Here is a 57671-nt window from a genome sequence, read left to right on the forward strand (position 1 = left end):
TGGTGAAGCAAGCAAAATGTATTTTTTAAAACATGGTTTAAAAGTTAATGAATTGGTATATGCAGCGCATGCTATTGATAATAATAGATTTGGAGATGATAAGAATAAAAGCTCTTCTAAAGATGCTTTACAATGGCGTACAGAACTTGGATATACATCTGATGATATAGTTGTTGTATTTGCTGGTAAGCTAGAACCTAAAAAACAACCAGATTTTTTAATAAATGCATTTAAAAATGCTAAAAATAAAACCTCTAATTCTTTGCAATTGTTGGTTGTTGGAAATGGACCTATGGAGAACGAGTTGAAAGATGAAAAGCATCAAGATATTAAATTTATTCCATTTCAAAATCAAACAAAAATGCCATTAGTTTATAGGTTGGGAGCTATATTGTGCTTACCTTCTAAAGGTCCAGGAGAGACATGGGGACTTGCTGTAAATGAAGCAATGGCTAGTGGTAAACCTGTAATAGTTTCAGATAAGGTAGGTTGTTCATTAGATTTAGTTAATCAAAGTACAGGTTTTGTTTTTAAACATAATAAGGTAGAAGAATTAACAAATATACTAGTAAATTTGAATCAATCATCATTGAGTGAAATGGGTGAAAATGCCAAAGAAAGTATAAAGGATTATAGTTTTATAAATATTGTTAAGGCAATAGAAGTAAATTTATTAGATGGATAATAAAACAAAACCACATATTAGTGTTGTATTGCCAGTTTATACAGGCATGGCCTTTTTACAGCAATCCGTAGAGTCTGTCCTTAATCAAGATGATACTGGGATTAATTTTGAGTTTTTAATATGTGATGATTGCTCTAAAGATGATAGCTACCAATATTTAACTACTATAAAAGATTCTAGAGTTAAAATCTTCAGAAATGAAGAAAATAAAGGGTTGTTTCCCACCTTAAATTTTTTGATAAAAAACGCGACTTCAGATTTAGTTCATCTATGGGCTCAAGATGATGTGATGTTGAAGAATTGTTTAAAAGAAATGGTGGGACTTCATAAGGAATTTCCAGACGTAAAATTTAGTTTTTCTCGTTTGCAAGGTATAGATGCCGATGGAAATTATTTAAAATCACCCGAACTATTTAAAAATAAAACCTTATCTGTTGAAGATCATGCAATAAGTTCTTTGTTATATGGAAGTATTGCAGGTAATATAGCTAACGTATGCCTCGTAAAAGATGCTTGCGCAGAAGTGGGTTATTTTGATGAGTCTATGATATATGTAGGTGATTTTAAAATGTGGTGTTTACTATCAAAAGATGCGCCAATAGGAATGTATGGTAATGTACTAGTCAATGTAAGGCAACATACAGGTCAACTAAGTAGAAATTTAGACGCCTCTTATTATAGGATGACAGAAAACTATGAAGTTTATCAATGTTTTTTATCTACTTTAAGACCACAATTAAGAGAACAACTTAATAAAACCATAAAATGGAAAATTTATCCTACTTATCTTAATCAGTACTTTTTTATATTAAAAAGTAAAAGGTTTGATTTAGCAAAAAAATATAGAAAAGAGCTTAATAAGTATGATAATGTTTTTGCAATGTTTTTTAAATGGAGTATTATCAGAGTTCTTAGGCTTTTTAAACTCGAAGAAAAGTTTTACGAGGTTATGTTTTACAATAAAATAAAAAAACTAAAACAAAAAAACTAACCTAACAATAATAATAGATTGGATCAAAATATTATTATCATAGCAGGAATGCATAGGTCAGGCACATCATTGTCTGGTAATCTCCTTGAGCAATCGGGCTTATTTATTGGTGACCGCTTGCTATCTGATGGTTTTGATAATAAGAATGGACATTTTGAAGATTTAGAGATTCTAGGTATTCATGAAACAGATTTAAGATTAAAACAACTCGATACAACAGGACTAAAAGGTGAAATAAAAGGTAATTTAAAATTTGAATCTGAGACAGAGACTAAAATCGAAAAGTTTTTAGTAAAACGAGTTGATCAATCAATTTGGGGATGGAAAGAACCAAGAACTACATTGTATCTACAAGCATGGAAAGATAAATTACCTAAAGCAAAATGTATTGCTATTTATAGAGATTATGATGATGTAGAAAATTCCTTAATTAGACGTTATCGTTACAAGCTTAAGTTTGGTGTTGGTATGAGTTATAGAGTTAGGCTAAAGCATATGTTATTTTATCCAATTAATGTTTTTATTAAAAAGCGCGAAGCACACAAAGCTTGGAGCATTTACAATAAAAATATTCTTGAATTTAAAAAACAATACCCTGAAGATGTTATCATAGTAGAGCTTAATCATTTTTTGAGTAATTATAATGATGTTATTACTTATGCTAATGAGAAATTTTCTTCTAACCTGCAACATATAGATGTAAACGAGATTTTTGAGAAACCACTTCTTAATACTAATAAAGAAAAAGCATATAAAATTAGAGTTTTCCCAAAAAAGCAATTAGATACCATATTGATGAAGTTAAAAAACAACGCGCTGTGGATTTAAGTCAAAAAAAACTGATACTTATCTTTTTAGTAGTGACTTTAATTTTCTCAATTATTGGTCCTCATTTTTTGTCTTCATTTTTAGCTTTTATCCCCTTAGTAGTGGTAATTGCACTATTTTTTAAGTTAAGAAACCCAATCTTTCTTACTGTTTTTTTGGCACTAGTATTTCAATGGTTACAAATAAATATTAAAATTATATATGGAAATATAGTGAACGTCCCATTGGAGTTACAATTTAGTTTTCATCAAGATGGTGATTTTTTATATACTGCCAATGCTTTAAGTAATATAGGGCTAATATCTTTTGCATTGGGGCTTTACTTACCTTTAAAAAAGAGATTTAAAGATTTTGATATGGTGAAAAGTATAGATATAAAATATAGCCCTAAAAAAATATTAATAAGCTATATTATATTTTCTATAGGGATTTCTTTTTTATTTCTAATCCGCAATAGTATATCAGGAATCAATACAATAGTTGTAGCGTTCTCAAAACTAAAATGGGGATTATTATTGTTAACCATTGTTTATTGTAATTTTTTTGATGAAAAGAAAAAATTACTCTATATGGTTATTGCTGTTGAAATATTTTTAGGATTTACGGGCTATTTTTCAGCGTTTAAGGATATTATACTAATAATTGTATTGGCACTATTGTCTTTGCAAGCTGAGTTAAACTCTAAGGCTCTAATTAGGTTTTCTTTTATTTTTGTTATAGGGTTGACGCTGGGGCTTTTGTGGTCAGCAATTAAAATGGATTACAGATCTTACCTAGCCGGTGGAGAGTATTCTCAAAAAGTAGTTGTAAGTAAGTCGGAGGCTATTAATGAAATGATAAATCAAATGTCTAATGTAACTACAGAAGATATTGGTTTTGCATCAGAAGCATTATTAGATAGAGTTAGCTATATTGAGTTTTTCTCAATAGTATTAAGAAATGTACCTAATTACATAGCTTACGAAAACGGAGAAATTATAAAAGAGTCTACATTATTTTATTTTAAACCTAGAATATTTTTCCCAAATAAACCTGCCATTGATGATTCTGATCATACCAATAGGTATACCAGACTAGACTTAATGGATGATGGTAAGGCATCTCACAGCATCGGTTTTATGACAGACGCATATATAGATTTTGGACCTTTTGGTATGATGGTTTTATTATTAGTTCTTGGTTACGTATTTGGGTGGTCTATGAATATTCTAATTATAAAATCGCCAAATATGTTTTGGGCTATTATCTTTATAATACCATTCTACTTCTTAATTAGCATTTACAGTTTTAATATGATAAAAGTTATTGGCAATTTTGTGACTTATTTGATACCAATATTCTTGATTAGAAAGTTGATATTTAGATATTTCAATAAATATTTTTTAAAATAGTGAAAGTGAAATTAAATCTATTTTTTAGAAAATCTGAGATTGGTTTTTATAGTATTGAAACTGTTTTTAAGACTATTGAGCCGTTCTTTGATAAAAGGTATGACTTAAATAATTTGAGTTTACCAAATTCTGATCTTAGTTATAAAGCGATAAAATCAAACTTAAAATATTCTTCTAGAAACAGAGCAGATATTAATCATATTACTGGCCATATCAACTATATAGCATTGGCAACGGGTAAAAATACTGTTTTGACCATTCATGATATGATTTCTGCACTTCAAGGCCATCCACTGAAAAGATTTTTTATGTTATGTTTTTGGTTTTGGATACCTGCGTTATTTGTAAAACGTATTACAGTAATTTCTGAGCATACTAAAAGAGAAGTTTTTAGATATATACCATTTGCTAAATCTAAGGTGGTAGTAATTAATAATCCTATTGGTAATAATTTTGAGTATTTTCCAAAGGAATTTAACAGATTGAAGCCTAATATTTTATGCGTAGGAACAAAATCTAATAAAAACCTTGACAGAATCTTTAAAGCTTTAGCATCGATAGATTGTAAGCTTACTATTATAGGGAAGCTAGAAAATGGAACAAAACGTTTATTGGAGGAGTACCAAATTAATTATTTAAGTTTAGTAGATCTATCAGAAGAGGAAGTTATAAAAGCATATAAAGATTGTGACTTATTATGTTTTGCATCTCTATACGAAGGTTTTGGAATGCCAATTATAGAGGCTCAAGCTATCGGAAGACCAGTAATAACATCAAACTTTGGTGCTATGAAAGAAATCTCAAAGGGCACAACCTGTTTAGTAGATCCTTTAGAGGTAAACTCTATTCAGAATGGAATTGAAAAAATTATAAGTGATGAATCTTACCGCCAAGAACTAGTAAGTAAGGGTATAAAGAACGCAAAAAGATTTAAAGCAGAGTTTATTGCAGAAAAGTATATTAAAGTCTATGAAGACATTTTAAACGGATGAACAAAATAAAAATATTGATTACTATAGATTGGTTTTTACCAGGTACTTTATCTGGTGGGCCAGTTCGTTCGTATGCCAATTTAATAGAACATTTAAAAGATGATTTTGAGTTTTATATTATAACCAGAAATACAGATTATGGATTAGATGAGGCTTACGAAAATATTATACCTAATACTTGGATATCATTTAACGATTATACAAAAATATATTATATAGCATCATCAGATTTAAATAAAAGGCATCTCAAAAAAATTATAAGCTCCACTGATTTTGATGTAGCGTATATAAATGGTATCTATAGTTGGTATTTTTCTATACTTCCAGTTTTTTTATTGAAAAAAATAAAGAAACCAATTATTATATCTGCTCGCGGAATGCTCAATTCTCAAGCTTTTTCAGTTAAAGGAACTAAGAAAAAAGTTTATTTGATATTAGCCAAACTATTATATATTTATAAAGATGTAAAGTTTCATGCAACTAATGAAGATGAAGCTAAATGTATAAAAAATGAAATTGGTCAAAATACATTTGTAAGCATTGCCCCGAATTTGCCAAGAAGGGTACACGAAAAATTAAATAGTAAAATTGCAAAACAAAATCCCACTAGATTCGTAAACATTGCAAGAATAGCAATAGAGAAAGGAACTCTTAAAATGCTTGAGAGTATAAAAGATATTAAACAACCTATAATATTAGATATTTATGGCCCAATATATGATAAAGGGTATTGGAATAAATGTAAAGATGTTATTTCTACATTACCCAATCATATCAGTGTTAATTATAAGGGTATAATTAAAAGTGATGAAGTGCCTTTAACTCTTGTGAAATATGACTTTTTTGTATTATTATCTGAAGGCGAAAACTTTGGACACGCAATATTGGAGGGATTATCAGCGGGTTTGCCAGTTATTATTTCTGACCAAACCCCATGGAAAAATTTAGAAGCTAAATCTATAGGTTGGGATATTAAAATAGCAAATAATGCTAAGATTATTAAAGCTTTTAATGATGCAATACATATGCCTAATGAAGATTATATGATATGGTCTCAAGCTGCATTCGATTTTGCTAAAACATTTATTGAAAATCCAGAACTTATACAACAAAATAAAGCCTTATTTTTGAACACTATTAATAATTAATGAAATGAAAAGAATATTAATAACTGGAGGGGCTGGTTTTGTTGGCTCGCATTTATGTGAGCGATTGCTTAATGAAGGTAATGAAATCATCTGTTTAGATAATTACTTTACAGGCTCTAAAAGAAATATAGAGCATTTAATGGATCACCATTATTTCGAATTAGTAAGACACGATATCACCAATCCTTACATGGTTGAGGTTGATGAAATCTATAATTTGGCGTGTCCAGCGTCACCAGTACATTATCAATACAATCCTATAAAAACCATAAAGACATCAGTTATGGGCGCTATTAATATGTTAGGTTTAGCCAAGCGGGTTGGTGCAAAAATTTTGCAAGCATCTACTAGTGAAGTCTATGGAGATCCATCTGTACACCCACAACCAGAGAGTTATTGGGGTAATGTAAATCCTATTGGTTTGCGATCGTGCTATGACGAAGGCAAACGTTGTGCAGAAACGTTGTTTATGGATTATCACAATAGTAATAAAGTAGCTATTAAAATCATACGAATTTTTAATACCTATGGTCCAAGAATGCACCCACAAGATGGACGTGTGGTGTCTAATTTTATTGTACAAGCTTTGCAAGGTGAAGATATCACTATTTTTGGAGAAGGTACTCAGACACGTAGTTTTCAGTATGTTGATGATTTAGTCGAAGGAACTATCCGTATGATGAATAGTAGAGACGGTTTTACAGGGCCCGTAAATATTGGTAATCCTGTAGAATTCACAATGCTTCAACTCGCACAAGAAGTGATCGATTTAACAAATTCAAAATCTAAACTTATTCATTTGCCTTTGCCTCAAGATGATCCAATGCAACGCAAACCAGATATTAGCTTAGCACATAAGGAATTGAATGGTTGGGAACCTAAAATCCCCTTAAGAGAAGGATTAAAACATACAATAGGATATTTTGATGATTTATTAAAATCGGATGTTTCCATACACTAAGGATAAGTGTTGAAAACGGATTTATCAACATATAATAACGATTGGTATCAACCAGGATCTAAGGTAAAACGTTTGCTTTGGTATATGGTTAGTATTATTTTTTTTGAAAGTGCTTGGAATGTATCATCGGCTTTAAAAGTCTTTTGGCTTAGACGATTTGGGGCAACATTAGGCAAGGGAGTCGTAATAAAACCAAAAGTGACGATAAAATATCCTTGGAAACTTAAAATTGGTAATCACTGTTGGATTGGAGAAAAGGCTTGGATAGATAATTTAGATCAAGTAACTCTAGAAGATCATGTTTGTATATCTCAAGGTGCATTACTACTTTGTGGTAACCATAATTATAAAACGACTAGCTTTGATTTAATTGTTGCGCCGATTATTCTCAGAGAAGGGAGTTGGGTTGGTGCTAAAGCCTCCGTGGCGCCAGGTGTAAGGTTACACTCTCATGCTGTTTTAACCATGGGTTCAGTTGCAACAAAAGATTTAGAGGCTTATGGTATTTATAGCGGCAATCCGGCCAAAAAAATAAAAATGCGAACCTTTACCTCATATTAATCCTAATGAAAGTTTCAATTATTACAGCAACTTATAATAGTGAAGAGACCATAAAGGATTGTATGAATTCGGTTCTTAATCAAACCCATGATGATATTGAGTACATTATCATGGACGGTGGATCCGAAGATAATACTGTCGCTATTATAGAAAAAGCAGCAAAAACAAATCCATCTATTTTTTTTAAATCTGAACCAGATAAAGGAATCTACGACGCACTTAATAAAGGAATCGCGTGGGCACAAGGCGAAGTGATTGGATTTGTGCATTCCGATGATTTTCTCGCCAATAATGATATTATAAAAGATATTGTTGAAACGTTTAACAAAGAAAATTCAAACGGTGTTTATGGAAATTTACACTATGTGGCTTTTTATAATACTGATAAAATCATAAGAAATTGGGTAAGTAAGCCCTACAATAAAAAATTGTTAAAGAAGGGCTGGATGCCAGCACATCCCACTTTATTCCTCAAAAAAGAAATATACGATACTTATGGTTTATTTAATATGAGCTATAAAATTGCAGCTGATTACGATTTTATACTCCGTGTTTTTCAGCAAAAGGATTTAAAATTTTCGTATATAGATAAAACTATTATTAAAATGCGTGTTGGTGGCGCTAGTAATGGTAGTTTTAAAAATATTGTCCAAAAAACTAAAGAAGATTTAAAAGCTATAAAGGAAAATAACGTTGGAGGTTTTGGTACAATTATATTAAAAAACATTACTAAGATTAAACAATTTATACCGAAGAACTGATGTCTTAATTATCTTAGCGATTATATAGCAATGTTTTGTTTTTATTTTAGATATTTGCGTTGAACTTGTTATGGTGGTAATATGATAAGAGAATTACTCGAAAACTTTAACCCTCAAGATTATGTAGGGATACTCGTATTAATTACTGTCTTTATAGCAATGATTGTCTCTATAGCCAGCTATCCAGCAATAATCAATGTAGCTACGGCTAAAAATTTAATGGATGACTCTGATTCTAGGAGTAGCCACTCAGGAAAAGTCCCTAATTTAGGCGGTATAGGTATGTACATCGGTATTGTTATTGCAATAACAATAATTGGAGCATTATTAGATACTAAGAGTCTATTACTAATACTTGGATGTATTACATTGCTATTCTTTTTAGGTTTAAAAGACGACATTCTTATACTTTCTCCTCGTAAAAAATTCACAGGTCAGCTTTTTACAGCATTGTTATTAATCATTTTTACTGATACGCGTATCTTAGGCTTATCAGGGATCTTAGATATAACTATAATGCCATATTGGATTTCTGTAATTTTCACTTTATTTGTGTATTTACTAATAATCAACGCATATAATCTTATAGATGGCATTGATGGTTTGGCAGCAATGTTAGCTTTAATGGCTAGTACTGCTTTTGGTTATCTTTTTTATAAAGATGGAGATATTAGCATGGTGGTTTTGGCAGCAGCAGTTATTGGTGTAATTATTCCCTTCTTATTTCTCAATTTCTCTAAGCAAAATAAGATGTTTATGGGTGATACTGGGTCAATGATTTTAGGGTTTATAATAGCCGTCTTTGCTGTACGATTTATTGATAATTCTGAAGGTGTAATTTCTAGTACATATCGTAAATCTTCCCCAATAATAGCATTATCAATATTATTTTTTCCATTGTTAGATACGCTTCGTATTTTTTTTATCAGGTTAGTCGTTCATAAGACTAGTCCATTCGCAGCCGATAAAAATCATTTACATCATCGTTTTTTAAGTTTAGGCTTTTCCCATATTAAGACGACCATAACTGTAGTTGGGTTAAATATTGTTCTTATATTATTGGCTTTGTATTGTAAAAATATGGAAATACATATGCAATTAATGATTTTACTCATTAGTGGAACATTAATTTATTCACTCTATTTTATCTACAATTGGATCAAAGAATTGCAGAAAGAATAATCTTGTCAGATAAATAAATTATAGCCAAGTAGACTATTGCTTTGTCAGTAGTTTATTTGCTCTTATATTTGCGGCGATACTAAATCTTTTAACATGATTAAAAAATTTATATATTTTTTTTATATAGTTATGGTTTTTTCTTGCGCGAGCAAAAAAGAAATTTTGTATTTACAAGATATAGAACAATTTTCAAATAAAGATATTATATATTCTAATGCAGTCATTCAGCCTAATGATGTATTGAGTATAACGGTAGGAGCTTTGATACCAGAATCAGCAATTCCTTACAATAAAGTGAATAATAATAGTGGAGGAGCAAGTGTGGAGTTAATGCAATTACAAGGTTATTTAGTCTCGGAAAATTTAACGATTAACTTCCCTGTATTAGGTAGGCTATCAGTTGCTAATAAAACTACACAAGAGTTTGCTGACTATTTAAAAAAGAGTTTAGAGGAAGGTGGACATATAAAAAATCCAGATATAGACGTTCGTTTAATTAATGCTAAAGTTACAGTTTTGGGGCAGGTTAACCAACCAGGAACATTTAACTTTACCGAACAAAATATTACATTATTACAGGCAATAGGTTATGCAGGTGATTTAACAATTAATGGTAAGCGAGATGATATTATTTTAATGCGAGAAGAAAAAGGTGTTCGTCAAATAACACATATAGATTTAACTTCGGCAGATTGGTTAAACGGCCCATATAATTTCATAAAGCCTAATGATGTCATTGTGGTAAATCCTAACAATCCAAAAGTGAAAAGCGCAGGGTTTGTAGGTAATGTCGGAACTTTAATTTCTGTAGTTTCCATTCTGTTCTCGACCATCGTATTAATAACAAGGTAAATATGAGCGGTATTAAAGAATCAACAGCGATAAAAACCACAGATCAAGGGGAGTTCATTAAAAAGGAAATAAGAAAGTACTTAAGGTATTGGATTTGGTTTGTTTTTGGCCTAATATTATCTTACAGTGTCGCTTTTTTATATTTAAGGTATACACCAAAGGTATATAAATCTAGTGCTAAGATTAAAATTTTAAATAAAACAAAAGGTCTAGAGATGCCTTCTTCAGCATTTGTTTTTAATCGTTCTAATATTAACTTAGAAAATGAAATTGAAATTTTAAAATCTTACCGTATTATCGAACAAGTAGTTAAACGAATCGATTTAACACAGAGGTTTTATGAAGAAGGTAATGTGTTAACTACAGAGATTGATCGTTTACCTTTTCAGTTCCTAAGAAAAATTGATAATGATAGTGTAAGAGGAAGCTCTTCTTATAACATTAGCATTACACCTGATGCTTTTGAGATTACTGTGGGTAATAAAACAGATCTTTTAGTATTTACTGATTTTGATACAACAAAAACTACGCACAATCTCCCATTTGAATTAAGCTTAAATAATAAATCAAAAATTTCAGATTTACAAGGAAAAACTTATATAGTAAAGTTTGCATCTGCAAGTGCAGTGACTAAGAGTTTAAAGGGGGGTGTTACTATTAATATGGTGGGTAAAGGTAGTGATTTACTACAATTAAATTATAGTAGCCAAAGTATTGGTAAGAATGAAAGAATCTTAAACACGTTGATTGATGTTTTTAATGAAGACGGTATAAATGACAGACAAGAAATTTCTCGTAGAACCATTGACTTTATAGAAGAACGTTTTCTATTGTTAGCTGAAGAATTAGATTCAATTGAGATTGGAATTAAAGATTTTAAACAAAAGAATAATTTAATTACTGTTGAGTCTGATGCAGAATTAGGTTTGTCACAACGAACTCAATCTGAGGAAGAATTGTTCGATGTTGAAGGTCAATTAATGCTATCTGATTTATTAAAAGAAACTTTAAGTGCCCCAAATAATACCAAGTCAGATTTATTACCAGCAAATATTGGGCTTTCAAATACAAGTATTAATGGCTTAGTTAGTAACTATAATTCCCTTGTTTTTGAACGTGATAATTTAGCAACAAGTGCTGGTAATAATAATCCAAGCGTTATTATATTAAATGAAAGGCTATCAGATTTAAAATCTAATATTAATACATCTATAGCATCTTATAAAACCCAGCTTGAGGCATCTAAACAGCAATTGATTCGTAAAAATCGTAAGTTCTCATCTCAAGTTTATAGCTTGCCAGCTAAAGAAAAAACAATTCTCGAAATTAAAAGACAACAAGAAATTAAGCAAAGTTTATATCTTTTTTTACTTCAAAAAAGAGAAGAAGCGGCGATTAATTTAGCAATTACGGAGCCTTCTATTAAAGTTGTTGAATACGCTATCTCTGGTGGTAATCCAATTTCACCTAATTCTAGAAGTACATATTTATTGGCTCTTGTGGCTGGTTTACTTATTCCTTTTGGAATAATTTATGCACTGTTGCTTTTAGATACTAAGGTAAAAGGGCGTGAAGATGTTGCTCAAATTAGTTCTAAAGTCCCTATAGTAGGTGAAATTCCTAAAGTAAAATCCGACAATCTTATATTTAAAGATCCTGAGGATAAATCTGTATTATCAGAAGCATTTCGAATTTTAAGCTCTAATGTTAATTATATTTTACCAGTTAAAGAAGGTGATAAGGGAAAAGTGATTTACTGCACTTCTACAATAAAAGGGGAGGGAAAGACCTATATAAGTATTAACCTGTCTTTAGCATTATCTAGTATTAATAGGAAGGTGTTGCTAATTGGAGCGGATTTAAGAAATCCTCAAATTCATTCACACATTAAACAAGACAAACATAAGCCTGGATTATCTAATTACTTGCACGATGTTAATTATGACTGGAAAGATGCGTTGATTCAGGGTTTTGATAAACATAGTAATCACGATATTATTTTATCTGGAAGTATTCCTCCAAATCCTGCACAACTTTTAACAAATGGTCGTTTTAAGAAGTTAATAGAAGAGGCTAAAGACGTATACGATTATATTATTGTTGATACAGCTCCTACCATACTCGTAACAGATACGATGCTGATATCACAATTTGTAGATGCAACTATTTATTTAGTAAGAGCCAATTATACTGAGAAGAATTTATTGAATTTTTCTAAGGATTTACTCGAATCTGGTAAGTTGAAAAATATAGCTTATGTACTTAATGGTGTAGAGACTAATAAATCATATGGTTACGGTTATAACTATGGTTATAACTATGGTTATGGATCTAAATCTAAATAATTAGTTACTTATCATTAGCAATAGACTTTAAATTCTTAATTGTTGTTGTAGGATTAACACTTTTAAACACATGACTACCTGCGACAAAAGTATCTGCACCAGCTTCTACAAGCGCTTTAATATTTCTATCAGTAACACCGCCATCAATTTCAATCCGTGTGTTTAAATCCTGTTCTCTAATCATTTGGCGAAGTCGTTTTACACGCTTGTATGTAATGTTTTCAAACTTTTGACCTCCGAAACCTGGATTGATTGACATTAATAATATCATAAAACATTCTGGTAGAATGTCTTCTAAAACAGTTAGAGGAGTAGTTATATTAAGTACAACACCTGCTTTACAACCTGCATCTTTAATTTGTCTTAAAGTTCTATGCAGATGAACTGTAGATTCGTAATGTACGGTGATGATATCAGCACCAACCTTAGCAAATTCTTCAATATAACGTTCTGGTTTTTCTATCATTAAGTGAACGTCTAATGGCTTAGTAGCATGTTTTTTGATTGCCGCTATAACTGGCATTCCATAAGAGATGTTAGGTACAAAATGTCCATCCATAACATCAATATGAAACCAGTCCGCCTCACTATTATTTACCATTTCTGTATCACGTTGAAGGTTGCCAAAATCGGCAGCAAGCATTGAAGGAGCAATTAATTTTGAAGCCATTATATAGAAGTTCTGTTTGGTTTGGGTAAAGATAAATAAAAAATGAAGTTTCTTCTGTTTTGAGTTGATAGGATGTTATAAAAAGTGAACCCACGGTAATCAGCCGTGGGTTCTTTCATCAATCAAAAAACGAACAGTTATGTTTTGTAACTGTTGTTACCTTTATTAGATTAGTCATATAATATATAAATTCCTAACCCAATTATATTTTATAGTATTTAAATTAAAATCACTTCTCAAAAATAGTGAATTTTTATTTACTCGCAATAATTGATGTTTTTGAGTTAACCTAAGTATGTTTTCAATATTTTACTTCTAGAGGTATGTTTTAACCTTCTAATCGCTTTTTCTTTAATTTGTCTTACACGTTCTCTAGTTAAATCAAATGTTTCACCAATTTCTTCTAAGGTCATCGGATGCTGGTTTCCTAACCCAAAATATAAACGTATAACATCTGCTTCACGTGGTGTAAGTGTTTCTAGAGCACGCTCTATTTCAGTTCGTAATGATTCGTGTAATAAATCTTTATCTGGGTTTGGAGACTCACCACTACGTAATACATCGTATAGGTTAGAATCCTCACCTTCAACTAAAGGAGCATCCATACTTACATGCCGACCAGAATTTTTCATGGACTCCTTAACATCGTTAATAGTCATATCTAATTCTTTAGCAATCTCTTCTGCAGATGGAGGACGCTCGTGACTTTGCTCCAAAAAAGCAAACGTCTTATTTATTTTATTTATTGAACCTATCTTGTTTAAAGGTAGACGCACTATACGAGACTGTTCTGCCAATGCTTGTAAAATAGATTGTCTAATCCACCAAACAGCATAAGATATAAATTTAAAGCCACGTGTTTCATCAAAACGTTGAGCCGCTTTAATTAAACCTAAATTACCCTCATTGATTAAATCGGGTAATGTAAGCCCTTGATTTTGATACTGTTTAGCAACAGATACAACAAAACGTAGGTTAGCTTTTGTTAATTCTTCTAATGCACGTTGATCACCAGCTTTAATACGTTGGGCCAATTCAACCTCTTCGTCTGCTGTAATCAAATCTACCTTGCCAATTTCTTGTAGGTATTTGTCCAAAGATGCAGTTTCCCTGTTGGTTACCTGCTTGGTAATTTTAAGCTGTCTCATTTAATTTTAAGATTTGTGGTATTTCATACAACACTACGTTGTTTTTATTATACGTACGAAATTGATGAAATGTTACACAATAATACAATATTTTTTAAAGTTAAAGCACTTTGTCGTAAAAAAAACACATTTCGTCGATGTTTATTTGAACTATATTTGTTCTGATTACTCAAAATCAAAAATGTCATTATCGAGTCGTATTCGAGTTTTAAGTTTATTTATTTTTTGATGCATACGGTTAAAAAATAGTGCTCTATCTTTTTCACCTGCATTAACCAAAAGTTTAGAAATGCTCATTTGTTTTTCAAAAAACTCAAACATAAGTTCACATGTAGATTGATGTTCTATTTTGAAATAGCTAATTACAGTAAAAGGTGTGAAGAATACTTTCTGCATTGGTGTTTTCACCATAATGGTATTGCTCATGGTATGAATATCATTAACATATAGTTTATAAGTGGATTTGTTTTTAGATCCAATTAGGGATTGTTTAATAGCTTGCTCTTCTACATGTTTAATAACATCTTCAATATCGTCGCAAATAAGAAGTGCTAAATCTTTAGATAACATACCTGCTTCAAAATAATATAAAACTTGCTGAAGTGATCCATTAATAGTAGTGTTGTTCCAGATTTCAGTAATGTTAATATTCTTATATACTTCACCTAATTTAAACGCACTTTCTAATAAACTATTTGGAATAGTATTTACAAAATCATCAAAAGATACTTTTTTCTTGGTCATATTAGTGTCTACATCTTTTAACCATACATAAATTTTATAACGCGACAAGTACGAATCTTTAAGTGTATGAAAAAGAGGAATATCTTTTGCCGAATAAATAATGGATGAATTTTTAAGTTTAGTTAAAGGGAACACACTATTGTATGATTGATTTAACCAGATTTCTAATCCTTTTTCATTATGAATTGGTGGAGATAAATCAGTTAATATGGTATTGGTATTTCCTACCTCAAATAGCTTGTTGAGCGATATCTTATAGTGTTTGGCAAGTTTCACACCTTCTTCTAGCGTTAAATTTGTCTTTAAATTAACTCTTCTATAAGCAGCATCATAGCCAATATCCAAAACTGTAGCAATTTCATCTACAAATGAGGAATTAGAATTACTCTTTTCTTTTAAATGGGTTATAAAGATGTTTTGCATTTTATGAGTTTTTTTAAGCTTAAAATAATAATTATTTGTAAAAATTACAAAAATTATAGTCTACAATCGATATTATCATTATAACACTATTAAATATCACAAGTAATTTAGAGTTTGTAAATCTATCTAAACTTTAAAAAAATGAAGTGTTTTAAGAAATATAAAGTAAAGTTGTATGGTCTTATATAGGCCTAATTATTATGACCTCTTGTGGGAAAAGAGTTTATACTAGTGGGACTTATGGTTCAATAAAATCATATACGGCAAAACCAGAATACAGAGATGAAAATAAAAAGGCCACTTATGTATCTTTAGATGCAAGTTTTGGCAGCCATGATATTGATGAAAATATAAAGGATAAAAAAACTTAATTTCAATGAATGCGCATAGAAGTATTACACGTAAGTACTTCAACTTTTATTATGGTTTAGGTGGTACAATCGGTAAGTATAAATTTGATAAACCAATAAATGAAACCGTAAGTAATAATCCTAAGACATTTTATAACCTTAATTCTAAAACAGGGATTAATTTAAATTTGCCAACCAAAAAAATGGATTGGCGAGTTATAGGTATAGAACTTACATACAATTACGAATTTGGACCATATCAAAATGCATTAGAAAATGTTAGAAATAGTAATGAGGATCCTTCACTATTAATATTTAATAAAAAATCTATACTAGCTTATAATTTTGGTTCTGAAGCTGTTTTTAAATTGACTAGTGGAAACACATTTAGTTTTGGATATTATATAGGCGAATTATTGAATAGAACAGATAATTTGAAAGGAATGAATACAACATTTATGGCCACATATATGAGTTATAAGATAAAAAAAATTACGCTGTCTTTTTTAAGTGAAGGTGGTCAAGCTAATATTAGTTCATCCAAGTTTGGGTTAAGTTATCAGTTGTTTTAGTTATAAAAGGAATTTAAAGATTAAAATTATGAAAATCATCAAAGAAAGAATTCAGTTAGTAAGTAATGCATTAATAGTTTTAATTCTCTTTCAAAGTTGTAGAGTGTATCAAAGAGAAAACGTGTCATTAGATAAAGCTGTCACTGAGCATAAGAGAGTGAAGATAAAAACCAAAGATGGTCAAATATTAAAATTTAAAAGAATTCTTTTAGATAATAGTCAATTCTATGGAGTAAAAAAGGTAAAAGGTAAATATACGCGTGTCTTAATCCAACCAAATGACATTCAATCATTACGACGACACAATAAGACTATGTCTATAATTTATGGAACAGGTATTGGAATTTTAGTTTCTGGATTTGTCACCTTTTTTATTATAATTACTTCTTGGAATGGTCCAAGTATTGATGGCTCAATAAGAAGCCCAAATTAATGTAATGAAAAGCCCATCGAATTTTGATGGGCTTTATTATTCTATTCATTAAGATTCAAAAAGAATTAATCTTCCTTTTTATCTTCCCTTGGTTTTTTATCGTCTCTACGATTATCTCTTCCACGATTATCTCTTCCACGATTATCACGACCACGATTGTCTCTACCTCTATTATCTCTTCCACGATTGTTATCTCTTGCTGGACGCTCTACATAACCTTCTGGTTTAGGTAAAATAGCCTTCCGAGATACCTTTTCTTTACGTGTACGTTTGTCTATACCAAAGTACTTAACATCAAATACATCTCCCATGTTTACTACATCAGATACATTTTCTGTACGTTCCCAAGCTAATTCAGATACGTGTAATAATACTTCGTTTCCTGGCGCTTCCATATATTCAACAACAGCTCCAAAATCTAACATTTTAATCACTTTCACTTCGTAAACGCTGCCAACTTCGGGTTTAAATAAAATAGCATCAATTTTTGCCATAACAGCATCAATACCACTTTTACCTACACCTAAAATTTCAACAATACCTTCTTCAGTCACTGGATCTTCGTTGATAACGATAGTTGTCTCAGTTTCTTTTTGCATTTCTTGTATTACTTTTCCACCAGGCCCAATTAAGGCTCCAATAAATTCATTAGGTATACGTCTCGTAATCATTGTTGGTGCATGATCTTTAACTTCTGCGTTAGGAGTAGCAATTGTGTCCGTTAATTTTTCTAAGATATGTAAACGACCATCACGTGCTTGTTGTAGTGCATTCACTAAAATCTCGTACGATAAACCTTTTACTTTAATATCCATTTGACAAGCCGTAATACCATCTGCAGTACCAGTAACTTTAAAATCCATATCTCCTAAGTGATCTTCATCACCTAAAATATCAGATAATACAGCATATTTTCCAGAATCAGCGTCTGAGATTAATCCCATTGCAATACCAGAAACAGGCTTCGTCATTTGTACACCAGCATCCATCATAGCCATTGTGCCAGCACAAACAGTTGCCATAGAAGACGAACCGTTAGATTCTAATACTTCAGACACGACTCTTACTGTGTAAGGACAATCATCTGGCACCATACCTTTTAATGCACGTTGAGCTAGGTTACCATGACCTACCTCTCTACGAGATGTTCCTCGGATTGGTCTAGCTTCTCCTGTACAAAAAGGTGGGAAGTTATAATGTAAATAGAAACGCTCTTCACCTTCTTGAGATGGCATATCTATTTGGTTTGCATCTCTAGATGTTCCTAAAGTAACAGTAGCTAATGCTTGAGTTTCACCTCGTGTAAAAACTGAAGAACCATGTGTTGATGGTAAATAATCTACCTCACACCAAATAGGTCTAATATCTGTAGTTTTACGGCCATCTAAACGTAAGCCTTCGTCTAAGGTTAAATCTCTAATCGCGGCTTTTTCGGCTTTAGAATAATATTTAGAAACTAAACCACCATAATCTTCAAGTTCTTCTTCAGAAAATGTTGCTTTGATTTCTTCTTTGATTTCAGAAAACGCCATTCCGCGTTCTTTTTTTGAAGAACCACCTTTAGCTATAGCATAGACTTTATCATATGCCATATCATGAATCTTTTTAGCTAAATCTTCATCTTCACGTTCTGGTTCATATTCACGAGTTTCTTTCTTACCGAATGCTTCAGCTAATCTTACCTGAGCAGCACATTGTACTTTAATAGCCTCGTGAGCAAACTTAATTGCATCTGCCATTTCTTCTTCAGAAATCTCATCCATTTCGCCTTCAACCATCATCACAGAATCAGCAGAAGCTCCAATCATCATATCGATGTCAGATTCTTCTAATTGAGCAAATGTTGGATTGATAATGAATTCTCCGTTAATACGACCTACTCTAGCTTCAGAAATTGGACATTCAAACGGAAAATCTGATAACTGAATAGCAGCAGAAGCTGCTAATCCTGCCATGGCATCTGGCATAACTTCTGGATCATGAGACATTAACTGAATCATTACCTGAGTTTCAGAGTGGTAATCTTTTGGGAATAATGGACGTAAAACTCTGTCCACTAAACGCATTGTTAATACTTCGCCATCACTTGGTCTAGCTTCTCTTTTAAAGAAACCACCTGGATAACGTCCTGCAGCTGCAAATTTTTCTCTGTAATCTACTGTTAATGGTAGGAAGTTAACATCTTTTTGTTCGTAATTGGAAACAACAGTACATAATAACATACATTTCCCTGATTGCACAACAACAGAACCATGAGCCTGCTTTGCTAATTTTCCGGTTTCGATAGAAATTTCTCTACCATCACCTAGGTCAATGACCTCTTTGTAAGTCTTTGGAATCATATAATTTTTTAATTCACACTTTGATATTAAACATCAAAGTTATTGTTAAACAATGGTCGTTGTGTTGTTGTGTGTAGTGTTGTTGACTTTAAAAGTCTGACCAATGAAAAACTGTATAAGCTTCTTCAATTCGAGTTTTAGACGCTTTCGATTGCGTTGTATTAAAATAAAAAACCACGCGTTTTGCGTGGTCTTTATATTGAGATTATTTTCTTAATCCTAATTCTTTAACTATTGCACGATATCTTAAGATATCTTTCTTAGTTAAGTAGTCTAGTAAAGCACGACGCTTACCAACTAACTTTACTAACGAACGCTCAGTATTAAAATCTTTACGATTTTGTTTTAAGTGTTCAGTTAAGTGATTAATTCTTGCTGTAAATAACGCGATTTGTCCTTCTGCAGAACCAGTGTCTTTTGCGCTTTTACCGTGTTTTTTGAAAAGTTTTTCTTTTCCTTTTTGATCTAAATACATGCTAATATTATTGTAAATGATTTTTATGTACTATGAAAGATTTTCTTTCAAGCGGCAAATATAGTACTTTTTTGTGATTTGCTTATTTTTTTGATGCATTTCTTAGAGTATAACTTTGTTTTAATTTCTCACTTTTCGATTGAAGTGAGTTTTTTTTATTTAATCTTTAAAATTTGTTGGTTAAAATAAATACCATTTTGTCTATCTTATTACTTCAGTTTAATACACTAAAGTTTTGTTTTTAACATTAATTACTTTAAAGATAATAATGGAATTTATATGAAATTATATTCTTATAAAGAGCAGTATTCAGTGCAGGTCAATACCAGTTTTGTTGAATAATAAACGTCAATCTTTTATCTTTTAAAAGTAAAACTTATTTTTTGAAATTAAACCTTTTTAATATTGAATTGTCTTAACACTATATTAACAATAAAAAAGTAATCATGAAAAGTTTCAAAGCATTCAAAAGCGGAATTTTAAATCTTGTGGTTTTAGGTTTAATCTTTACGTCTTGTAGCAGTAATAATGAAGCTACAGAAACAGAAAGTCAATTAGAAGATACATTAGAGGTACAACGCTCAGCCGAAATTGACCAGATTGATAGTGTATTGGGCGATTTAGTAATTGAAGTTTATGAAAATGAAGAATCTAGTTTAACGGATAGAGATTCGCAAGCTAGAGACATTCCAGAGTGTGTTACTATCACTGTTGTAGCACAACAAGGGTATCGACAAGTGAGTGTGGATTTTGGCCCAGAAGGTTGTATTGTTCGTGGCCATTTAATAAAAGGACAAATTGTATTTGATTATACAAGAGATCCCGAAGCTCAACAAATTATGATTAACTATAGTTTGGTTGATTTTTACATAGATGCAAAACATTTAATTGGAAGTCGTTCAATTCTTAAAGAACTTTCTAATGAAAATGGAAACCCTCAGTTTACGCATGATTTAAGTATTACTGTAGTTTGGCCAAATGGTGTACAAGCGTCTAGAGAAGGTACTAAAATTAGAGAATGGATTGAAGGTTTTGGTAGCGGATTTTTTAGTGATAATATTTTTGAAATCACAGGAGATTGGACTGCGATTTTTGTTAATGGAAATACACATTCTTATGAAGTGTTAACACCATTGCGGAGAGTAGTGATTTGTACATACTTTGTTAGTGGAACTTTTAATGTTCTGCGCACTAATTTTGGTGGTATATTTGATTATGGAAATGGTGAATGCGATAACCAAGCCTCATTTACATCTAATAATGGACAAGAAATAGAGATTACCTTGAATTAGTTTGTTTGATTAAAGTTGGTTGGAGAAAAAGCAAGCCAAGTGGCTTGCTTTTTTCTATTTAAAATAGGAATGTTTATAACACGTCTATTGTAGCCGTGAGGTTTACGTTGATAATAACGTTAAAGCTTACGGGACTTCCACTAATTGTCCCAGAAACCATAGCTTCAATGGTTGGTGTGTTTTCGAGAATATTACCTATTGAGTTTAGCAATTCACTGTCAGAAATTGAAAATAAAGTATTATCATTATCCGCTTGTTGTAAGTTGATATCGTTAACACTAATGTTAGAATTTGCAAATGATAATGATGCTTCTGTAAGCATTATCATTGAGTCTTGTTCTGCATTATAATTTGATATTTCATAAGTTAAAGAGTTGATTCTTATATCCTGAATAAGATCTAAATTATCTTGAATATCTTGATTTGAAGATAAAGCAATAGTAGAGGATTCTGAAAATAATTGAGGTTCATTAGATACTTCTGACAAATTAATGTTAACTGTTGTTGAGAATCCATCCGTAACATCGAATTCGGTTAATTCATCTAACTTGTCACATGAAAGAATAGTTGTAAAAACAAATAATAATAAGATTGAGTACTTTGTGCGTTTCATTGGTTTAATTTTGTTGATTTATTAATTAGTGTCAATTAAGATTCAAAAGGTTAACACAATGATTCAGTTTTTTATTAAAAAAAAAGATGTTTAAACATCTCTTTAATTTTTTAAGTTCTTATCGGCTGATTTGTAATTAAATCTATGTACAAATTTATTTTTCGTTTTAATTCTTTTCGATGCGTAATAAAATCCAAAAAACCATGCTCCAATAAAAATTCTGAGGTTTGGAATCCTTCTGGTAATTCTTTACCAGTTGTATCTCTTACAATTCTTGGGCCTGCAAAACCTATTAAAGCTCCAGGTTCTGAAATATTAATATCTCCTAACATTGCAAATGAAGCAGTTGTACCACCTGTTGTAGGATCAGTACACAAAGATATGTATGGAATTCCTGCATCAGAAAGCTGAGCTAATTTAACAGAAGTTTTGGCTAATTGCATTAAGGATAACGCTGCTTCCATCATACGTGCTCCACCGGACTTACTAATAATCATTAATGGTGTTTTATTTTTTAGAGCATAATCTGCTGCTCTTGCAATTTTTTCACCTACAACACTACCCATAGAACCGCCAATAAAGCTGAAATCCATACAAGCAATTACTAAATCTTTACCATTAGATTTCCCTACTGCTGTGCGCACGGCATCTTTAAGATTTGTCTTTGTTTGAGCTGCTTTTAAACGGTCTGGATATTTTTTTGTATCAACGAATTTAAGTGGATCTTTTGAAGTTAATCCTTCATCTAGTTCTTTAAATTTATTATCGTCAAATAGAATTTCAAAGTATTCCTTACTTCCTATTCTTACATGATAACCATCTTCAGGACTCACATAAAAGTTTTGTTCTAGTTCTTTAGTATCAATTATTTTTCCTGTTGGAGATTTATACCAAAGTCCTTTGGGAGTGTCTTTTTTTTCTTCAGTTGAGGTCTGAATTCCTTTATCTTTTCTTTTAAACCAAGCCATATTGATTTATAGTTTTAGATGTCAGTTTTAGATTTAAAAACCTTAAACCGATAGTTTTAGTTAGTTAAAGCAAAACTACTATTAATTAATTAAACTCAAAAGTAGGGCTAAGAAGTATTTTTTAATTAACAAACCCATTAAAAACTAATGTATTAGGTCTTAATGGGTAGTTATATATGATAATATTGTTTATAGAGTATCTACATTATTTAAGTCTTCAAAGGCTTTCTTTAGTCTTGTGACAAATGCATCTTCACCTTTACGTAACCAAACACGTGGATCGTAATATTTTTTGTTAGGTACATCGTTTCCATCAGGATTTCCTATTTGAGTTTGTAAGTAATCTTTTTTGTCTTGTACATAATCTCTAACACCACTTAGGAATGCATATTGCATATCTGTATCGATATTCATTTTAATAACTCCATAGCTAATACCTTCTCTTATTTCTTCTACTGTTGAACCAGAACCACCATGAAATACAAAATCGATATGGTTATGCTCAACACCATATTTTTTAGTGATATAATCTTGAGAATTTTTTAAAATCTTTGGTGTTAATTTAACGTTACCAGGTCTGTATACACCATGCACATTTCCAAAAGCTGCAGCAATAGTAAATTGGTCACTTACTTTGCTTAATTCTTCGTATGCATAAGCTACTTCTTCAGGTTGTGTGTATAATTTTGAAGCATCAACATCACTATTATCAACACCATCTTCTTCGCCACCTGTAATACCAAGCTCAATCTCTAAAGTCATTCCCATCTTACTCATTCGAGCTAAGTATTGCTTACATATTTCTATGTTTTCTTCGATTGGTTCTTCAGATAAATCAATCATGTGAGAACTATAAAGCGATTTTCCAGTTTCTGCAAAATGCTGCTCACTAGCATCTAATAAGCCATCAATCCATGGTAATAGTTTTTTTGCACAATGATCTGTATGCAAAATTACAGGCACTCCATAAGCTTCTGCCATTTGGTGTACATGTTTTGCTCCTGCAATAGAACCTGCAATAGCGGCTTTTTGACCCTCATTACTTAAGCCTTTACCTGCATTAAATTGAGCACCACCATTAGAAAATTGAATAATAACAGGAGCATTTAAAGCTTTTGCTGTTTCTAAAACTCCATTGATGGTGTTAGAACCAATAACATTTACTGCTGGTAGAGCAAAGCCTTTTTCTTTAGCATAATTGAAAATTTCTTGAACTTCTTTACCTGTAGCAACACCAGGTTTAATATTATGACTCATAATTTTTATGATTGAAAATTTAGACTCCAAAAATACATAATTTTGAATATAAAGTCGTTCGTTTTAAAAGATAAATATGGTGGAAAATACCGAAAACGTTATAGTTTAAATCAGTTAAAATAGCTTAAAAAGGATAGTTAATCCCTATATTATAAACAGCGTTTCTAAAGTTGTAAGTTTTAAACCAGCGATTGCCTTCAGTCAATGAAGGGTCATAAGTTTTAAACCCAACATCAAAGCGAAGGACAAAAAAGTCAAAGTCATAACGCAAACCAAACCCTGAACCTACGGCAATATCTTTTAAGGAACTAAAATCTATAAAGGTTGCTGCTTCCTCTTCAACATTGTCTAATACATTCCAGATATTTCCAGCATCAACAAATAATGCGCCTCTTAGATCACCAAATAAGCTAAAACGCTGTTCGGCACTTAAGTGAATTTTAAAGTTTGCTTCGTTGAACTCATTAGTAGTTGTAGAACTTCCTGGTCCTAAGTTATAAGCAGTCCAAGCTCTATTGTCATTTGGTCCACCAGCGAAAAAGCTTTCAGCAAAAGGTATACTATTAGAATTACCATAAGGAATTGCGATACCTGCATAGCTACGAAATGCAAAAACATTTTTTCTTCCAAAGTCAAAATACTTTATATAATCAATTTCAGTTTTAAAATATTGTGAAAAGGTCACTCCAAAAACATCATAACTACCATCTTCATTTTTAGGTGATCCTATGACTCTAGATAGATTTGATAACAAATTCCCTGCTAATTCTACTCGCCATTTAAATACTGAAAAATCATTATCGAAAATGTTTTTTCGCTTATCTTTCTTATAGTCAAAGCTTGTAGAGAATATAAGGTTATTTTCTGTTAATCGTTGTTTGCGTTCTTCAATATTATTTACAGTGATAAAATCATTGTCGCTAGGTGTTAAACTCGTATTTTCGGTTAATACATCATTAATAAATTGATCAGCTTCTTCAGGAATCCCTAAAGTAGCATCATTAGTAATATAATTGATGTCTCTTGCGACAGTGTTTAGCCTGCTAAAAGAGTTAGCGTAGACACCAAAATAATTACTTGTATTTAGATTTTTTACAAACTGAACATTAAAAAGTTCTAAATTATGAGTTACAGTTTTTGAAGGGAACCAATTATAACTTACAATGCTAGATAATGTTTGTTTGTCCAAACCTATATTTTGCTGACTTGTTGCAGAAAAGTTAATTGCCGTGCTGGGCGACATATATTTTGGTATAATTTTATCGGTATTAAATGGGGTAAATAATCGAGGTAATGTTAATCTTATATTACCACCAAACTCATTAATATCAAAAAATGCACTTTCATCGTCTGTTCTATTCTTTGAGGCTCCAATAGCAGCAATACCTGTGATTTCTAATGTTTCAGCACCTCTAAAAACATTCCGAATTTTTAGCCCTGTACTAAATGAAAATCCAATAGTTTGAATATTACTTTGATTAATTTCTGGGTCAAAACTTAAGGCATATTTTTTCTTTGGTTCTAAATAGATATTAGCCGTTAAAGAGGTATCCTCTTCATTTTCAACATAGTCGATACTAGGAAACCTGAACATCTGCAAATCATTTAGATAATTTGAAGTTCTACTTCTGGCTAAATCGCTGTATATATCTCCTTTATTAATAAAAATTGCATCAGTTAAAGCCTTAGGTCTAAATTTTAACTTGTCCTTACTATAGAGCGTATAATCTTTATACTTTGTAGTATCCGAAATGGTTTTAAAACGGTTGTCAAAATTATCATCAGTGAAGATATTAACTTCTTTTATTTTATAAACTTTAAAAGGCTCAATTGTTGTAGAATCATTTCTACGTATAGATCGATTTGCTATAATTAACTCAGTGTTTACTTTATGGTTAGTACCAATGGTATCAGTTACAAAACGAATATAATCTTGACCAAAATAATAGAAGCCAGCATTACGTAAATAGGTATTTATACGTTCACGTTCATTTTCAAAGTTTTGTTCATCATGTTGTTCTCCTTTTACAAGTAAAGAAGACTTACTAAAAGTGTCGTAAAGTGATTCTATTGCTGGGCTACTAATAATAGGAGTTATAGAATCTAATATATAAGGTGTTTTTTTTACGATCTTGTAAGTTACCTTAGCTTTTTTGGTACTATCCTTTTCAATCTCATAATTTACTTCATTATTAAACCATCCTTTACTATAGTAATATTTTTTTAGATTGTTTGCAGTCTTTATAGTTTTCTCTTCATCGAGTATCATTGGTGCTTCACCAGTTCGTTTTAACCAACTGTTAAAATTACGACGGGATTCTATTTGTTTATCAAACTGTTTTTTTGATAATAAAGCTATTTTTCGTTTTACTTTAGAAGAATCACTTAAAACATTAGCATTTATTATAGAATCTATATTAGGTCTTGCTAAATTATATATGTGAAGTCGTAATGGAAATGACAAAAAACCACGCATTCCGGAATTTGTCTTTTGAATGATTATATTATTAACACGTTCTTCATTATTGGTTTTGCCGTCTTCAATAATTGTATTTTCGGTTATAAGGTGTTCACCGTTTTTAACCCGTTTTACGACATTACAAGAGCTTAGGGTTAAAAAGAAAGCAAAGCAGACAATACTATAATAAATTAAATTATAGTTTTTTATGACTGTCGAAATGCGGAATAGCAAACCCAAAAGTTGTATGGTTTTTTTGATAATGATTAAGCTATACAAATATTAGTCCAAAAAAGATTTACTTTGTAATACTTATAACAAATGTAAATACATTTTAATGGTTACAAAGCATCAGATAAAGTTAATTAAAAGTTTAAGTCAAAAAAAATACAGACAGCAGCATGGCTTATTTACTGTTGAAGGTATTAAAGGTATTAAAGAATTTCTTAATTCTGATTTTGAGCTTGAGTCTTTGTATACTACTAAATCTATTTTTGAAGCACCAGTCAATAGCATTCAAGATATTTCTGAGATTGAGCTAAAAAAAATATCATCATTGAAAAACCCAAATACAGCCTTAGGTGTTTTTAAAATTCCAGTTGGGCAACAACCATCTAATAAAGGTCTAATTATTGCTTTAGATGATGTTAGAGATCCAGGTAATTTAGGTACTATCATTAGACTTTGTGATTGGTATGGAGTAAAAGATTTGGTTTGTAGTATTAATACGGTTGATTGTTATAATTCTAAAGTTGTACAGGCTACAATGGGTTCATTGACACGTGTTAATGTGTCTTATTTAAATTTAGAAGCATACATAGAATCTTGCGAATCCAAAAAATTTGGCACTTTCATGTATGGTGAAAATATCTACACGGCTAACCTACCAATCGAGGGTATCGTAGTTTTAGGAAATGAAGCTAATGGTATTTCTGAAGTTATTAAAGCTAAAATTAATAGCAAACTTAATATTCCACAATTTGGAGATGTTAATACTACTGAAAGTTTAAATGTTGCTAATGCTACGGCAATAGTTTTAAGCGAATTTATGCGACGTTCTATTGAAATGTAAAGTTGATAAAAATACCACGCGTTTGCATTTTGGCAATATTGCCTGTCCAAGGACTATTTGGGTCTGAATCTCTAATAATTTCGTCATTAAAAGCAAAAATACCGCGAATAGAAGGTGTAAATTTAAAATAGAGTAGATATAGATCAATACCAAAACCAAGCTCATAAAAAGTCGTAGTCTTACTCATCCTAAACTGACCCGCACTATTATCGTCAGGATTATCTTGATTACTCGATAGATTTAAAGCTACAGAAAGTCCTCCTATAATAAATGGCTTAATATTATTAATTCTTTTAGTAGATGCTTTTAAAAGAAGTGGCACATGTACATATGTAGACTTAACTTCTCTTAACAAATCTGAGTCATTAAAATCTGAACCAGCAAAATAACTTTCATCGTATCTAAGATTTCTTGTCGTAAAGAAAACTCCTGGCTCTAATCTAAGATTTAAATAATCGTTAAGTCGCATATCACCAACAAGACCTAAGTGAAATCCAAAGGTCTTATCAACTAAAATATCTTTTAAATCCTGATTGTAGTTAAATTTAAAATCATATTGATTAAATCCTAAGAAGTAACCCCAAGACAAGAATTTTTGATCAATATTGTCAATATTATTCGCAACTTTTTCTTTAGTAAATAACTGAGCTGTTGAGCTTTGAAAAGTAATTAATAATGCAATGAAAATAAGTGTTCTCTTCATATTATGCTTTGGATGCTGAGTAAATAGTTGCCACTCCCATTGTTTGTGGCATGTCTTCGACATTAATAAACCCAATTTTTCTTAAAATATTGTTCAGAGCCTCTCCATAAGGGAAAACCGAAGCAGATTCACTCAAGTAACTATAAGCAACTCTATCTTTAGAAAACAATTTTCCGATAAGAGGAAGAATTAATTTTGTGTGTATTTTATAGCCTGCTTTATATATGGGGTTTGTAGGTACAGAAGTTTCTAAAATTACAAATATTCCATTTGGTTTTAAGACTCTTAAAATCTCAGCTAACCCCTTCTCTAAATTCTCAAAATTACGAACTCCGAATGCTACTGTTATGGCATCAAACGTATTATCTTCAAATGGTAAATCTTCAGAATCACCTATAACCATTGAAATAATTCCATCTAATTTTTTTGAACTTATTTTCTGACGTCCTACCTCTAACATGCCATCGCTAATATCTAGTCCTATAATCCTCTTAGCATTTGCTGTTGTGAGACTTATGGCCAAATCACCTGTTCCAGTAGCAATGTCTAAAATATTTTCAGGATTTTTATTAGCTACTAATTTCACTACTTTATTTCTCCATTTCACATCAATACCAAAGGAAATAACCCTATTTAATCCATCATATTCCTTAGATATAGTGTCAAACATTTTAGTCACCTGAACCTTTTTAGATTGGTCACTATTTTTATATGGATTTACTTTTTCGGCCATCAAAAAATTTTTGCAAATATACAGATTAGTTACAAGTACTTAAAGTTGTAAAGTATATAAAGTTCTAGCTCGATTAAATAAATCTAGTGTATTCGTGGATATAAAATAATAAAGAAGAAAATATATTTTCAACTAAACAATAGATACAACTTTAAATAGTTTAGACAGCTCCTAACTTATAACTTATAAAGTTCTTAGTATATTTGCATGTTTATTTTAATAAATAGTAATGAAGATAATTATCGCAGGAGCAGGAGAGGTAGGATTTCATTTAGCGAAATTATTATCCTACGAGTCGCAAGAGATAACACTTATTGATACAAAAAAAGATAGCTTATCCTATGCAGGGGAGCATTTAGATATCAAAACTATAAAAGGCGATGCCACATCAATTTCTATTTTAAGAGAGGCACGCATTGGTACTGCAGGACTTTTTATTGCAGTAACATCTTCTGAAACGATAAATATTACAGCTAGTGTTATTGCGAAGCAATTAGGAGCAAAGCGTACTATTGCTCGTATCTCTAATACAGAATTTATAGATAATAAAGAAACAGTAGGATTCTCTAAATTTGGAATTGACGAGTTGATTTCTCCAGAATCTTTAGCGGCTTCAGAGATTGAATTATTATTAAATCAGTATGGCTTTAATGATACTTATGAGTTTGAAGAAGGAGCACTTACGATGTTAGGTTTACGCTTGTCTAGAACTGCAACTTTTGTTGGGAAAACAGTTAAAGAAGCTGCAGAATTATATTCTGAGTTACATTTTATTCCCATTGCAATTCAACGCTATGGAACACAATATACAATCATACCAAGGGGGGATACTATTTTTAAAGAAGGTGATAAAGTGGTGTTTATGACTTCTAAAGGTGGTGATGAAGAGTTGTTTGAATTATCTGGAAAAGTTAAGGTAGATATCAAGAATGTGATGATACTTGGAGGTAGTCAAATAGGTTATAAAACGGCAAAAGATCTTTGCGCAAGTAAGTTTAATGTAAAGCTTGTGGAAAACAGAAAATCTGTTGCTGAAGATTTAGCTGAAGATTTACCAAATGCTTTAGTAATTTGTGGAGATGGAAGAAATGTTGAAATTCTTGATGAAGAAAACATTTCAGAAATGGATGCTTTTATCTCAGTAACCGGAAATTCTGAAACTAATATCATGTCTTGTCTTTTAGCAAAATCTAAAGGAGTAAAGAAAACAATTGCTTTAGTGGAGAATATGGATTATTACCAATTATCTCAGTCTATAGGTATTGATACACTAATTAATAAGAAGTTATTAGCCGCAAATAACATATTTAGATATATCAGAAAAGGTGAGGTTGTAGCTATGACCAAACTTACTAATATGAATGCAGAGCTTTTAGAGTTTGTAGTTAAACCAGATTCTAAAATCACTAATAAATTGATTAAGGATTTAAATTTTCCAAGATCAGCGATTTTCGGCGGAGTCATAAGAGATGGTAAAGGTTTAATTCCTTTAGGTAGTTTTAAAATTGAATCAGGTGATCGCGTTGTTGTTTGTTGTTTACCACGTTCTATATCTGAAGTAGAAACATTTTTCTCATAGGTTATGCCTCGTATGAAACTTAATTATAAAATCATTTTCCATTTTTTTGGACTGCTACTATTGTTTAATGGTGGTTTTATGATGATTGCCACATTAATTAGTCTCATATATAAAGATGGTGTTACTTTTGAATTACTTCTTTCTGGCTTAGCAACATTACTCATTGGTACTTTTGCCATGATTGGAACAAAAAACCATCGTAAAGAGATGAACAAACGCGAGGGTTACATTGTCGTAGCTTTTGGTTGGATTGTGATGTCTTTATCTGGTACTTTACCATATTTAGTTACAGAAGCTATTCCTTCATTTACGAATGCTTTTTTCGAAACCATGTCTGGTTATACTACTACAGGAGCAAGTATTTTGAATGATATAGAAGTTGTACCAAAAGGCGTCCTCTTTTGGCGTAGTACAACACATTGGATAGGTGGTATGGGAATTATTGTTTTAGCTATTGCAATTTTACCATTACTTGGTGTTGGTGGTATGCAGTTGTTTGCTGCTGAAGCTCCAGGACCTGGAAGTGATAAGTTGCACCCTAGAATTACTGATACAGCAAAACGATTATGGTTAATTTATGTAGGCTATACAGCTGCAGAAACTATTCTTTTGCAGGTTGCAGGTATGTCTTTTTTTGATGCCATTAATCACGCACTCAGTACCTTGTCAACAGGTGGGTTTTCTACTAAGAATGCTAGTATTGCACATTGGAATGATAACCCTGCAATACAGTATATCATTATGTTTTTTATGTTTTTAGCAGGAACAAATTTTGTATTGAGTTATTTCTTATTTAAAGGGAAAGTGGTAAATATAATTAAGGACGAAGAGTTTAAACTTTATTTTAAGTTTATTGCTGCATTTACAATAATTGCTGCACTTTTAATATATTTCAGAGCTGATGTATCTCAGTCTTCAATAGACCATCCTATGATTTTTGGTGAAGGGGAGAGTGCTATTAGACATGGTTTATTTCAAGTTTTAGCAATTGTAACTACTACTGGTTTTGTGACTGCAGATTATACTATGTGGACTCCATTTTTAACTGTTTTCTTTTTTGGTTTAATGTTTTTAGGGGGTTCTGCTGGTAGTACATCTGGTGGTGTAAAAGTAGTACGACAATTAATTTTAATTAAGAATGGATTTTTAGAGTTTAAAAGAGCGCTACATCCTAATGCCATTTTACCAGTACGCTACAATACTAAATCGGTATCTAAAGATATTGTATTTAATATTCTTGGTTTCTTTATTCTGTATATGTTATCCTTCATAGTTGGTGCTTTAGTATTTTCAATGTTTCAAATGGATTTTATATCTGCAGTTGGTTTATCTGCATCTAGTTTGGGTAATGTCGGACCTGCTTTGGGTGATTTTGGACCTGTCAATAATTATTCAGCTTTACCACCTTTAGGAAAATGGTGGGCATCATTTCTAATGCTAATTGGACGTTTAGAATTATTCACAGTGCTTATATTATTGACTCCTTTCTTTTGGAGAAATCGATAAAATTTTAACTTTTTTTAATTTTTTTAAAATTTAGCTAGCCTATAATTCTACTGGTTTCTTTTGAATTTTCAGACTCAATCTCACGCTATAGTTGAAACACGAGCTGTAACATTTTTAATTGTTGTGCGTCATATCTATGTAACCAATTAAAAAACATTAATCATGGAATTATTATTAAATCAAGAATTAGAATTTGTACCAGAACCCACTGAGGTGTCTTATTCGTCAAACAACGGAATATTAAATTCTAATTACAAATCAGTTGTGAAGCAAAATTTTAGCAAGTCAACTACAAAATCAGTATTTGGAATTAGACAACGACTAAAATCTTCTCAATTTAATATGGTAAATCATACTGCAGTCATCTTAAAACTATCTGCTTTTGCCATTGTATTAGTAGCTTTATTCTAGAAATAAATTATTTATTTAGATCTTTTAACTGACATTTTTTTTAAGTATCCTTTATAATTACAATAGCATTTTCTTTATTTGCTAATGCTATATGCTGTAGATTTTTGTTTCAATTTTAAATCTAGGAACTATGCCTTCTAATTCAATGAATGTTATTAACTTTAATAGGAAGCAACTTCCTCAACGCGATAAGTTTGTTAATAGACTTGGTGGATATAATTCGGATAAAAAAACCGAGTATAATCTACCTAAAGCTTCCGCAAAACAATTGAAGGCTATAGCTAAAAGATTAAGAGAAGAGCAAAAGTCTAGAATGATTAAAATTATTCTGCTAACAGGAGTTATATTTATTGGCCTTCTATGTCTGGTTATATATAGCTGATAGAATGGTTCATCTTAACTTATTAAATTTGAAAAACTATGGCACTTGGAGGATCTATGGCGAGTACACTAAAAAGTAACAAAGCGATAATGCTTGATAAATCTAAACGATTTAAAAAGACACTAGGTGGTTATGGTAAGAATAGAAAAATAGAATATGATTTGCCAAAAGCAACTCCAAAGCAGTTAAAATCTATACGTGAAAGACTAAAAAAAGAAAACCAAATTGTTTGGATAAAAATACTCGGAACAGTAACAATACTAATGATCACTTTGGTTTGGATGCTTTATGCATCATAATAAAAAAGCTATAACATGTAAATCACGTTATAGCTTTTAAAAAAAAAGGCGATTGATAAAATTATACTATGATAACGCCTTTTTGATACGTTTAATTGCCTCTTTAATATTTTCTTGAGATGCTGCATAAGAAATACGAATACAATTAGGATTTCCAAAGGCTTCTCCTGTTACTGTGGCAACTAGTGCCTCTTCTAATAAAAATAAAGACATATCTGAAGCATTATTTATTGTAGTGCCTTTGATTGTTTTTCCGAAATATGCAGATACATCAGGGAAAACATAAAAAGCTCCTTCAGGTTCATTAGCTTTAAAGCCATCTATTTCATTGATTAGACTTAGAATTAGTTTTCTACGCACTTTAAATTCATCTACCATATATTGTACACTAGATGCAGGTGCTTCTAAAGCAGTAATTACTGCACGCTGACCAATACAATTTGCTCCACTAGTCACTTGACCTTGCATTTTATTACAAGCTCTAGCAATCCAATCTGGTGCTCCAATGTACCCAATTCTCCAACCTGTCATTGCAAAAGCTTTTGAGACACCATTTACAGTGATTGTTCTATCGTACATATCTTCAAACTCAGCTATGCTATAATGGCCACCAATAAAATTGATATGCTCATAGATTTCATCAGAAACCACATAGATATTAGGGTACTTTTGTAAAACATCTGCTATAGCTCTTAATTCATCTTTACTATATACTGATCCACTTGGATTACAAGGGGAACTATACCAAATCATTTTTGTTTTTGGAGTGATAGCAGCTTCTAGTTGTGCAGCAGTCATTTTAAAATCATTGGTGATAGATGTCTCTACTTCGACAGGTACACCTTCATTAAGCTTTACAATATCGCTGTAACTTACCCAATAAGGACAAGGTAAAATAACTTCGTCTCCATCATTTAACATTACAGATGCAATATTAAATAGGGCTTGTTTTGCTCCTGTAGAAACTACAATTTGTGGTGATGTATAATTTAAATTATTATCACGTTTAAATTTGGTAATAATTGCTTCCTTTAACTCTACATAACCATCTACAGGTGTGTAGCTATTGTAGTTTTGATTAACGGCTTCAATTGCTGCGTTTTTAATAAAATCTGGAGTATTAAAGTCTGGTTCTCCTAAACTTAATCCGATAATGTCTTTTCCCTCTGCTCTAAGCTCTCTAGCTTTTGCTGCCATCGCAAGGGTTGCTGAAGTCGATAGATTGTTAATTCTATCAGAAAGTTGGTTCATGGTTATATAATAATATTATGCTTGTATAACTGGTCGCATACCCATCTCTTTTAAAAATCTAAAATGTGCTGCAATTGCTTTTCTTGTAGTTTCGTACTCTTTATATGGTAAATTAAATTCTTTAGCTGTTGATTTTACAATTTCTGCAATTTTACCATAATGAATATGACTTATGTGTGGAAAAATGTGATGCTCTACCTGATGATTTAAACCACCAGTATACCAATTTACTAACCAATTCTTAGCGCCAAAATTAACCGTTGTTTTAAGTTGGTGAATAGCCCATGTATTTTTCATCATTCCATCTTCTGCTGGTTCATGCATCTCAGCCTCATCCATTACATGTGCTAACTGAAAAACTACACTTAAAATTAGACCAGCAACATAATGCATTAAAAAGAAGCCGATTAGTACCTCATACCAAGCCAAATCTGTTAATAGAATAGGTAGTATAATCCACATGGATACATAAAGAATTTTGGAAATTACTAATTTACTCCAATTAATAATTGGGTTTGGTAACTTTCCATAAGACAATTTGCGCTTCATATAGCGTCTCATCTGTTGAAAATCTGTTGTGATTGCCCAATTAATAGTTAACAATCCATATAACAAAATAGAATAATAATGTTGAAATTTATGATGTTTTCGCCATTCGGAGTGTTTAGAAAAACGTAATATTCTTCCTGCTTCTAAGTCTTCATCATGCCCATGGATATTAGTGTAAGTATGGTGTAGTACATTGTGTTGTACTTTCCAATTGTAAACGTTACCAGCTAAAATATAAATACTACTTCCCATTAAACGGTTAATCCATTCTTTGTTTGAGAATGAACCATGGTTACCATCGTGCATCACATTCATACCAACTCCAGCCATTCCAATACCCATAACAATGGTTAATAGTAATTGTGCCCAAGTAGGAATATCTAATGTTAACAATAGGAAATAAGGTGCCAAAAATAGCCCAAACATTACTATAGTTTTTAACCAAAGTTTCCAGTTTCCGGTGCGCTTTATGTTATTATCTTTAAAGTAATTATTAACTCGCTTGTTTAATGTTCTAAAGAACTTAGCTGAATCAGCTCTAGAAAAGGATAAGGTTTGTTGTGCCATTAATCTTAGTTTTTTTAAAATTATAACGCAAGGGATTTAAATACATTATAATAAGAGGCAAAGATAATTAATAATTAAAATCAAGCATTATTCAAACACGTTAATTTATACACACTATTTTAAGTATTTTTGCGAAAAATTTATGATATGGATCTTATCCTTAAATATTTTCCAAATTTAACAGAAATACAGGTAAAACAGTTTGAAGCCTTAGAGGCTTTATACAAAGACTGGAATGCAAAAATAAATGTTGTATCAAGGAAAGATATAGATGAGTTATATCTTAGGCATGTATTACATTCATTAGCAATTGCAAAGGTGATTGAATTTAATGATAACTCTTCTATATTAGACGTTGGAACAGGTGGTGGATTTCCTGGTGTTCCATTAGCAATATTATTTCCTAATTGTAATTTTCATTTAGTGGACAGCATTAACAAAAAATTGAAAGTGATTAATGTGGTTTGTGAAGCTATAGAATTAACCAATATTAAAACGACGCATAGTAGGGTAGAGGTTATTGATGACACCTTCGATTTTATAGTGAGTAGAGCTGTAACTGCTATGCCAGAATTTACCAAATGGGTTAAAGGTAAAATTAAGAAAAGACAACATAATGATCTTAAAAATGGTATTCTTTATTTAAAGGGCGGTGATTTAACCGAAGAGTTAAAACAATATAAAAGTGTTAAGGCTTTTCTGCTTTCTGATTATTTTGAAGAACCATTTTTTGAAACGAAGAAAGTTATTTATTTACCTTTAAAATATAAAAGTTAGAAAACAGAAAACCGCTTGAAATTTAACTCTCAAACGGTTTTTTATTAAAGTATTGTAGATTATTATTCTACAACAATTCTCTTAATTAAAGTTTTACCATCATCATTTCTAAAACGAATGATGTATAACTGTGGTGATAAATCAGAAACATTAATTTTAGATTCACCATTAGATATATTTACTTGCTTAACTGTCTTGCCTAAAATATCATAAAACTCAGCTGTTAAGTTCTGATTAGAACTCACAGTAAGTTCGTCTTTTACCTGAGTTGGGAATACTTCAACAGAAGTTAATTCAGGTTCGTCAATAGTTAAAGTAGGATCGAAGCTATATGATACCGTTAAGGGTGTACCAATAGTATTTCCAAGATCATTATAAGCTTGAAATCTAAATGTCCAACCCATAGCTGTTGATGTACTAGGTGAGTTTTGATTCCATAAATTATTACCTGCACTATTTGTAGCTCCTGGAGCAATCATAGCAGCAGTAGTTGGATAACCACTGCCTAAAGTTATACTATTTAAACAAACTCCTGCAAAACATAATTGAAAGTCTGAACCATCAGTGTTATCAAGGTCATCCACAAAAATTCTCATATAAATAGCTTCTGACGATGTATTAGTTACACTAAATTTCCAGTTACAAGGATCATTATAACCACATCCTGCTTCAGAGAAAGCTACGATTTGTCCGTCTGTTACCAAACTGTTATCACTTTGATCAAATACTTCAAATTGTGCATGAGAAGCAAATGTGAAAAGCATTAAGCATAAAAAAAGTAATGTTTTTTTCATAGTTTTTATTTTTTATAAAATTGGGTGTTAGTCATATTAAATTGTCTAACAAAGTTAAGTTTTAAAAAAGATAAAAGGGAAGTAAATGAACACTTCCCTTTTTAGTATTATTTATTTACAATAAATTTAGTACTGTAAGCAGCAGTTCCATCATCAATATTCATGATATAATATCCAGCATTCAATTGCGATATTGGTAATTGTATGTTTTGATTTCCATACAAGCCTTCGTAAGATTTATTAATTACTGTTCTACCTAACATATCAGTAACGATAATATTATAATCCCCATTACTAGCTTCAAAGGCAATGTTAATATTATCTTTAGCAGGATTAGGATAGATTTTTATAGAATCAATTCCAGATACCTCTTCAACACTTAATGCTTGTGCTACAGAACTTTGTACTGCACTTACAATACTACCATCTGCTTGATCAATTAACACTACAACAATATGCATGTTGTTCTGGTCACTTGATGCTGGTATTGTATAATTAAAACTATAAGAAGCATTAGTACCTGCAGTTATGACGTTAGGTATAGAGCCAGCCTGTCCATTAAAACCTCCTAAAATAGCTCTACCTACATGATCATATACCATTTGCGTTGCTGGTACAGGATCACCTAAACTTTCGTAACCTCCCATTGCACCATTTCCACCTCCAGAATAGTAATTTACTTGATCATAGTCTTGGTTATTAGCATTTGTTCCATCTCCTGTTCCAGTTACACCATCTTCGGTAATAATAACTCCTAATCTATAATCAGCAGATGCAAAATTTGTATAAAAGTTTGCCTTAGCAGAAATTGTTAAGTTGCTACCTATTTGCGAGGCACTTGTTGTTAAATCTACAGGCACTATATTAGTGATTTCTGTATCATATGCTCCTTGTAATGCGGCTTGACCTGGATCAACACCTACTAATTTTCTATCTACACCAGCATTTGGCCATCCTGAGCCAATTACACCTATAAGAGCTGAGTCATAGTTAGAAACAGTCATTGGGTCAGCATTATGAACAGCAACACCAACTATAGTATTTGGGTAAGTCGACGCCATATATTCTAAACCAACAGTTCCTCTAGGACACCAACCACACCAAGTACCTGTCGATTCTTCAATAAGAACAGCTTTGGTACCCGCTTGTGTCATTGTGTTAAAATTTTGACTAAGTGAATTATTTGTATTATCACCATCAGCACCACCATTTACATTGTCAATAGTTACCGTAATAGTTTTTTCTTCTACAGAACTGTAGTTTAAAGGTGATGAGTGATTAATTGATTGAGTTTGTCCTGGAGCAATATTTACACTAAAATTTTCAGAATAATTATTTGTACCATCACTCCAAGTAATATCAAGAGATGTAATAGCAGCAGTACCATTATTACTGACTTCTACAGCAAGTGGATTATTTACAGATGTAAGAGAGTACCTGCTTAATCTTAAACCATCTGCTTTTGCATCTACGCTAAGAGGTGATCTTACTTCAATATCATCTATGATCCAGTTATCGCCATCATCATTGAAGTGAATGAATGCAATGTAAATCATCATTCCATCATAGGCTGATAAATCGATAGTCTTTAATTCAAATCCAGCACCAACATTAGATTCATTATAGCTAGCAACCGTTGTGAAGTCACCATGGTTTGTTTGTGAACTTGTAGAAACTCTTACCTCGTAATTGGAACCATAATCAGGACCGTAACTCTGAGTAGAATAAAAGAGTAATTCTGTGTTGGTAGCACTTGTTAGATCTATTTGACTGGTTACTAACCAATCTTCGGCAATACCACCAGTAACATTTTCATATTGATTTGCAGCAGAATAAGTACCAGTATTAGGTGCTGTTGCTTGTACCCAATCTTGTGTTGTACCTAAACCATTTGTGCCAGCGAAAAAGGTCCAACCAGCAGGAGGGAAAGTAGCACCCTCAAAGCCTTCGCTAAGTAACGTTTGTGCCTCCGTAATTTGAGTGCAGGCAAAACATAAGGTCAGTAGTAGAGTAATTTTTTTAATCATGTTTAGTTGAATTAATTAGTATTTTTTTAAAAAAAGCTTGGGTAAGATAATTAATTGGTTAGGTCTTACAAAAATAAGGCATAAAAAAACGGTAGTTATAAATAATTACCGTTTAAATGCTTTTTTATCGGACAAACATTAGAATGCTACAGTTAAATTTGCGCTAAATCCTGTGTTTTCTGGAACAAAACGACAAACACCACCTATACAAATTAATCCACCACGTTGGCGACCATAATTAACTCCTAATCTGGTATTACCTTTACTATAACTTCCACCAACACTGTAATAATGTATGTCATTAGGTCCACCATAATTCCAATTATCAGCAGCATATATTGCAAATGTTGTAGAGAAATTATATTCAATGACAGCTGCAGCCCAATTTTTTCTATCATCTTCACTCCAAAGATGCTGCCCAACTAAGCGTAGTGCTTTTCCTTTATCGAATCGTCTTGTGGCTTCAACAACACCAATATTTGCTAGAATTGATGAGTTTCCTAAAGGGCCGCCCTCTACAATACCTTTATCTACTAATACATTTTGATATGTAAATACAGAGCTCCAATTTTTAGACCATTTCTTTTTTATTTCAAAATTAAAGTCTCGGAATAATTGAGGACCATTACCAATAAATTTTGCCTTATACCATCTATTTTCAATATTATATTCAGAGTCTAATCCTCCCCAATACGAAAAGTTCATAGCCAATTTAGTACCATATTTACCTCCTAAATATGTTCCTTTTTTAAAGGAATAAAATAAATCGAATTGTGTGCCAACTTCACCAGAACGCTGATCAAAAGACTCAATAATTAGTCTAGGTTGTGGATTGTAGACATAGATATTTGTCAATAGATAATCCTGTTGTTTGGTGAGACCTGGCACATAATTAATAACCTGTTGGTTAAAAACGTTTCCTTCTGCCAATCGATCTGCAAAAAAACTAAAATTTTCTAATCGTCTAAATGTTGCGTTTACACCTATTCCTTTCTTTGCATATCCTGCGTTAATTTGTAAAGCTGTTCCGTCATATAACTTATTCGAAGATAGTTGTCCTTCATTTGCAATTGCATCAGGATCTTTTATAATAGCCTCGATACCAGCATAAACATTTTTAAACACAAAATCTAATCGTCCACCATAAGCACCTACATTAGATGGTATAGCTTCAACACCGTTAGTATTTTGATGTCTACCAACATAACTCAAACCCATTTGTATATCTACAGATTCGATATTTAAGGCATCACTTAAATTAAGTTCTGCGTCAATACCTTGAATAGTACCTTCGGATGCCTCAAATCCATAACGTTGTTTTCCGAACACTGCTTTAATTTCAAGGTCTTTTGTAGCCTTAAATTTTACATTAAGACCTTTTAAAGCATTATTTAAACCTAATTGTCTGTCCTCCCAAGAACGCAAAATTAGACCGCTTCCAAATTGCTCATAAAAATAACCACCAGTAACGTCAATTTTATCATCCTTATAGTTGAAGTAATAAGTGGCAACATTATTTTGATTATCAAAGATAGGATCATAGCCTAATAGTGCAGATGGTAAATACGACTCATATTGTAAACCCGCTGTAAAATTTCCTGAGTTATAGTTAAGAAGTAAATAATTGTTTGCTCTAAATTGATCCTCTGGTGCTAAAAAGTTAATGCCTTCATCTGTTTGAAGCCATTGTGAGTTAGATTCTATCCCGCCATAAAAGTTGCCATTTTCTTGGGAACTTATGATGTAAATATTCAATAAAAAAATAGACAGAAAAAAAGAATTTTTCATTTTGGCTGATTGTTAGTTATATAAATTGGGAAGTATTATGTTATTTAGATAATTCCTTTATCTTTTCGTAAAGTTCATATTCTGCACCAGGACTGTAACCTGAGTGCTCATATACAATTTCTCCATCCTTGACTAAAATTGTAAGTGGAATACTCGATGCATTAAGTGCACGTTTAAGGTCGCTGTTTGGATCTAATAATACCATGTAATCCCAATCTTTTCCATTTACCATAGATTTTACTCGTTTTACAGTTCTACTATCATCTACAGAAACGGCTAAAAGTTCTACATTAGTTTCGTCTTGCCAATCTACGTATAGATCATTAATAGCATCTAATTCTTTAAGACATGGAACACACCAAGTTGCCCAAAGCGAAATAATAGTGACACCATCTTTATTTATAGCATCACTAAGAGCTACTGTTTTTCCGTCTATAGAAGTTAAATCAATGATAGGAAGTTTTTCTTGGGCATTAGAAAAAAGACTAAATAAGCCCAGACATAAGGTAAAAATAAGCTTTTTCATATGTAAAATTTTTGGCATTGCGTCTCACAATATTAGGTAATTTTTTCACAAATGTACCTTTGTTCTAAAAATTATTTATTTTAGCTAAAAAGAATACATAAGCTATGATTAAAAAAAAAATGCCAAAGTTATTACTTCTTGTAATAATGTTAAATATGGCCTGTAGTAAAACTGAGGAGAATGTTCCGTTAACAACGCCTACAGCAGAGATAACTGTGGATAAGCTGGTGCGTAAGGCATCATTAGTTAATCAAAATATTCCTTTTCAAATTATTAATGAGGTTGGTGAAGATGTAACGTCTTTAGCTACTTTTTACGTTAATGGTGAACCAGTTGATGGGTCATCTTTTTCGTCTGATGCTATTGGCAATTTTGATGTTTACGGGGTTTACATGCAAGATGGAGTTGAGATCACAACCAATACCGAAACATTTAGTGTTATTATTCCGAAGCAAAAAATTGTCGTTGAAGATTACACAGGAACATGGTGTGGCTTTTGTCCTCGTGTCTCTGGAGCGCTATATTCTTTGCAAGAAGAAACAGATGATATAACGATTGTTGCTATTCATGAAACAGCGAATAGTTTTCCGGATCCAATGCATTTTGATCAAGTTCAATTATTGAAAGATGCTTATGGTGTAGAAGGTTTTCCAGCGGCAAGAATAAACAGATCGGTAAATTGGCAACAACCACATGCCAATAGTGATGTAACAAGTATTGCTGGTGTTGACACTAATTTAGCTATTGCTTTGAATTCTGAATTAACCGATAACGAATTATTAGTTCAGGTCAATGTTGTATATGCAGAAGGTTCTGTGCTAGGTGATAAGCTAGTAGTTTATTTATTAGAGAACGAAATCATTTACGATCAGGTGAATTATTATAATCAAGACACAACAAGTGAGTTTTATAATATGGGTGATCCTATACCAGATTTTGAACATAATGAAGTTCTTAGAAATTCTTTATCGGGTGTTTTAGGTGATCCAATTCCGGTTACTGAAGCTTTAAATGAATATGTAACATCATTTACTATAAATATACCTTCAGATTATAACACAGAAAAATTAAGTGTAGTTGCTATGGTTGTAGATCAAGATAATACGGCAAAGAACTCACAACATGCAAGCATTAATGTAGATAAAGCTTACGAGTAAAATTTTTATTATTTATTTAAAAGTCTGAATTTATAGTCAAGTTCAGGCTTTTTTCTTGTTATTAAAATTAATTTCTAAAAACTAATTTAGTTGTAAAACTTTGATGTTTTCCATCTGAAATATGGAGTAAGTAAAATCCAGAATTCAAATTCACGGGAATTATTGTTCTGGTATCAAGGGTAATTATATTATTGTAAACTAATTTCCCTGTGATATCTGTAATACTTAAATGAGATACACTACTGGAATTTGATAGTAAAACCAGTTGGTTTTGTACAGGATTTTTTTCCAATTGAATTTTAAGTATGGCTTCATCTGGAATACTTAAAGGTGGTGTTAGAATCTTAGATAGTGCAAATGCAACATTCTCTTCTGTTAATTGTACATGTGGTTCATTATCATCAGGTAAAAACGTATTAACAAAAGGTGTGTTGTTTGTTGTGCCTCGACTAGCAATATCAATATCATGATGCCAATCGATGTTATCATCATTTGCTTCATCTGTAATTTCTAGAGCTAAAGCACTTATAGAAGGAATAAAATTAAATTTATCAATCTGTAAAGCAGCTAAAAAGTCTGCTCCAATACCACCACCTATACCAATATCTCCAGTAAGAGCAGATATATCAAATAATCCACCAGGTGCTGCGTCAACACCATCAAAATTTGTTGTTCCAGAACTTGCTGTTGACAATACATCTGGAAAAATAGGAATAGGTGCAAAGAAACGACTTACTTGGAGAGGTGTGCCAGCAGCTGGTGTGAAATTAATCTCTAATTCTACATTTATAGTAATATCTCCTAACGGAGTAGGTACATCTACAGGTAGTGTGGTATCTAGAACTGAAAATCCATTAGTTACAGGTGTTACTCCATCTTTTGCTAAATAAGGATTCCCTATACCACTACCATTAATAATTGCGACATTTCTAACATTTCCAGGAAAGCCTGTCGATGTAAAACTATTGATTCTTGATTCAAATGTGGTCCTAAACGGATGTTCTTCAGGTAATGTTAATGTAGGATCAAAATCAACTATACTGCTGCCTAAGAGATGTGGCTCAAAATGATCAATTAAGAGTTGTCTTGCAGCTGAAGATTTTAATAATCCTTCAATTAGTGGCTGAACTTCGGTAACTGCGTTTGTATCATTAAATGCTAAATAGTTTAATTGATGTTGTAATCCAATAGGTACATTAGCGCCATGATGAGGTGAATCAAATGAAATATATAATCGTGTATCTGCATTTAGTGCACTTTCAGACTCCATGTAATTTAATGCATAACGTGCAATTATACCACCCATACTTGGGCCTATAATAACATTTTGATCAGGACTGTTAGGTGCTTTTGCTGTATTAATGATGTCTAGCAATTCTACTAAAATCATAGCATTACGATCAATAAAATCTGAGCCACCATCAATTGTAGCTCCATCTGCAGCTCTTAAGTAAGTTGGGAAATTTAATATTACCACATCAAAACCTTCTGCTCTTACTATATCAGCTAAATTTTGAGTTCCTGAAGTATCTGTAAAATTAAGTAAACTGTATAATCCTGGAATATCTCTTGTGTCACCTGGATCAAAACCATCTACAACTATGATTGGTTTATCCAAGATGTTATCTACGCTTAAAAAAATTTGATATTCTTCTTCACCAGCATAAGATACTGTTTCGCCGTACACTGAAAGATCTAATGTTTCGGTTGAAGTAATTGGTATGACTTGTGCTACTAAAAACACAGGTAAGATAAATAAAATATAAAAGTAATATTTCTTCAAAGGTTAAAAGTTGAATATATAAGACTTAAAAGATACAAAGATTCAATTTGTTGTAGAATTTTATAAAGTCATTTTCTATGAAAAGCAAAAAGTCCTTAAAAACTTTAAGTTTAAAAGGACTTGATATTAAGTGTGTTATAGTTTTATCCTAAAAAAGGATATCTGTAATCTGTAGGTGTAACGAATGTCTCCTTTATTAATCTTGGTGACACCCAACGCAATAAGTTTTGAGCACTACCAGCTTTATCGTTTGTACCAGAAGCTCTAGCTCCACCAAATGGTTGTTGGCCAACTACAGCACCAGTTGGTTTATCATTGATATAGAAGTTACCTGCAGAATTTTGTAAAGCTTTGGTAGCTTCTTCAACAGCGTAACGATCTGTAGATAAAATAGCACCTGTTAAGGCATATTCACTAGTCTCATCAACTAATTTTAAAGTTTCTGAATACGCATCATCTTCATATACATAGATAGTAATTACAGGACCAAATAGCTCAGTACACATGGTTGTGTATTTTGCGCTAGATGTAACAATAACTGTTGGTTCAATAAAATAACCTTTAGATTTATCATAACCACCACCAGCAATAATTTCAGCATCATTATCACTCTTAGCTTGGTCTATATATTTTGCTAATTTATCAAAAGACCCTTCATGAATAACAGCAGTTATAAAGTTGCTCATATCTTCTGGAGAACCCATTTTAAATGAAGCGATATCTTCTAATAAGTATTTTTTAACATCACTCCAAATTCCTTTAGGAACATAAGCTCTTGAAGCTGCACTACATTTTTGACCTTGAAATTCAAAAGCACCACGTGCAATCGCTGTTGCTACTTGCTTAGCGTTAGCAGATTTGTGAGCAACAATAAAATCCTTTCCACCAGTTTCACCTACAATTCTTGGGTAAGTTTTGTAGTTATGGATATTGTTACCAATCTGTTTCCATAATTCTTTGAAGATGTATGTAGAACCTGTGAAATGCAAGCCTGAAAAATCTGGACTTGCCATAACCGTGTTTGTAATCATTACAGGATCACCAAATACAACATTTATTACTCCTGCTGGTACACCGGCTTCTTCAAATACATCCATAATAACTTTAGCAGAATAGACTTGACTATCGCTGGGTTTCCAAACGACAACATTACCCATTAATGCCATACATGCAGGTAAATTTCCGGCAATAGCGGTAAAGTTAAATGGTGTTACAGCATAAGTAAAACCTTCAAGAGGTCTATATTCAACTCTGTTCCATGCATCACTTGTGCTTTCAGGTTGTTCCATATAGATGTCAGTCATAAACTGAACATTAAAACGTAAGAAATCTATAAACTCACAGGCAGCATCAATTTCAGCTTGATGTACTGTTTTAGATTGTGAAATCATCGTTGCTGCATTAATCTTAGCTCGGTATGGGCCAGCAATTAATTCAGCCGCTTTTAAGAAAATACCAGCACGTTGTTCCCATGGCATTTGTGACCAAGATTTACGCGCTTCTAATGCTGTTGCAATTGCTTCATCTACGTGTTTTTGCTCCGCTAGATGATATTCACCTACAATATGTTGATGGTCGTGTGGAGGAGACATAGTTCTGGTGTTTCCAGTTTTTACATCTTTTCCGTTAATGTATAAAGGGACTTCAACTTTGCTATTAAACATTGCTTTGTAAGTATCTTGTACTGCTTTGCGTTCTGGAGAACCAGGTGCGTAAGACTTCACAGGCTCATTGACTGCAACAGGGACATTAAAGAATCCTTTTCCCATAATATATTTTGTTTTTAGTTTGAATTTTGAAAGTGCAAAGGTACGATATTTATGAGATATTATTTATTTGAAACGTTATAGTTGTGTGAAGATTACATCTGTATTTTTTTGTAAGTTGCCGTCTGAAAATCGACAACAGAACTATGTCCAAAAATGATGCTTTTATTCTAACGCTTGCCTATCCTGAAACTATTGTATCTCATGCAGAAGAATGGTATTCTAAGTTTCTGCGTTTTTTATTTGTGGGCAGTAAGAAGCATGTTAGAGCTGGTCATGCAGCATTAGTATTAATAAATAAGAAAACAGGTGTTTTAGAATATCACGATTTCGGAAGGTATATTACATCATCTCCTAATGGACGTGTAAGAGGAAGGGAAACAGATTTTGAGTTAAACTTTCCTATTAAAGCAGAAATCGAAAAAGACAAAATTCAAAATTTAGATGATATTTTAAAGTTTTTAGCAACGCATCCAAAGTTGACTCATGGTGATGGTCATCTATACGCGTCAGTTTGTAATCGTGTGAATTATGATTTAGCACGAACTCATATTACTGAAATGCAACATCACGATTTTATTAGATATGCGGCATTTATTGAGATTGCTTGCAATTGTGCTCGGTTTGTGACAGATGCGTTGATTGCTTCAGCAACCCATTCAAATATTAGAAAGCGTTTAAAAAACTCTAAATGGTTTACTCCAAGTACTATTGGTAATGTCATTATTGCTGATACAGAAAACTTTGTTTATGTAGTTTCAGAGGTAGGAGAAATTAACGAATTTGATTCTACTGTAAGTAGAGAGAATAGACGCTTGTTTTTAGATACACTTAAAGGTTATAACCCAAGTTTAGTTGGTACACTTAAGCCAAAACATAATGAGGTGAAAGCTGAACATGCACAATGGCTATCTGGTATTGCTGCAGGTGCTTGGTTTGAAATTTATGATTTAGATAGTAAAACAGAATACAGATTTAAGCGTGTTTCACCATATGGTAATATTGATTGCGATGGAATTTATAAATTAAATACAGAAGGTTTTGATATTAATTTAGAATACCAATTTATTCATTATTCAAATTGTGCATTCTTTCACATAGAACAAGGTTCTACACAATACAAATTTGATTTTATAAAAAATTATGAATCTTAGTTAAGCGCAAAAGGAGCACTTAATTTAAAGGTAGGGATATAAACCTTAAACTTATTAGCTTTGGTGAAATTGACCATGTTATAATGGCCACGCATAGCTCCAAATGGTGAAGTTAATAGACAGCCGGAATTATAAGTGTGAGACTCACCAGGTTTTAAAACTGGCTTTTTACCAATAACACCTTCTCCTTCAATTATTTCTTCATTGTTGAGAGCATCAAGAATTTTCCAGTGTCTTGTATTAAGTTGAACAGAATCTTTACTCTGGTTCTCAATAGTTACTTTATAACCAAAGGCGAAGTGCACTTTATAGTTCTTATAAAATGTACCTTCAAAATTGGTTTCCACAGAAATCTTAATTCCGCTTGTAACTTGTTGTACCATTAAATTCATTTAGAGTCTGCTAAAATAGCATAATTTTTGAATGAAAGCTTTATCCTAACGTTAAGAAGCAGATAATTTTAACATATATTTAGAAACAAAGGCTTCTAAAGACATAAAAAAGGCTAAAATATCTTCTTTTTCTAAAATAGTGTTTATAGTCACCATACGTACAAATTCATTATTTTGGAATTTACCAAAACCAACCATGAGTTCAGAATTTTCATAAAGTGCTGTGCATAATTCATTTGCTGGTATACCTTTATAATTAAAGCATACAGATATCGAATCTTCAAAACTGTATAGTGTATAGTCTTTGTGATTATTTATATAATCCCTTGCAACTTGTGCCATTTCGAACTGCTTGTTGACAATTTGTTCCAGTCCTTTTGTACCAACTGATTTCCAAAGTGTCCATATTTTTAAAGCATCATTACGTCGTCCACATTGTAATGAGGTTTTTCCTAAGTTAAAATCATCACCATCGGTCTGGTATAAATAATCGGCTTCGTTAGAAAATGAATGATGAAGTTGTGTCTTATTTTGCGTTACAATTATTGAGCAACTTAATGGCGTGCCCAACATTTTATGAGCATTGATGCTAAATGAATTTGAATGTTCTAAGCCTTTAATTAAGTGTTTATGTTTTTCACTGAAAATTACTCCACCACAATACGCTCCATCTACATGCAGCCATAGATTATGTTTTTTACAAACCTTGCTTACGTCTTCGTTGTTATCAAAAGCACCAAGTACTGTTGTACCAGCTGTTGCGTTTACAAAGAAAGGTTCAAAACCAGCATCAATATCTTTTAGAATTAATTCGTCTAAATGTTCTGATAATATTTCTCCTTTATCATTTGTATCTACCATTCTCACATTATTTCTACCAATCCCAGTTAGTGCTGCATTTTTAGAAATTGAGTAGTGTGATTCCTTTGAGGTGTAAGCAGTCATCGCCTTAGAAAGACCTTTTGCTCTAATGGATTCGTTTTTATGATCTCTTGCCATAATTAGAGCCATCATATTACTCATTGAACCACCTGGAGCTATTGTGCCATCGCTATCTTCAGAATAACTAGCAAGCCTACAAATGTTTCTAAGTACTTGTTTTTCAATACCTACTTGTGGGCCAGCTACCTTGTAGGTATACATACTATTATTAAACATAACAGCTAATAAATCACCAAGTGTTGCTTTGCTGATTCTTCCTCCAAAAAGTTGATTAAAAAACGATTTTGAAGCTGTTTTTGGAGTGCTTTTTATGATGTCTTTTAAAATAGTCTTTAAGTCATCATCTATGAGTCCTTCACTATTTAGTGATAAATCTAATTTTTGATATAATTCTGATGTAGCAATAGGTTTTGCAACGGGTCGACTCAATTCTGCTTCAAAAAGTGTGTCGCATAATTCAGAAAAAAGGGCAATATCATTTTGCATATTAGATATGTTTAAAAAGAAAGCGAAAAGGTAAAAAGAAATTTAGTCTAAATAGATATAAAACCTTACAGAATTAATTTGAAATATTGACAGAAGATGCATCGCCATATCCAATAAGACGATCGAATCTAGCACCCAAATCTCTGTAATAAACTAGGACTTTGTAATTATTTTCAGTTTGCCAAAAATTACCACTTATAGCACCTTCATCTAATTCTTTGGTTGATTTGTCTACAGCTACATGTTTGTAATTATAAAACCCTTGCTTTAATCTTAATATACATTCGTATCGACCACTTTCAGAATTATATTGCATTTTTGTAAAATCTTCAATAGCAAATGCATTGAAGTTGCCATATATATGTACATCTTTATCTTTAAACTCATCATGTAATAGAGAAAAGTGAATTATTGTATAATCTGCTTCTACATCGACATTTGATCTATCAATAGCAGTAATTTGAAAGTTTCCGTTGATGTCTGGATTATAGGTGTAAGGCCTATCTTTTCTAGAAATATTGGTATATAAATAATTATGATAAAGTTCTTTTAAATCTATAAATTGAACTCCAACATTTGCAGCTCTAACATCCTTGTTTTCAAAAAAGATGTATTCATTTCCGCCCCAAAATGCCGATTCAGTATCATATCGGTATATAAGTTCATTACCTAAAGTGTATTGCGGTTTTAAGTCTGTAATGGCAGTATTGAGGTTATTGTTTTGTATGATTGCAGTTTTAATGGTTTCTAAAGGGTTATTAAAATTAATCCTTTTGGTAGAAATGACGATGTCTACAGATTGCTTTTCAGCAATTGCTTTGACATCTCTAGAACGCTTTACTCGAGCTCCAACATTAACTAAATCTTCATAAATCATAAATTTTCTACTGAACATCAGTTCATCATAATCATCATAAATTGAAATCATATAGTTACCACTTTTTAATAGGCCTCGAGTCTGTAAGTTTGGAATTCTTAAATCGTAATGAGAATAAATTTGATATGTGTTAAACGAATTTTCATAAGTTAAAATTCTTTGATTATCCAAACCTTTTAAATATTCAGATTTCACTAAAGTAGATGGTGTCCAATCAAAATTAAAATGTTCTATGACGTAATAGAAATCTTCTTCGTCACCAGTAAGTGCATCGAATTCTAATTGAAGTTGCTCACCTAGTTTTAATATAGGCAGCTGTCCTTGAGTTGTGTTACTTTTAAACGTAATCGTTTTTATAAAATCTGGAGGACTAACTTCATTAGCTTGGGCTATTAAAAATACTGGCACTATTAGAAGTGATAAGGTGTAAAGGCTCTTTTTCATTATTAATTTTCTGTTGCGCATAAAGATAATCAAAATCTATGCCTTAAAATATTTAAGTTATTTATAACCACTATAAATAAAAAAGATGCGTTAAATTGAAAATTATTTAAGCATTAATTCGTAAATTTGCACCGATTTTTAGATAACTAATCTTTAAGTATATGTCAAAAGACATCAAAATTAAAAAGGGTTTAGATATAAAGTTAGTCGGTGAAGCCGAGCAAACTACAGAAAATGCTATTATTAGTAACTTCTATTCTATAAAACCCGAAGATTTCCACAGTATTATCCCAAAACTTGTTGCAAAAGAAGGTACGCGTGTTAAAACAGGTGAGACTTTGTTTTACAATAAAGATAATGAAGCAATGAAGTTTGTGTCGCCAGTTTCTGGTGAAATAATTGAAGTTCAACGTGGTGAAAGACGTCGTATAGACGCTATTAAAATTACAGCTGATAAGGAACAGAGTCATGTAGATCATGGAAAATTTGATTTATCATCAGATGCGGAGAAAGTAAAATCGCATTTGCTAGCTTCTGGTTGTTGGGCTTTTATAAAACAACGTCCTTACGATGTTGTTGCAAAAGCAGATAGTAAGCCAAAAGCAATATTCGTTTCAGGTTATGCAAGTGCACCATTAGCTGCCAAATTGGATTATACTTTAGCTGGTAAAGACGCTGAGTTACAAGCTGCAGTTACGGCATTATCAAAATTAACTGATGGTGGAGTTCATATTTCTGTAGGAAGTACAAGTTCACCATTAGCAAATTTAAATGATACTACAACTTATAAAGTATCTGGACCACATCCTTCAGGTAATGTTGGAACTTTAATCAATAAAGTAAGTCCTATAAATAAAGGAGAAGTCGTTTGGACGGTTAATGCCCAAGACTTGGTTATTATTGGTGAATTGCTATTAACAGGGAAATTTAACGCTGAGCGCATTGTTGCTTTAGCAGGTTCTTCAGTTAAGAAGCCAAGATATTTTAGAACTAAGATTGGTGCTGAAGTATCTACAATGGTATACGATAATGGTGTTGAACAAGGTGCTAATGATCGTATCATCTCAGGAAATGTATTATCAGGAAAACATGTGCAACCTGATGGTAATTTAGATTATTACAGTAATGTGATTACTGTAATCCCTGAAGGTGACGATTATGAATTCTTTGGTTGGAATAAACCAGTTTTTAATAAAGTGTCTACATCTAGAGCTTTGACCTTTTCTTGGTTAACTCCGAAAAAGAAGTTTGCTCTAAATACTAATACAAACGGAGAGCATCGTGCATTTGTAACTACAGGAACTTACGAAGAAGTATTTCCTTTAGATATTTATCCAATGCAGATTTTAAAAGCCTGTATGTATAAAGATTTAGACGAAATGGAAGCTTTAGGAATGTACGAAGTTGCACCTGAAGATTTCGCACTAACAGAATTTGTTTGTGTGTCTAAACAACCACATCAAAAAATTATAAGAGAAGGATTAGACTTAATGCTTAAAGAGATAGGATAATGGGTTTAAAACAGAATTTACACAATTTTAAAGAGAAGAATAAAGACAAGAAATGGCTTCCTGGATTTAATGCTCTTTTTACGTTTTTATATATGCCTAATGAGACTACACATAATGGTACTCATATTAAAGCTGCAGATGATTTAAAGCGTACAATGAATACAGTAATCATGGCATTAGTACCATGTTTAATATTCGGAATGTTTAATGCTGGTTATCAGCATTATTTAGCACAAGGGTTAATAGAATCTGCTGACGGATTTTTAGGTTCTTCTTTTTGGACATGGGATAACTTAGTTATTGGTCTTTGGAAAGTATTACCATTAGTAGCTGTGTCTTATGGAGTTGGTTTAGCAGTAGAATTTGTATTCGCAATTATAAAAGGACACGAAGTAGAAGAAGGATATTTAGTAACAGGTATGTTAGTTCCATTAATTGTACCAATCGACATTCCATTATGGATGTTATCCGTAGCAGTAATCTTTGGTGTAGTTATTGGTAAAGAAGTTTTTGGAGGAACAGGAATGAATATTCTAAATCCTGCATTAACAATTCGTGCATTCTTATTTTTCGCATATCCAACTTGGATGTCTGGTGATAAAGTATGGGTACATGGAGCTGTAGAACGAGATCAGATGATTGCTGCAGGTCAGAATGTAGATGCTATTTCTGGCGAAACATTACTAGGAGCTTACGCTCAAAATAGTTCCTTATCTGGAATTGATTATTGGGATATGTTTTGGGGAATTATACCAGGTTCTGTTGGTGAGACCTCAAAATTCTTAATTATAATAGGTGCTCTTTTCTTAATATTTGCTAAAATTGGAAGTTGGAGAATCATGTTAAGTACTGTCGTGGGAGCCTTAGTAATGGGCTTAATATTTAATGGGGTCGTTGATGCTGGTTGGATTGGAGAATCAAGTAAATTTTACGGATTAATGAGTGTTCCATTCTGGCAACACTTAATAATTGGAAGTATTCTGTTTGGTGCAGTTTATATGGCTACAGATCCTGTAACGGCAGCTCAAACCAATAAAGGAAAATGGATTTATGGATTTTTAATAGGATTTATTTCTATTATGATTCGTGTATTCAATCCAGCATATCCAGAAGGTGTATTCTTAGCTATTCTATTAATGAATGTATTTGCACCAACTATTGACCATTATGTGGTACAGGGTAATGTGAAGAAAAGAATGAAACGTGTAATAGTTAAAGCAGCGTAATCATGGAACAAAGAACAGATAAAAATTCATATACTATAATTTTTGCCATAGGGATGGTACTAGGTGTAGGTGCTTTATTAGCGTTTTTGGCATCATCTTTAAAACCGATGATTACTGAAAATGAACGTTTAGAGAAACAGCAAAACATCTTATATGCAATGGGTGTTAATGATAATGATGAGTCTAGTGCAACTTTTGTGTCTACAGCAGATGCTCCAGAATTATTTAATCAGTATATCAAACAACAATTAGAAGTTCAAGGTGGTAAGCCCGTTGAAAATGATCAAGCCTATTTAATTGATGTAAAGAAAGAACAAGCTAAAGCTAAGAATGGTGAAACAAGACGTTTACCGCTATTTGTAGGCGAGAAAGATGGTAATACATTCTATATAGCACCAATACGTGGCAAAGGTCTTTGGGATGCAATATGGGCTTATGTTGCTTTAGATGAGAATATGGTTGTTCAAGGTGCCTTTTTCGACCATAAAGGTGAAACACCAGGTCTAGGTGCAAATATTAAACAACGTTTTTTCATGGATGATTTTATTGGTGAACATTTATTGTCTAGCACAGGTGCTTTTAAAGGTATTAATGTTGCTAAAGGAAATGCAGATCCAAAGAATAATGATAAAACAGATAATGAGGTTGATGCTATTGCAGGCGCTACAATTACAGGTGATGGTGTTACAGCTATGATCAAAAAAGATTTAAAGTTGTATCTGCCGTATTTTGAATCTTTAAAAGGTAAGTAAGACATGGGAAAAGACAGTAAATTAATATTAGACCCATTAACAGATAATAATCCAATTACAATTCAAGTATTGGGTATTTGTTCTGCATTGGCAATTACTGCAGAACTCGAAGCATCTATTGTGATGTCTATCTCAGTTCTATTTGTATTAGGAGTAGGTAATGTTGTTATTTCTTTAATGAGAAATATCATTCCTTCAAAAATTAGAATTATTGTACAACTTATTGTTGTAGCAACATTAGTAATTATTGTTGATTTGGTATTGAAAGCCTTCGCATATGAATTAAGCAAAACCTTATCTGTATTTGTTGGATTAATTATTACCAACTGTATTATTATGGGACGTTTTGAAGCTTTTGCTTTAGGTAATGGACCATGGAGATCATTTTTGGATGGTATTGGTAATGCTTTAGGATATGGTGTAATCCTTATTATAGTCGGATTTTTCAGAGAGTTATTAGGGTCTGGTACTTTATTAGGTTTTCCAGTGTTAGGAGATCCAATTGAAAAAACCGGATTATATAGTATAGGTTATGAGAATAACGGTTTTATGTTATTGTCACCAATGGCACTTATAGTTGTAGGTATTATTATTTGGGTACAACGTAGTAGAAATAAAGCTTTAATTGAAGACTAAAAATTGAATTGTCATTCTGAACTTATATCAGAATCTCAAACTAAAAATATATGGAACATATAGAATTATTTTTTAAATCGATATTTATAGATAACATGGTATTTGCCACATTCTTAGGAATGTGTTCTTACCTAGCTGTATCCAAAAAAGTATCAACAGCTGTTGGTTTAGGTGCTGCCGTAATATTCGTTTTAGCGATTACCGTGCCTTTAAACTGGCTGTTAGATCAATATATATTACAACCAGGAGCATTATCTTGGTTAGGTGATGACTATGCTGGTTATGATTTAAGCTTCTTGTCGTTTATTATGTTTATTGCTACCATTGCAACTATGGTTCAATTGGTAGAAATAATAGTTGAGAAATTCTCACCATCGTTATATAACTCATTAGGTATCTTTTTACCATTAATTGCTGTAAACTGTGCCATATTAGGTGGTTCATTATTTATGCAATCTAGAGAAATAGAAACTTTAGGATTAGCTTTAAACTATGGAATTGGATCTGGTATCGGATGGTTCTTAGCCATTTTAGCAATTGCAGCTATAAGAGAAAAAATCAGATATAGTAATGTGCCACCAGCTTTAAGAGGTTTGGGTATTACATTTATTATTACAGGTCTAATGGCTATTGGGTTTATGAGTTTTGGAGGTATGTTGACAGGCGGAGACGAAGAAACAAAGCCTGAAGATAATTCAACTGCTATTGAAATAATAAAAGAAGATATTAAACAAGAAGAAGCTAAATATAAGTCTAACTTAGAGATAGCTGAAAATACAAACAAGTAATTGATTAGTATGATGATATTAGCCGCAAGTACAATCGGAACTATAGTTGCAACAGTAGCTGCTTTTTTAGTAGTAACATTATTATTAGTTGCTTTGTTATTATTTGTAAAGCAAAAATTATCACCATCAGGTCCTGTTAAGATTTTGATTAATGGTGAACGTGAAATTGAGGTAGCCTCAGGAAGTACTTTACTATCTACCTTAGGTGGAAATAAAATTTTCTTACCATCTGCATGTGGTGGTGGTGGAACATGTATTCAATGTGAATGTCATGTACTGTCTGGTGGAGGTGAAGCACTGCCAACAGAGACTCCTCACTTTTCTAGAAAAGAATTAGCACATGGTGCACGATTATCTTGTCAAGTAAAAGTAAAGCAGGATATGGAGATTACCATTCCTGAAGAGATTTTTGGGATTAAAAAATGGGAAGCAACAGTAGTTTCTAACTATAATGTAGCAACATTTATTAAAGAATTTATTGTAGAAATCCCAGAAGATATGGGCTACAAAGCAGGTGGTTATATTCAGATAGAAATTCCTGAATGCGAGATTAAATATGCTGAAATGGACGTTACAGCACATCCTACAGATCATCCAGGTGAGCCAGATAAATTTAAATCAGATTGGGAGAAATTTGGATTATGGCCTCTAGTCATGAAGAATTCTGAAACTGTTGAGCGCGCTTATTCTATGGCTTCTTACCCAGCTGAAGGACGTGAGATTATGCTTAACGTTCGCATCGCTACACCACCTTTTGATAGAGCAAAAGGCGGATGGATGAACGTAAACCCAGGTATTGCTTCGTCTTATATATTCAATCAGAAAGTAGGTGATAAAGTAACAATCTCTGGACCTTATGGAGAGTTCTTTATTAATGAATCTGACTCTGAAATGTTATATGTTGGTGGTGGTGCTGGTATGGCTCCAATGCGTTCACATTTATATGAATTATTTAGAACATTAAAAACAGGTCGTAAAGTAACATATTGGTATGGAGGACGTTCTAAAGCTGAACTTTTCTATATCCATTACTTTAGAGCCTTAGAAAAGGATTTTCCTAACTTTAAATTCTACTTGGCTTTATCAGAACCACTTGAGCAAGATAATTGGAAAGTGAAAACAGATATTAATGATGAAGCTGGAGACGGATTCGTAGGCTTTATTCATCAAGTGGTAATAGATCAATATTTATCTAATCACGAGTCACCAGAAGATATAGAATTATACTTCTGTGGACCACCATTAATGAATCAGGCGGTTCAAAAAATGGGTGAGGATTTTGGCATCCCAGATGAGCATATTAGATTTGATGATTTTGGTGGATAAACACTAAGATTTACATAGATTAAAAAAGCCAACTCAATTGAGTTGGCTTTTTGTATTACTTATATTCCATAATCAAAAATACAGCAGTGGTTTCTCCAATATTTAAAACCTGATGTGAGGTGATTTCTTCATTACTAAAGCTATATCCAGTCGGTACATCTACTTCTCTTGTTCCAGTAGTATCTGTGATTCTAAATTTTCCACCAGCTAGTGTATAACCAAAATGGGATTATGATGGTGTTTTTGATGACCAATATTAGGTGCAAAAGTACATTTTAGTACTCTTAGCTCTTGATTATCTTCTAGTACTTCGCAAACAGATTGTCCATTCCAGCCAGCCTCCAGTGGGTCAGGTAAATCATTACTTTTCTTGCAACCCAAAACGAAGACACCTAAAAGTAAAATGACAATAATATTTTTCAATAGATTCTAATTTTAAAATACAAGAGGAATAAAAAATTGAAACATAAGAATAAGTAATGCTACAGCAATTAAATTTAAAATAATGCCAACACGAGCCATTTGATGTACCTTAACAAAACCACTTGCAAAAACTATGGCATTAGGAGGCGTAGCCATAGGCAGCATAAAAGCACAACTACTAGCCATGGTTACAGGAATAAGTAGGTATAGTATAGGAATTTCTAGACCGATTGCTATACCTGCAACAACAGGGGCAAGTACTGCTGTAAGTGCTACGTTGCTCATTAATTCAGTCATAAACAGCATTAATATGATAAGCAAAGATTCTGTAAATAAAATACTGATTTCACTATTAGAAATTGTAGTTGCAACAATATCTACAATTCCGCTAGCTGACATACCTTTGGCAAGTGCCAAACCACCTCCAAAAAGGATTAAAATTCCCCAAGCTAACTTTTGAGTATCCTTCCATTCTAGGATAAAATCACCTTGTTTTAGGTTGTGGGGAATAGTAAATAGTGCTAATGCTCCCAAAATACTAATCATAGTATCTGTTAAACCTAAATTTGGAAAAATATTATTAATTATTGTTCTAAAAATCC

The 57671-nt window shown here is 32.0% G+C and carries 55 protein-coding genes (2 of these 55 only partly in view); 31 read left to right on the forward strand and 24 right to left on the reverse strand.

The features are described 5' to 3' along the window. From WPG_RS09615 to WPG_RS09670, 12 genes are all read left to right on the forward strand, one after another. On the forward strand, positions 1-685 hold the 3' portion of the coding sequence (locus WPG_RS09615) for a glycosyltransferase family 4 protein (protein ID WP_045471812.1). The gene continues 479 nt to the left of window position 1, outside the view; 685 of the gene's 1164 nt are visible here — the last part of the coding sequence; the start codon falls outside the window, past its left edge; it ends in the stop codon at positions 683-685. Further along, on the forward strand, positions 678-1676 hold the full coding sequence (locus WPG_RS09620; RefSeq protein WP_045471815.1) for a glycosyltransferase family 2 protein: 999 nt from the start codon (positions 678-680) through the stop codon (positions 1674-1676). The genes WPG_RS09615 and WPG_RS09620 overlap by 8 nt, the downstream gene beginning before the upstream one ends. 18 nt (positions 1677-1694) lie before the next feature. Continuing rightward, complete coding sequence (locus tag WPG_RS09625; RefSeq protein WP_144374447.1) at positions 1695-2504, forward strand: hypothetical protein; 810 nt, start codon at positions 1695-1697, stop codon at positions 2502-2504. Beyond that, positions 2495-3895, forward strand: a complete 1401-nt coding sequence (locus tag WPG_RS09630) for a hypothetical protein (RefSeq protein WP_045471822.1) — start codon at positions 2495-2497, stop codon at positions 3893-3895. The genes WPG_RS09625 and WPG_RS09630 overlap by 10 nt, the downstream gene beginning before the upstream one ends. Before the next feature lie 5 nt (positions 3896-3900). Further along, the gene (locus WPG_RS09635) at positions 3901-4887 is read left to right on the forward strand and encodes a glycosyltransferase family 4 protein (protein ID WP_045475417.1); all 987 of its coding nucleotides are present in this window, start codon (positions 3901-3903) and stop codon (positions 4885-4887) included. Next, on the forward strand, positions 4884-6035 hold the full coding sequence (locus WPG_RS09640) for a glycosyltransferase (RefSeq protein WP_052471213.1): 1152 nt from the start codon (positions 4884-4886) through the stop codon (positions 6033-6035). The genes WPG_RS09635 and WPG_RS09640 overlap by 4 nt, the downstream gene beginning before the upstream one ends. 4 nt (positions 6036-6039) lie before the next feature. Next, positions 6040-6996, forward strand: a complete 957-nt coding sequence (locus WPG_RS09645; protein WP_045471825.1) for a UDP-glucuronic acid decarboxylase family protein — start codon at positions 6040-6042, stop codon at positions 6994-6996. A 9-nt stretch (positions 6997-7005) separates the two neighbouring features. Continuing rightward, positions 7006-7557, forward strand: coding sequence for a WcaF family extracellular polysaccharide biosynthesis acetyltransferase (locus WPG_RS09650; RefSeq protein ID WP_231850165.1), 552 nt, complete (start codon positions 7006-7008; stop codon positions 7555-7557). A gap of 5 nt (positions 7558-7562) precedes the next feature. Continuing rightward, entirely contained in the window at positions 7563-8318 is a 756-nt protein-coding gene (locus WPG_RS09655; RefSeq protein ID WP_045471832.1) for a glycosyltransferase family 2 protein, read from the forward strand. 81 nt (positions 8319-8399) lie between these two features. After that, positions 8400-9500 carry an MraY family glycosyltransferase gene (locus WPG_RS09660; RefSeq protein ID WP_045471835.1) on the forward strand — a complete coding sequence of 367 codons (1101 nt, stop codon included), beginning with the start codon at positions 8400-8402 and terminating at the stop codon, positions 9498-9500. Between the two features lie 162 nt (positions 9501-9662). Continuing rightward, positions 9663-10352: a polysaccharide biosynthesis/export family protein gene (locus WPG_RS09665; RefSeq protein ID WP_231850166.1), complete on the forward strand. Its 690-nt coding sequence runs from the start codon at positions 9663-9665 to the stop codon at positions 10350-10352. A 2-nt stretch (positions 10353-10354) separates the two neighbouring features. Next, a complete protein-coding gene (locus WPG_RS09670) occupies positions 10355-12697 on the forward strand; it encodes a GumC family protein (protein WP_045471848.1) in 2343 nt (780 codons plus the stop codon). A 4-nt stretch (positions 12698-12701) separates the two neighbouring features. Here the strand turns inward: WPG_RS09670 and rpe are convergent, their stop codons facing one another. The 3 genes from rpe to WPG_RS09685 form a co-directional block, all read right to left on the reverse strand. After that, entirely contained in the window at positions 12702-13367 is a 666-nt protein-coding gene (gene rpe / locus WPG_RS09675) for a ribulose-phosphate 3-epimerase (RefSeq protein WP_045471856.1), read from the reverse strand. Between the two features lie 284 nt (positions 13368-13651). After that, positions 13652-14515: an RNA polymerase sigma factor RpoD/SigA gene (locus WPG_RS09680; RefSeq protein ID WP_045471859.1), complete on the reverse strand. Its 864-nt coding sequence runs from the start codon at positions 14513-14515 to the stop codon at positions 13652-13654. 165 nt (positions 14516-14680) lie between these two features. Continuing rightward, positions 14681-15682 (reverse strand): hypothetical protein, encoded by a 1002-nt coding sequence (locus tag WPG_RS09685; protein ID WP_045471861.1) that lies wholly within the window; start codon positions 15680-15682, stop codon positions 14681-14683. Between the two features lie 200 nt (positions 15683-15882). Here WPG_RS09685 and WPG_RS18210 point away from each other — a divergent pair, with 200 nt between their 5' ends. The 3 genes from WPG_RS18210 to WPG_RS09695 are packed head-to-tail and all read left to right on the forward strand — an operon-like array spanning position 15883 to position 17037. Beyond that, a complete protein-coding gene (locus WPG_RS18210) occupies positions 15883-16053 on the forward strand; it encodes a hypothetical protein (protein ID WP_171817170.1) in 171 nt (56 codons plus the stop codon). Between the two features lie 5 nt (positions 16054-16058). Next, positions 16059-16604, forward strand: a complete 546-nt coding sequence (locus WPG_RS09690) for a hypothetical protein (protein WP_045471864.1) — start codon at positions 16059-16061, stop codon at positions 16602-16604. Positions 16605-16632: 28 nt separating this feature from the next. Continuing rightward, a complete protein-coding gene (locus WPG_RS09695) occupies positions 16633-17037 on the forward strand; it encodes a hypothetical protein (protein WP_045471868.1) in 405 nt (134 codons plus the stop codon). Between the two features lie 65 nt (positions 17038-17102). Here WPG_RS09695 and WPG_RS09700 read toward each other — a convergent pair whose 3' ends face one another. Next, positions 17103-19379 (reverse strand): polyribonucleotide nucleotidyltransferase, encoded by a 2277-nt coding sequence (locus WPG_RS09700; RefSeq protein WP_045471870.1) that lies wholly within the window; start codon positions 19377-19379, stop codon positions 17103-17105. Positions 19380-19584: 205 nt separating this feature from the next. After that, positions 19585-19854 carry a 30S ribosomal protein S15 gene (rpsO, locus tag WPG_RS09705; protein ID WP_045471874.1) on the reverse strand — a complete coding sequence of 90 codons (270 nt, stop codon included), beginning with the start codon at positions 19852-19854 and terminating at the stop codon, positions 19585-19587. A 446-nt stretch (positions 19855-20300) separates the two neighbouring features. Between rpsO and WPG_RS09710 the strand changes: the two genes are divergently transcribed. Continuing rightward, positions 20301-21146, forward strand: coding sequence for a hypothetical protein (locus tag WPG_RS09710; RefSeq protein ID WP_045471877.1), 846 nt, complete (start codon positions 20301-20303; stop codon positions 21144-21146). 73 nt (positions 21147-21219) lie between these two features. On the opposite strand, the gene WPG_RS09715 is transcribed toward WPG_RS09710, so the two are convergent. The 4 genes from WPG_RS09715 to WPG_RS09730 form a co-directional block, all read right to left on the reverse strand. Next, positions 21220-21759 carry a hypothetical protein gene (locus WPG_RS09715; protein WP_045471880.1) on the reverse strand — a complete coding sequence of 180 codons (540 nt, stop codon included), beginning with the start codon at positions 21757-21759 and terminating at the stop codon, positions 21220-21222. Positions 21760-21869: 110 nt separating this feature from the next. Beyond that, positions 21870-22727, reverse strand: coding sequence for an acetyl-CoA carboxylase, carboxyltransferase subunit beta (gene accD / locus WPG_RS09720; protein ID WP_045471883.1), 858 nt, complete (start codon positions 22725-22727; stop codon positions 21870-21872). 189 nt (positions 22728-22916) lie between these two features. Then, positions 22917-23984 carry a class II fructose-bisphosphate aldolase gene (gene fbaA, locus WPG_RS09725; protein WP_045471890.1) on the reverse strand — a complete coding sequence of 356 codons (1068 nt, stop codon included), beginning with the start codon at positions 23982-23984 and terminating at the stop codon, positions 22917-22919. A 124-nt stretch (positions 23985-24108) separates the two neighbouring features. Next, positions 24109-26682, reverse strand: coding sequence for a BamA/TamA family outer membrane protein (locus tag WPG_RS09730; protein WP_084221559.1), 2574 nt, complete (start codon positions 26680-26682; stop codon positions 24109-24111). A gap of 97 nt (positions 26683-26779) precedes the next feature. Between WPG_RS09730 and WPG_RS09735 the strand changes: the two genes are divergently transcribed. Further along, positions 26780-27514 carry a TrmH family RNA methyltransferase gene (locus WPG_RS09735; protein ID WP_045471893.1) on the forward strand — a complete coding sequence of 245 codons (735 nt, stop codon included), beginning with the start codon at positions 26780-26782 and terminating at the stop codon, positions 27512-27514. Here WPG_RS09735 and WPG_RS09740 read toward each other — a convergent pair. Both WPG_RS09740 and ubiE read right to left on the reverse strand, forming a co-directional pair. Further along, positions 27501-28217: a porin family protein gene (locus tag WPG_RS09740; RefSeq protein ID WP_045471897.1), complete on the reverse strand. Its 717-nt coding sequence runs from the start codon at positions 28215-28217 to the stop codon at positions 27501-27503. The genes WPG_RS09735 and WPG_RS09740 overlap by 14 nt on opposite strands. A gap of 1 nt (position 28218) precedes the next feature. Beyond that, positions 28219-28950 (reverse strand): bifunctional demethylmenaquinone methyltransferase/2-methoxy-6-polyprenyl-1,4-benzoquinol methylase UbiE, encoded by a 732-nt coding sequence (ubiE, locus tag WPG_RS09745; protein WP_045471900.1) that lies wholly within the window; start codon positions 28948-28950, stop codon positions 28219-28221. Positions 28951-29179: 229 nt separating this feature from the next. On the opposite strand from ubiE, the gene trkA reads away from it, so the two are divergent. The 5 genes from trkA (at position 29180) to WPG_RS09770 (ending at position 33127) form a co-directional block, all read left to right on the forward strand. Next, positions 29180-30529, forward strand: a complete 1350-nt coding sequence (gene trkA, locus WPG_RS09750) for a Trk system potassium transporter TrkA (RefSeq protein WP_045471903.1) — start codon at positions 29180-29182, stop codon at positions 30527-30529. A gap of 12 nt (positions 30530-30541) precedes the next feature. After that, positions 30542-32035 (forward strand): TrkH family potassium uptake protein, encoded by a 1494-nt coding sequence (locus WPG_RS09755; RefSeq protein ID WP_045471906.1) that lies wholly within the window; start codon positions 30542-30544, stop codon positions 32033-32035. A 162-nt stretch (positions 32036-32197) separates the two neighbouring features. Beyond that, the gene (locus WPG_RS09760; RefSeq protein WP_045471909.1) at positions 32198-32446 is read left to right on the forward strand and encodes a hypothetical protein; all 249 of its coding nucleotides are present in this window, start codon (positions 32198-32200) and stop codon (positions 32444-32446) included. Between the two features lie 130 nt (positions 32447-32576). Next, positions 32577-32828, forward strand: coding sequence for a hypothetical protein (locus WPG_RS09765; RefSeq protein ID WP_045471912.1), 252 nt, complete (start codon positions 32577-32579; stop codon positions 32826-32828). Positions 32829-32866: 38 nt separating this feature from the next. Further along, on the forward strand, positions 32867-33127 hold the full coding sequence (locus WPG_RS09770; RefSeq protein WP_045471917.1) for a hypothetical protein: 261 nt from the start codon (positions 32867-32869) through the stop codon (positions 33125-33127). A 66-nt stretch (positions 33128-33193) separates the two neighbouring features. Here WPG_RS09770 and WPG_RS09775 read toward each other — a convergent pair whose 3' ends face one another. Both WPG_RS09775 and WPG_RS09780 read right to left on the reverse strand, forming a co-directional pair. After that, positions 33194-34378 (reverse strand): pyridoxal phosphate-dependent aminotransferase, encoded by a 1185-nt coding sequence (locus tag WPG_RS09775; protein WP_045471920.1) that lies wholly within the window; start codon positions 34376-34378, stop codon positions 33194-33196. Positions 34379-34393: 15 nt separating this feature from the next. Then, positions 34394-35494: a fatty acid desaturase family protein gene (locus WPG_RS09780; RefSeq protein WP_045471924.1), complete on the reverse strand. Its 1101-nt coding sequence runs from the start codon at positions 35492-35494 to the stop codon at positions 34394-34396. 147 nt (positions 35495-35641) lie between these two features. Between WPG_RS09780 and rsmG the strand changes: the two genes are divergently transcribed. Continuing rightward, complete coding sequence (gene rsmG / locus WPG_RS09785) at positions 35642-36271, forward strand: 16S rRNA (guanine(527)-N(7))-methyltransferase RsmG (protein ID WP_045471927.1); 630 nt, start codon at positions 35642-35644, stop codon at positions 36269-36271. 62 nt (positions 36272-36333) lie between these two features. Here the strand turns inward: rsmG and WPG_RS09790 are convergent, their stop codons facing one another. The 4 genes from WPG_RS09790 to WPG_RS09805 form a co-directional block, all read right to left on the reverse strand. Next, the gene (locus tag WPG_RS09790) at positions 36334-37065 is read right to left on the reverse strand and encodes a T9SS type A sorting domain-containing protein (RefSeq protein ID WP_045471930.1); all 732 of its coding nucleotides are present in this window, start codon (positions 37063-37065) and stop codon (positions 36334-36336) included. Between the two features lie 107 nt (positions 37066-37172). Continuing rightward, a complete protein-coding gene (locus tag WPG_RS09795) occupies positions 37173-39092 on the reverse strand; it encodes a T9SS-dependent choice-of-anchor J family protein (RefSeq protein WP_045471933.1) in 1920 nt (639 codons plus the stop codon). 138 nt (positions 39093-39230) lie between these two features. Next, positions 39231-40880, reverse strand: a complete 1650-nt coding sequence (locus WPG_RS09800; protein WP_052471214.1) for a DUF6029 family protein — start codon at positions 40878-40880, stop codon at positions 39231-39233. 40 nt (positions 40881-40920) lie between these two features. Next, positions 40921-41406, reverse strand: coding sequence for a TlpA family protein disulfide reductase (locus WPG_RS09805; protein ID WP_045475425.1), 486 nt, complete (start codon positions 41404-41406; stop codon positions 40921-40923). A 104-nt stretch (positions 41407-41510) separates the two neighbouring features. On the opposite strand from WPG_RS09805, the gene WPG_RS09810 reads away from it, so the two are divergent. Continuing rightward, positions 41511-42563 carry an Omp28-related outer membrane protein gene (locus WPG_RS09810; RefSeq protein WP_045471936.1) on the forward strand — a complete coding sequence of 351 codons (1053 nt, stop codon included), beginning with the start codon at positions 41511-41513 and terminating at the stop codon, positions 42561-42563. Positions 42564-42630: 67 nt separating this feature from the next. Here WPG_RS09810 and WPG_RS09815 read toward each other — a convergent pair whose 3' ends face one another. Then, on the reverse strand, positions 42631-44346 hold the full coding sequence (locus tag WPG_RS09815; RefSeq protein WP_045471938.1) for a T9SS type A sorting domain-containing protein: 1716 nt from the start codon (positions 44344-44346) through the stop codon (positions 42631-42633). 143 nt (positions 44347-44489) lie between these two features. Then, positions 44490-46115 (reverse strand): L-glutamate gamma-semialdehyde dehydrogenase, encoded by a 1626-nt coding sequence (gene pruA, locus WPG_RS09820; RefSeq protein WP_045471940.1) that lies wholly within the window; start codon positions 46113-46115, stop codon positions 44490-44492. Between the two features lie 143 nt (positions 46116-46258). Between pruA and WPG_RS09825 the strand changes: the two genes are divergently transcribed. Continuing rightward, positions 46259-47266: a DUF6695 family protein gene (locus WPG_RS09825; RefSeq protein ID WP_045471942.1), complete on the forward strand. Its 1008-nt coding sequence runs from the start codon at positions 46259-46261 to the stop codon at positions 47264-47266. On the opposite strand, the gene apaG is transcribed toward WPG_RS09825, so the two are convergent. The 3 genes from apaG to WPG_RS09840 form a co-directional block, all read right to left on the reverse strand. Continuing rightward, positions 47263-47649, reverse strand: coding sequence for a Co2+/Mg2+ efflux protein ApaG (gene apaG, locus WPG_RS09830; protein WP_045475426.1), 387 nt, complete (start codon positions 47647-47649; stop codon positions 47263-47265). The two genes, WPG_RS09825 and apaG, sit on opposite strands and share 4 nt — an antisense overlap. A gap of 60 nt (positions 47650-47709) precedes the next feature. Beyond that, positions 47710-49086, reverse strand: coding sequence for a pyridoxal phosphate-dependent decarboxylase family protein (locus tag WPG_RS09835; protein ID WP_045471944.1), 1377 nt, complete (start codon positions 49084-49086; stop codon positions 47710-47712). A gap of 73 nt (positions 49087-49159) precedes the next feature. After that, positions 49160-50407, reverse strand: coding sequence for a DUF5103 domain-containing protein (locus WPG_RS09840; RefSeq protein ID WP_045471947.1), 1248 nt, complete (start codon positions 50405-50407; stop codon positions 49160-49162). 161 nt (positions 50408-50568) lie between these two features. Between WPG_RS09840 and WPG_RS09845 the strand changes: the two genes are divergently transcribed. The 6 genes from WPG_RS09845 to nqrF are packed head-to-tail and all read left to right on the forward strand — an operon-like array spanning position 50569 to position 56646. Next, positions 50569-51918, forward strand: a complete 1350-nt coding sequence (locus tag WPG_RS09845) for a Na(+)-translocating NADH-quinone reductase subunit A (protein ID WP_045471950.1) — start codon at positions 50569-50571, stop codon at positions 51916-51918. Then, the gene (locus tag WPG_RS09850; protein ID WP_045471954.1) at positions 51918-53144 is read left to right on the forward strand and encodes an NADH:ubiquinone reductase (Na(+)-transporting) subunit B; all 1227 of its coding nucleotides are present in this window, start codon (positions 51918-51920) and stop codon (positions 53142-53144) included. Before WPG_RS09845 ends, WPG_RS09850 begins: the two co-directional genes overlap by 1 nt. A gap of 2 nt (positions 53145-53146) precedes the next feature. Beyond that, positions 53147-53896: a Na(+)-translocating NADH-quinone reductase subunit C gene (locus tag WPG_RS09855; protein ID WP_045471956.1), complete on the forward strand. Its 750-nt coding sequence runs from the start codon at positions 53147-53149 to the stop codon at positions 53894-53896. Positions 53897-53899: 3 nt separating this feature from the next. Continuing rightward, complete coding sequence (locus WPG_RS09860) at positions 53900-54532, forward strand: NADH:ubiquinone reductase (Na(+)-transporting) subunit D (protein WP_045471958.1); 633 nt, start codon at positions 53900-53902, stop codon at positions 54530-54532. Between the two features lie 50 nt (positions 54533-54582). Next, on the forward strand, positions 54583-55320 hold the full coding sequence (gene nqrE, locus WPG_RS09865; protein ID WP_084221560.1) for an NADH:ubiquinone reductase (Na(+)-transporting) subunit E: 738 nt from the start codon (positions 54583-54585) through the stop codon (positions 55318-55320). A 12-nt stretch (positions 55321-55332) separates the two neighbouring features. Beyond that, entirely contained in the window at positions 55333-56646 is a 1314-nt protein-coding gene (gene nqrF / locus WPG_RS09870; protein ID WP_045471962.1) for an NADH:ubiquinone reductase (Na(+)-transporting) subunit F, read from the forward strand. A gap of 207 nt (positions 56647-56853) precedes the next feature. Here nqrF and WPG_RS09875 read toward each other — a convergent pair whose 3' ends face one another. Both WPG_RS09875 and WPG_RS09880 read right to left on the reverse strand, forming a co-directional pair. Beyond that, positions 56854-57027, reverse strand: coding sequence for a hypothetical protein (locus tag WPG_RS09875; RefSeq protein ID WP_171817172.1), 174 nt, complete (start codon positions 57025-57027; stop codon positions 56854-56856). Between the two features lie 54 nt (positions 57028-57081). After that, positions 57082-57671, reverse strand: the 3' end of a protein-coding gene (locus WPG_RS09880; protein ID WP_045471967.1) for an SLC13 family permease. It continues 847 nt past the right edge of the window; the window shows 590 of its 1437 coding nt (coding positions 848-1437); the start codon falls outside the window, past its right edge; the stop codon is at positions 57082-57084.

Source organism: Winogradskyella sp. PG-2, from assembly GCF_000828715.1.
Taxonomy (GTDB): Bacteria; Bacteroidota; Bacteroidia; order Flavobacteriales; family Flavobacteriaceae; genus Winogradskyella.

What these genes read in the sequence shown, in the direction of transcription:
- WPG_RS09770 (WP_045471917.1), top strand. Translation starts at nt 32,867, where the DNA reads ATGGCACTTGGAGGATCTATGGCGAGTACACTAAAAAGTAACAAAGCG.
- WPG_RS09800 (WP_052471214.1), bottom strand. Translation starts at nt 40,880, where the DNA reads ATGAAAAATTCTTTTTTTCTGTCTATTTTTTTATTGAATATTTACATC.
- WPG_RS09795 (WP_045471933.1), bottom strand. Translation starts at nt 39,092, where the DNA reads ATGATTAAAAAAATTACTCTACTACTGACCTTATGTTTTGCCTGCACT.
- rpsO (WP_045471874.1), bottom strand. Translation starts at nt 19,854, where the DNA reads ATGTATTTAGATCAAAAAGGAAAAGAAAAACTTTTCAAAAAACACGGT.
- WPG_RS09620 (WP_045471815.1), top strand. Translation starts at nt 678, where the DNA reads ATGGATAATAAAACAAAACCACATATTAGTGTTGTATTGCCAGTTTAT.
- WPG_RS09660 (WP_045471835.1), top strand. Translation starts at nt 8,400, where the DNA reads ATGATAAGAGAATTACTCGAAAACTTTAACCCTCAAGATTATGTAGGG.
- WPG_RS09740 (WP_045471897.1), bottom strand. Translation starts at nt 28,217, where the DNA reads ATGAAGAGAACACTTATTTTCATTGCATTATTAATTACTTTTCAAAGC.
- pruA (WP_045471940.1), bottom strand. Translation starts at nt 46,115, where the DNA reads ATGGGAAAAGGATTCTTTAATGTCCCTGTTGCAGTCAATGAGCCTGTG.
- fbaA (WP_045471890.1), bottom strand. Translation starts at nt 23,984, where the DNA reads ATGAGTCATAATATTAAACCTGGTGTTGCTACAGGTAAAGAAGTTCAA.
- WPG_RS09655 (WP_045471832.1), top strand. Translation starts at nt 7,563, where the DNA reads ATGAAAGTTTCAATTATTACAGCAACTTATAATAGTGAAGAGACCATA.
- WPG_RS09670 (WP_045471848.1), top strand. Translation starts at nt 10,355, where the DNA reads ATGAGCGGTATTAAAGAATCAACAGCGATAAAAACCACAGATCAAGGG.
- WPG_RS09790 (WP_045471930.1), bottom strand. Translation starts at nt 37,065, where the DNA reads ATGAAAAAAACATTACTTTTTTTATGCTTAATGCTTTTCACATTTGCT.
- WPG_RS09695 (WP_045471868.1), top strand. Translation starts at nt 16,633, where the DNA reads ATGAAAATCATCAAAGAAAGAATTCAGTTAGTAAGTAATGCATTAATA.
- WPG_RS09710 (WP_045471877.1), top strand. Translation starts at nt 20,301, where the DNA reads ATGAAAAGTTTCAAAGCATTCAAAAGCGGAATTTTAAATCTTGTGGTT.
- WPG_RS09780 (WP_045471924.1), bottom strand. Translation starts at nt 35,494, where the DNA reads ATGGCACAACAAACCTTATCCTTTTCTAGAGCTGATTCAGCTAAGTTC.
- apaG (WP_045475426.1), bottom strand. Translation starts at nt 47,649, where the DNA reads ATGGTACAACAAGTTACAAGCGGAATTAAGATTTCTGTGGAAACCAAT.
- trkA (WP_045471903.1), top strand. Translation starts at nt 29,180, where the DNA reads ATGAAGATAATTATCGCAGGAGCAGGAGAGGTAGGATTTCATTTAGCG.
- WPG_RS09765 (WP_045471912.1), top strand. Translation starts at nt 32,577, where the DNA reads ATGCCTTCTAATTCAATGAATGTTATTAACTTTAATAGGAAGCAACTT.
- WPG_RS09755 (WP_045471906.1), top strand. Translation starts at nt 30,542, where the DNA reads ATGAAACTTAATTATAAAATCATTTTCCATTTTTTTGGACTGCTACTA.
- WPG_RS09685 (WP_045471861.1), bottom strand. Translation starts at nt 15,682, where the DNA reads ATGCAAAACATCTTTATAACCCATTTAAAAGAAAAGAGTAATTCTAAT.
- nqrE (WP_084221560.1), top strand. Translation starts at nt 54,583, where the DNA reads ATGGAACATATAGAATTATTTTTTAAATCGATATTTATAGATAACATG.
- rsmG (WP_045471927.1), top strand. Translation starts at nt 35,642, where the DNA reads ATGGATCTTATCCTTAAATATTTTCCAAATTTAACAGAAATACAGGTA.
- ubiE (WP_045471900.1), bottom strand. Translation starts at nt 28,950, where the DNA reads ATGGCCGAAAAAGTAAATCCATATAAAAATAGTGACCAATCTAAAAAG.
- WPG_RS09700 (WP_045471870.1), bottom strand. Translation starts at nt 19,379, where the DNA reads ATGATTCCAAAGACTTACAAAGAGGTCATTGACCTAGGTGATGGTAGA.
- nqrF (WP_045471962.1), top strand. Translation starts at nt 55,333, where the DNA reads ATGATATTAGCCGCAAGTACAATCGGAACTATAGTTGCAACAGTAGCT.
- WPG_RS09680 (WP_045471859.1), bottom strand. Translation starts at nt 14,515, where the DNA reads ATGAGACAGCTTAAAATTACCAAGCAGGTAACCAACAGGGAAACTGCA.
- WPG_RS09825 (WP_045471942.1), top strand. Translation starts at nt 46,259, where the DNA reads ATGTCCAAAAATGATGCTTTTATTCTAACGCTTGCCTATCCTGAAACT.
- WPG_RS09840 (WP_045471947.1), bottom strand. Translation starts at nt 50,407, where the DNA reads ATGAAAAAGAGCCTTTACACCTTATCACTTCTAATAGTGCCAGTATTT.
- accD (WP_045471883.1), bottom strand. Translation starts at nt 22,727, where the DNA reads ATGGCTTGGTTTAAAAGAAAAGATAAAGGAATTCAGACCTCAACTGAA.
- WPG_RS18210 (WP_171817170.1), top strand. Translation starts at nt 15,883, where the DNA reads ATGACCTCTTGTGGGAAAAGAGTTTATACTAGTGGGACTTATGGTTCA.
- WPG_RS09775 (WP_045471920.1), bottom strand. Translation starts at nt 34,378, where the DNA reads ATGAACCAACTTTCTGATAGAATTAACAATCTATCGACTTCAGCAACC.
- WPG_RS09845 (WP_045471950.1), top strand. Translation starts at nt 50,569, where the DNA reads ATGTCAAAAGACATCAAAATTAAAAAGGGTTTAGATATAAAGTTAGTC.
- WPG_RS09645 (WP_045471825.1), top strand. Translation starts at nt 6,040, where the DNA reads ATGAAAAGAATATTAATAACTGGAGGGGCTGGTTTTGTTGGCTCGCAT.
- WPG_RS09835 (WP_045471944.1), bottom strand. Translation starts at nt 49,086, where the DNA reads ATGCAAAATGATATTGCCCTTTTTTCTGAATTATGCGACACACTTTTT.
- WPG_RS09715 (WP_045471880.1), bottom strand. Translation starts at nt 21,759, where the DNA reads ATGAAACGCACAAAGTACTCAATCTTATTATTATTTGTTTTTACAACT.
- WPG_RS09735 (WP_045471893.1), top strand. Translation starts at nt 26,780, where the DNA reads ATGGTTACAAAGCATCAGATAAAGTTAATTAAAAGTTTAAGTCAAAAA.
- WPG_RS09760 (WP_045471909.1), top strand. Translation starts at nt 32,198, where the DNA reads ATGGAATTATTATTAAATCAAGAATTAGAATTTGTACCAGAACCCACT.
- rpe (WP_045471856.1), bottom strand. Translation starts at nt 13,367, where the DNA reads ATGGCTTCAAAATTAATTGCTCCTTCAATGCTTGCTGCCGATTTTGGC.
- WPG_RS09855 (WP_045471956.1), top strand. Translation starts at nt 53,147, where the DNA reads ATGGAACAAAGAACAGATAAAAATTCATATACTATAATTTTTGCCATA.
- WPG_RS09850 (WP_045471954.1), top strand. Translation starts at nt 51,918, where the DNA reads ATGGGTTTAAAACAGAATTTACACAATTTTAAAGAGAAGAATAAAGAC.
- WPG_RS09805 (WP_045475425.1), bottom strand. Translation starts at nt 41,406, where the DNA reads ATGAAAAAGCTTATTTTTACCTTATGTCTGGGCTTATTTAGTCTTTTT.
- WPG_RS09810 (WP_045471936.1), top strand. Translation starts at nt 41,511, where the DNA reads ATGATTAAAAAAAAAATGCCAAAGTTATTACTTCTTGTAATAATGTTA.
- WPG_RS09690 (WP_045471864.1), top strand. Translation starts at nt 16,059, where the DNA reads ATGAATGCGCATAGAAGTATTACACGTAAGTACTTCAACTTTTATTAT.
- WPG_RS09640 (WP_052471213.1), top strand. Translation starts at nt 4,884, where the DNA reads ATGAACAAAATAAAAATATTGATTACTATAGATTGGTTTTTACCAGGT.
- WPG_RS09860 (WP_045471958.1), top strand. Translation starts at nt 53,900, where the DNA reads ATGGGAAAAGACAGTAAATTAATATTAGACCCATTAACAGATAATAAT.